Source organism: Sphingomonas sp. M6A6_1c, assembly GCF_053345135.1.
In genome coordinates this window covers 343,788-400,475 of sequence record NZ_JBKEZO010000006.1, presented here as the reverse complement: position 1 = coordinate 400,475, position 56,688 = coordinate 343,788, and the positions used below count along the sequence as shown (strand labels likewise).

General features: G+C 68.8%; 49 protein-coding genes and 1 tRNA gene (2 of these 50 running past the window's edge). 22 read left to right on the top strand and 28 right to left on the bottom strand.

Translation table 11 applies throughout. The annotated features are described in order from the left end of the window. The 8 genes from ACLBWH_RS15145 to glpK all read right to left on the bottom strand — a co-directional run. Window positions 1-1,819, bottom strand: the 5' portion of a protein-coding gene (locus ACLBWH_RS15145) for a chemotaxis protein CheA (protein ID WP_447799693.1). The gene continues 119 nt to the left of window position 1, outside the view; 1,819 of the gene's 1,938 nt are visible here — the first part of the coding sequence; the start codon lies at window positions 1,817-1,819; its stop codon lies beyond the left edge, outside the window. Continuing rightward, window positions 1,816-2,184 (bottom strand): response regulator, encoded by a 369-nt coding sequence (locus ACLBWH_RS15140; protein ID WP_322849682.1) that lies wholly within the window; start codon window positions 2,182-2,184, stop codon window positions 1,816-1,818. Before ACLBWH_RS15140 ends, ACLBWH_RS15145 begins: the two co-directional genes overlap by 4 nt. Further along, window positions 2,181-2,495: an STAS domain-containing protein gene (locus ACLBWH_RS15135; RefSeq protein WP_322849681.1), complete on the bottom strand. Its 315-nt coding sequence runs from the start codon at window positions 2,493-2,495 to the stop codon at window positions 2,181-2,183. The genes ACLBWH_RS15140 and ACLBWH_RS15135 overlap by 4 nt, the downstream gene beginning before the upstream one ends. 20 nt (window positions 2,496-2,515) lie before the next feature. After that, on the bottom strand, window positions 2,516-2,650 hold the full coding sequence (locus ACLBWH_RS15130) for a hypothetical protein (RefSeq protein ID WP_322849680.1): 135 nt from the start codon (window positions 2,648-2,650) through the stop codon (window positions 2,516-2,518). Window positions 2,651-2,787: 137 nt separating this feature from the next. Beyond that, window positions 2,788-3,264 carry a cupin domain-containing protein gene (locus tag ACLBWH_RS15125; protein ID WP_447799692.1) on the bottom strand — a complete coding sequence of 159 codons (477 nt, stop codon included), beginning with the start codon at window positions 3,262-3,264 and terminating at the stop codon, window positions 2,788-2,790. Next, window positions 3,261-4,367, bottom strand: coding sequence for a Gfo/Idh/MocA family protein (locus tag ACLBWH_RS15120; RefSeq protein ID WP_447799691.1), 1,107 nt, complete (start codon window positions 4,365-4,367; stop codon window positions 3,261-3,263). Before ACLBWH_RS15120 ends, ACLBWH_RS15125 begins: the two co-directional genes overlap by 4 nt. A gap of 270 nt (window positions 4,368-4,637) precedes the next feature. After that, entirely contained in the window at window positions 4,638-6,890 is a 2,253-nt protein-coding gene (locus tag ACLBWH_RS15115; RefSeq protein ID WP_447799690.1) for a TonB-dependent receptor, read from the bottom strand. A gap of 285 nt (window positions 6,891-7,175) precedes the next feature. After that, window positions 7,176-8,666 carry a glycerol kinase GlpK gene (gene glpK, locus ACLBWH_RS15110; RefSeq protein ID WP_322849676.1) on the bottom strand — a complete coding sequence of 497 codons (1,491 nt, stop codon included), beginning with the start codon at window positions 8,664-8,666 and terminating at the stop codon, window positions 7,176-7,178. A 76-nt stretch (window positions 8,667-8,742) separates the two neighbouring features. Here glpK and glpD point away from each other — a divergent pair, with 76 nt between their 5' ends. The 3 genes from glpD (at window position 8,743) to ACLBWH_RS15095 (ending at window position 12,705) form a co-directional block, all read left to right on the top strand. Continuing rightward, a complete protein-coding gene (glpD, locus tag ACLBWH_RS15105; protein ID WP_447799689.1) occupies window positions 8,743-10,224 on the top strand; it encodes a glycerol-3-phosphate dehydrogenase in 1,482 nt (493 codons plus the stop codon). Window positions 10,225-10,339: 115 nt separating this feature from the next. Next, a complete protein-coding gene (locus tag ACLBWH_RS15100) occupies window positions 10,340-11,695 on the top strand; it encodes a carboxylesterase/lipase family protein (RefSeq protein ID WP_447799688.1) in 1,356 nt (451 codons plus the stop codon). Next, window positions 11,692-12,705 (top strand): SMP-30/gluconolactonase/LRE family protein, encoded by a 1,014-nt coding sequence (locus ACLBWH_RS15095; RefSeq protein ID WP_447799687.1) that lies wholly within the window; start codon window positions 11,692-11,694, stop codon window positions 12,703-12,705. Before ACLBWH_RS15100 ends, ACLBWH_RS15095 begins: the two co-directional genes overlap by 4 nt. A 13-nt stretch (window positions 12,706-12,718) precedes the next feature. Here the strand turns inward: ACLBWH_RS15095 and ACLBWH_RS15090 are convergent, their stop codons facing one another. The 6 genes from ACLBWH_RS15090 to ACLBWH_RS15065 all read right to left on the bottom strand — a co-directional run bounded on the left by ACLBWH_RS15090 (window position 12,719) and on the right by ACLBWH_RS15065 (window position 23,062). Beyond that, window positions 12,719-13,144, bottom strand: coding sequence for a bactofilin family protein (locus ACLBWH_RS15090; protein ID WP_322849672.1), 426 nt, complete (start codon window positions 13,142-13,144; stop codon window positions 12,719-12,721). A gap of 4 nt (window positions 13,145-13,148) precedes the next feature. Then, a complete protein-coding gene (locus tag ACLBWH_RS15085; protein WP_447799686.1) occupies window positions 13,149-14,402 on the bottom strand; it encodes a peptidoglycan DD-metalloendopeptidase family protein in 1,254 nt (417 codons plus the stop codon). Between the two features lie 256 nt (window positions 14,403-14,658). Further along, complete coding sequence (locus ACLBWH_RS15080) at window positions 14,659-17,688, bottom strand: diguanylate cyclase domain-containing protein (protein ID WP_447799685.1); 3,030 nt, start codon at window positions 17,686-17,688, stop codon at window positions 14,659-14,661. A gap of 372 nt (window positions 17,689-18,060) precedes the next feature. After that, window positions 18,061-19,113: a copper resistance protein B gene (locus tag ACLBWH_RS15075; protein WP_447799684.1), complete on the bottom strand. Its 1,053-nt coding sequence runs from the start codon at window positions 19,111-19,113 to the stop codon at window positions 18,061-18,063. Beyond that, window positions 19,110-20,804: a copper resistance system multicopper oxidase gene (locus ACLBWH_RS15070; protein WP_447799683.1), complete on the bottom strand. Its 1,695-nt coding sequence runs from the start codon at window positions 20,802-20,804 to the stop codon at window positions 19,110-19,112. Before ACLBWH_RS15070 ends, ACLBWH_RS15075 begins: the two co-directional genes overlap by 4 nt. 41 nt (window positions 20,805-20,845) lie before the next feature. Further along, window positions 20,846-23,062 carry a family 1 glycosylhydrolase gene (locus ACLBWH_RS15065; protein WP_447799682.1) on the bottom strand — a complete coding sequence of 739 codons (2,217 nt, stop codon included), beginning with the start codon at window positions 23,060-23,062 and terminating at the stop codon, window positions 20,846-20,848. Window positions 23,063-23,335: 273 nt separating this feature from the next. Between ACLBWH_RS15065 and glf the strand changes: the two genes are divergently transcribed. Together glf and ACLBWH_RS15055 are read left to right on the top strand one after the other, a co-directional pair. Further along, a complete protein-coding gene (gene glf, locus ACLBWH_RS15060; RefSeq protein WP_447799681.1) occupies window positions 23,336-25,576 on the top strand; it encodes a UDP-galactopyranose mutase in 2,241 nt (746 codons plus the stop codon). A 121-nt stretch (window positions 25,577-25,697) separates the two neighbouring features. Then, window positions 25,698-25,973 (top strand): DUF1488 family protein, encoded by a 276-nt coding sequence (locus ACLBWH_RS15055; protein WP_447799680.1) that lies wholly within the window; start codon window positions 25,698-25,700, stop codon window positions 25,971-25,973. Between the two features lie 59 nt (window positions 25,974-26,032). On the opposite strand, the gene ACLBWH_RS15050 is transcribed toward ACLBWH_RS15055, so the two are convergent. Beyond that, entirely contained in the window at window positions 26,033-26,557 is a 525-nt protein-coding gene (locus tag ACLBWH_RS15050; RefSeq protein ID WP_322849665.1) for a MucR family transcriptional regulator, read from the bottom strand. Window positions 26,558-26,877: 320 nt separating this feature from the next. Here ACLBWH_RS15050 and nhaA point away from each other — a divergent pair, with 320 nt between their 5' ends. Further along, entirely contained in the window at window positions 26,878-28,269 is a 1,392-nt protein-coding gene (nhaA, locus tag ACLBWH_RS15045; RefSeq protein ID WP_322849664.1) for a Na+/H+ antiporter NhaA, read from the top strand. 6 nt (window positions 28,270-28,275) lie between these two features. Here nhaA and ACLBWH_RS15040 read toward each other — a convergent pair whose 3' ends face one another. The 4 genes from ACLBWH_RS15040 to ACLBWH_RS15025 form a co-directional block, all read right to left on the bottom strand. Continuing rightward, on the bottom strand, window positions 28,276-29,292 hold the full coding sequence (locus ACLBWH_RS15040) for an LLM class flavin-dependent oxidoreductase (protein ID WP_322849663.1): 1,017 nt from the start codon (window positions 29,290-29,292) through the stop codon (window positions 28,276-28,278). A gap of 73 nt (window positions 29,293-29,365) precedes the next feature. After that, the gene (locus tag ACLBWH_RS15035) at window positions 29,366-30,340 is read right to left on the bottom strand and encodes a nuclease (protein WP_322849662.1); all 975 of its coding nucleotides are present in this window, start codon (window positions 30,338-30,340) and stop codon (window positions 29,366-29,368) included. Between the two features lie 17 nt (window positions 30,341-30,357). Next, window positions 30,358-31,500, bottom strand: a complete 1,143-nt coding sequence (locus tag ACLBWH_RS15030; protein ID WP_447799679.1) for a YdcF family protein — start codon at window positions 31,498-31,500, stop codon at window positions 30,358-30,360. Window positions 31,501-31,502: 2 nt separating this feature from the next. After that, window positions 31,503-34,058, bottom strand: a complete 2,556-nt coding sequence (locus ACLBWH_RS15025; RefSeq protein ID WP_447799678.1) for a TonB-dependent receptor — start codon at window positions 34,056-34,058, stop codon at window positions 31,503-31,505. A 219-nt stretch (window positions 34,059-34,277) separates the two neighbouring features. Between ACLBWH_RS15025 and ACLBWH_RS15020 the strand changes: the two genes are divergently transcribed. Beyond that, window positions 34,278-36,452, top strand: a complete 2,175-nt coding sequence (locus tag ACLBWH_RS15020; protein ID WP_447799677.1) for a TonB-dependent siderophore receptor — start codon at window positions 34,278-34,280, stop codon at window positions 36,450-36,452. A 249-nt stretch (window positions 36,453-36,701) separates the two neighbouring features. Here ACLBWH_RS15020 and ACLBWH_RS15015 read toward each other — a convergent pair whose 3' ends face one another. The 3 genes from ACLBWH_RS15015 to ACLBWH_RS15005 all read right to left on the bottom strand — a co-directional run bounded on the left by ACLBWH_RS15015 (window position 36,702) and on the right by ACLBWH_RS15005 (window position 38,984). Further along, window positions 36,702-36,986, bottom strand: a complete 285-nt coding sequence (locus ACLBWH_RS15015) for a hypothetical protein (protein ID WP_322849658.1) — start codon at window positions 36,984-36,986, stop codon at window positions 36,702-36,704. A gap of 125 nt (window positions 36,987-37,111) precedes the next feature. Next, the gene (locus ACLBWH_RS15010; RefSeq protein WP_447799676.1) at window positions 37,112-37,741 is read right to left on the bottom strand and encodes a LysE family translocator; all 630 of its coding nucleotides are present in this window, start codon (window positions 37,739-37,741) and stop codon (window positions 37,112-37,114) included. A gap of 25 nt (window positions 37,742-37,766) precedes the next feature. Next, complete coding sequence (locus ACLBWH_RS15005) at window positions 37,767-38,984, bottom strand: hypothetical protein (RefSeq protein WP_447799675.1); 1,218 nt, start codon at window positions 38,982-38,984, stop codon at window positions 37,767-37,769. Window positions 38,985-39,233: 249 nt separating this feature from the next. On the opposite strand from ACLBWH_RS15005, the gene ACLBWH_RS15000 reads away from it, so the two are divergent. Beyond that, the gene (locus tag ACLBWH_RS15000; protein ID WP_447799674.1) at window positions 39,234-39,740 is read left to right on the top strand and encodes a GAF domain-containing protein; all 507 of its coding nucleotides are present in this window, start codon (window positions 39,234-39,236) and stop codon (window positions 39,738-39,740) included. Then, window positions 39,737-41,794, top strand: coding sequence for a putative bifunctional diguanylate cyclase/phosphodiesterase (locus ACLBWH_RS14995; RefSeq protein ID WP_322849655.1), 2,058 nt, complete (start codon window positions 39,737-39,739; stop codon window positions 41,792-41,794). Before ACLBWH_RS15000 ends, ACLBWH_RS14995 begins: the two co-directional genes overlap by 4 nt. Before the next feature lie 180 nt (window positions 41,795-41,974). Here the strand turns inward: ACLBWH_RS14995 and ACLBWH_RS14990 are convergent, their stop codons facing one another. The 3 genes from ACLBWH_RS14990 to ACLBWH_RS14980 are packed head-to-tail and all read right to left on the bottom strand — an operon-like array spanning window position 41,975 to window position 43,781. Beyond that, complete coding sequence (locus ACLBWH_RS14990; protein WP_447799673.1) at window positions 41,975-42,115, bottom strand: DUF2256 domain-containing protein; 141 nt, start codon at window positions 42,113-42,115, stop codon at window positions 41,975-41,977. Continuing rightward, a complete protein-coding gene (aroB, locus tag ACLBWH_RS14985; RefSeq protein WP_447799672.1) occupies window positions 42,115-43,215 on the bottom strand; it encodes a 3-dehydroquinate synthase in 1,101 nt (366 codons plus the stop codon). The genes ACLBWH_RS14990 and aroB overlap by 1 nt, the downstream gene beginning before the upstream one ends. Next, the gene (locus ACLBWH_RS14980) at window positions 43,212-43,781 is read right to left on the bottom strand and encodes a shikimate kinase (protein WP_447799671.1); all 570 of its coding nucleotides are present in this window, start codon (window positions 43,779-43,781) and stop codon (window positions 43,212-43,214) included. The genes aroB and ACLBWH_RS14980 overlap by 4 nt, the downstream gene beginning before the upstream one ends. 76 nt (window positions 43,782-43,857) lie before the next feature. Here ACLBWH_RS14980 and ACLBWH_RS14975 point away from each other — a divergent pair, with 76 nt between their 5' ends. From ACLBWH_RS14975 to ACLBWH_RS14960, 4 genes are all read left to right on the top strand, one after another. Further along, complete coding sequence (locus tag ACLBWH_RS14975; protein ID WP_322849650.1) at window positions 43,858-43,992, top strand: hypothetical protein; 135 nt, start codon at window positions 43,858-43,860, stop codon at window positions 43,990-43,992. A gap of 204 nt (window positions 43,993-44,196) precedes the next feature. Then, window positions 44,197-45,996, top strand: a complete 1,800-nt coding sequence (locus ACLBWH_RS14970; RefSeq protein ID WP_447799670.1) for a hypothetical protein — start codon at window positions 44,197-44,199, stop codon at window positions 45,994-45,996. Beyond that, window positions 45,993-46,910, top strand: coding sequence for a tyrosine-type recombinase/integrase (locus tag ACLBWH_RS14965; RefSeq protein WP_447799669.1), 918 nt, complete (start codon window positions 45,993-45,995; stop codon window positions 46,908-46,910). Before ACLBWH_RS14970 ends, ACLBWH_RS14965 begins: the two co-directional genes overlap by 4 nt. Before the next feature lie 10 nt (window positions 46,911-46,920). Beyond that, a complete protein-coding gene (locus ACLBWH_RS14960; RefSeq protein WP_322849782.1) occupies window positions 46,921-47,868 on the top strand; it encodes an acetyl-CoA carboxylase carboxyltransferase subunit alpha in 948 nt (315 codons plus the stop codon). A 70-nt stretch (window positions 47,869-47,938) separates the two neighbouring features. Here the strand turns inward: ACLBWH_RS14960 and ACLBWH_RS14955 are convergent, their stop codons facing one another. Then, window positions 47,939-48,106 (bottom strand): Flp family type IVb pilin, encoded by a 168-nt coding sequence (locus ACLBWH_RS14955; RefSeq protein ID WP_322849647.1) that lies wholly within the window; start codon window positions 48,104-48,106, stop codon window positions 47,939-47,941. A 124-nt stretch (window positions 48,107-48,230) separates the two neighbouring features. Next, window positions 48,231-48,437, bottom strand: coding sequence for a Flp family type IVb pilin (locus tag ACLBWH_RS14950; protein WP_322849646.1), 207 nt, complete (start codon window positions 48,435-48,437; stop codon window positions 48,231-48,233). Window positions 48,438-48,468: 31 nt separating this feature from the next. Between ACLBWH_RS14950 and ACLBWH_RS14945 the strand changes: the two genes are divergently transcribed. Then, window positions 48,469-48,915, top strand: a complete 447-nt coding sequence (locus ACLBWH_RS14945) for a (deoxy)nucleoside triphosphate pyrophosphohydrolase (protein WP_447799668.1) — start codon at window positions 48,469-48,471, stop codon at window positions 48,913-48,915. 42 nt (window positions 48,916-48,957) lie between these two features. Further along, window positions 48,958-49,031: transfer RNA gene (locus ACLBWH_RS14940), tRNA-Cys, on the top strand. Between the two features lie 7 nt (window positions 49,032-49,038). Here ACLBWH_RS14940 and ACLBWH_RS14935 read toward each other — a convergent pair. Beyond that, complete coding sequence (locus ACLBWH_RS14935; RefSeq protein WP_322849644.1) at window positions 49,039-49,383, bottom strand: hypothetical protein; 345 nt, start codon at window positions 49,381-49,383, stop codon at window positions 49,039-49,041. A gap of 156 nt (window positions 49,384-49,539) precedes the next feature. Here ACLBWH_RS14935 and ACLBWH_RS14930 point away from each other — a divergent pair, with 156 nt between their 5' ends. The 7 genes from ACLBWH_RS14930 to ACLBWH_RS14900 form a co-directional block, all read left to right on the top strand. Then, the gene (locus ACLBWH_RS14930; RefSeq protein WP_447799667.1) at window positions 49,540-50,220 is read left to right on the top strand and encodes a protein-L-isoaspartate O-methyltransferase family protein; all 681 of its coding nucleotides are present in this window, start codon (window positions 49,540-49,542) and stop codon (window positions 50,218-50,220) included. A gap of 18 nt (window positions 50,221-50,238) precedes the next feature. Continuing rightward, window positions 50,239-51,768, top strand: coding sequence for a TolC family outer membrane protein (locus ACLBWH_RS14925; protein WP_447799666.1), 1,530 nt, complete (start codon window positions 50,239-50,241; stop codon window positions 51,766-51,768). 58 nt (window positions 51,769-51,826) lie between these two features. Continuing rightward, window positions 51,827-52,348, top strand: a complete 522-nt coding sequence (locus ACLBWH_RS14920) for a DUF2497 domain-containing protein (RefSeq protein ID WP_447799665.1) — start codon at window positions 51,827-51,829, stop codon at window positions 52,346-52,348. A 118-nt stretch (window positions 52,349-52,466) separates the two neighbouring features. After that, on the top strand, window positions 52,467-54,503 hold the full coding sequence (locus tag ACLBWH_RS14915; protein ID WP_447799664.1) for a prolyl oligopeptidase family serine peptidase: 2,037 nt from the start codon (window positions 52,467-52,469) through the stop codon (window positions 54,501-54,503). Between the two features lie 48 nt (window positions 54,504-54,551). Further along, complete coding sequence (locus tag ACLBWH_RS14910; RefSeq protein ID WP_322849639.1) at window positions 54,552-54,761, top strand: hypothetical protein; 210 nt, start codon at window positions 54,552-54,554, stop codon at window positions 54,759-54,761. A 100-nt stretch (window positions 54,762-54,861) separates the two neighbouring features. Next, window positions 54,862-55,380 carry an AAA family ATPase gene (locus ACLBWH_RS14905; protein ID WP_447799745.1) on the top strand — a complete coding sequence of 173 codons (519 nt, stop codon included), beginning with the start codon at window positions 54,862-54,864 and terminating at the stop codon, window positions 55,378-55,380. A gap of 26 nt (window positions 55,381-55,406) precedes the next feature. Then, window positions 55,407-56,688, top strand: the 5' portion of a protein-coding gene (locus tag ACLBWH_RS14900; protein ID WP_447799663.1) for a valine--tRNA ligase. 1,409 nt of this gene lie beyond the right edge of the window; 1,282 of the gene's 2,691 nt are visible here — the first part of the coding sequence; the start codon lies at window positions 55,407-55,409; its stop codon lies off the right edge, out of view.

Genomic DNA, 56,688 nt, shown 5'->3' with positions numbered 1-56,688 from the left:
TGTCGCGATGCAGCGCCGACATCGACTTGATGACGGTCTGATGGTTGCCGATGATCTGGTCGACGACCAGCCCGACACGCTCCGCGCCGATCGAGACGACGACGATCTTCTGATAGGGATCGGGTGCGGTGCCGGTGACGAACAGGTCGCGCAGCCGCACGAACGGCACCAGCCGGTCGCGCAGGCTGATCAGGCTGCGCCCGCGCGAACGCACATCCTCCTCGGGACTGAGTTCGAGGCATTCCTCGACCGCGGCGAGCGGCAATACGTAGCGCCCCTCGCCGACGCGGACGAGCAGCCCGTCGATGATCGCCAGCGTCAGCGGGATGCGCAGGGTGATCGTCGAACCCTCGCCATCGACCGAGGCGACGTCGATCGTACCGCGCAGCGTCTCGATCGTGCGCTTGACGACGTCCATGCCGACGCCGCGGCCGGACAGGCTCGTCACCTGCGCCGCGGTCGAGAAGCCGGGCGCGAAGATCAGCCCGAGCAGGTCGCCGTCGGTCAGCACCTGGCCGGGCTGGACGAGGCCGTTCGCCTCCGCCTTGGCGCGGACGCGGGCGCGGTCGATGCCGCGGCCGTCGTCGCGGATGGTGATCACCACCTCGCCGCCGGCCTGATGCGCCGACAGGCGGACGGTGCCGGCGGCGGGCTTGCCGGCGGCGGCCCGCACCTCCGCCGTCTCCAGGCCATGGTCGCAGCTGTTGCGGACGATATGGACGAGCGGATCGAACAGGCGTTCGACGACCGTCTTGTCGATCTCGGTCGCCTCGCCGTCGGTGACCAGTTCGATCGCTTTGCCGGTATCGCGCGCGAGATCGTGGACGAGACGGCGGAAACGGCCGAACAGCGCACCGACGGGGACCATGCGCAGCCCCATCATCGTATCCCGCAATTCACCCGAGAGCCGCTCGATCTCCTCCGACACCGAGCGCATCGCGACGCCGCCGTCCTGATGCGCGAGCTGCGACAGCCGGCTCTGTGCGATGACGAGCTCGCCGACGCGATCCATCAGCAGGTCGAGCCGCTCGGCGGGAACGCGGACGCTCTCCGCCGCCGGCTTGACGGGCAGCTTCGCCCCGTTCTGGCCGTCGTCCTCGACAGGTGCTGCCGCGACGACCGCCTCCGCGACCGTCGGTTCGGGTTCGATCGCTTCTATGTCGAGCGTCATGTCGTCCATCACGAAGATGAAGACGTCCTCGATCGCCTCGCGGCTGATGTCGCCGGTCAGCGTCACGTCCCAGCCGAGATGGCAGTCGGTGGGCACCAGCGCCGGCAGCGGCGGCACCGTATCGGTGCGCACCGCGATCGTGCACGCGCCCAGCTCACGCAATTCGTCGAGCAGGGTCAGCGGGTTGGTGCCGTTGCGCATCGCATCGACGGGCAGGCGGAAGAACAATCTCCAGCCGCGCTGCGCCACCGCCGGCGCCGCGACCGCGGGCCCATCGCTCTGCGCCGCGGCGACCGCGTCGGCGAGACGCGCGAGGATTGCGTCGCCCTCGCCGGCGTCGGGATCGCCGTCGACCAGCGCGCGCATATGGTCGCCCGCCGACAGGATCACCGCGACGAGTTCCTGGGTCGCGGGCACCTCGCCCTTGCGGACCTTGTCGAACGCGCTTTCGCAATGATGGGTGAAGGCGGCGAGCGCGTCGAAGCCGAACATCGCGCCCGAGCCTTTCAACGTGTGCAGCCCGCGGAACACGGCATTGACCAGGGCCATGTCGCCGAGATGACGGCCGAGATCGAGCAGCCCCTGTTCGACCTGGTCGAGCAGTTCGGCGGCTTCGACGCGGAAGGCGGCGGCGGGGTCCTCGGTCATCTGCCGAGCACCTTGCGGGCGGTCTTGACGAGCTGTTCTGGCACGAACGGCTTGACCAGCCAGCCTGTGGCGCCCGCCGCCTTCGCCTGCGCCTTGACGTCGCCGTCCGATTCGGTGGTCAGGAAGAGGATCGGCACGCCGGCCTGTTCGGGCTGCTTGCGCAGCTCGCGGATCATCGTCAGCCCGTCCATGTTGGGCATGTTCAGATCCGTGACGATCAGGTCGAACCGCGTCTCCGCTGCCTTGGCGAGCCCCTCGATGCCGTCGCCCGCCTCGGTCACGGCATAGCCCGCGCCCGTCAGGGCGATGCGGATCGCCATGCGCAGGCTCGCGCTGTCGTCGACGGTCAGGATGGAAGCGGTCATTGCGGCAATTCTCCGTGGAACCAGAAGGTGATGTCGGCAGGCGACGCCGCGGCGAGGAAGCCGGTGCGGTCGAGCAGCGCGGCGAGCGCCGGCGCGGCAGGCTGCGACAGCGTCACCGCGGCGCCCCCGTTCGCGGCGTGTCGCCGTGCCGCCTCAATAAGTTGCAAGATACTCAGGTCGATATTGCCCGCCGCGGTGAGATCGAGGCAAATGCTGTCATGCTCGGACGCAGCATCCTGTAGACGAGCGGCAATATCGCCGATCGTCTTCAGACATGCGTCTTCATTGAGCACCAACGTCATGGTGGTCATGTCTTGATCGCCTCGCTGATTTATAGCACCGCAACGCCGTTTGCCGGCAGGCCGATGCTAAAGCGGGCGAGACGGCTAACGACGGCCTTTTGGTCAGGAATGGATTTAAAAGCCGTTAATGCCGCAACTGTTGCCGCGGCAAAATCATCGCGCACGCAAATTTCTGTCGCACGCGGCTCGCGCGTGCGGCGTCAGGGACGGCTATTTGAGTATAGTAGGCCATCGCCGATCCCGATCCGCAATTGCAGCGGATCGGGTGCGAATGCGATGCAGGATCGGCGCGTGCCGACCGTCAGTGCGCGGCAGGAAGCTTGGTGCCGAGCAGAACCAGCCGGTCGCCGGTGATCCCGAACCAATGCGGCACGCCGGCCGGGACGAGGAACACGTCGCCCGGCTTCAGCGTCCGCGTCGTGCCGCCGACGATGCGGCTGCCTTCGGTCAGATCGGCGCGGGTCGGCGTGGCATCGGCGAGCGTGCCGCCCGAGATCATCGTCCCGGCGCCGTCGACGACCATGACATATTCCGCCTGCGCCGGGTGGACCGCGGGGCGTCCCGGCTTCTTCCAGATTTCCAGCGCGGCGACATCGCCGTCGGCCTGCACCAGCGGCTGCCAGGCGAAGCCCTGGCCCGGTTTCATTGCCTTGGTCATCGCGGTAATCTGTGCCTGAACGTCAGCGGCGGCGGCGAAGCGGGCGGGGGCGGTGGTCTGCGCCGGCAGCGGTGCTGCGACCAGCATTGCCAGCGTGCCGCAAAGACGCACGACGGTCATGCGCGGCCGTCCAGCCGGATCGTCCGGCCCTCGCGGGCCGAGCGATAGATCGCCTCGACGATCCGCATGTCGCGCAGCCCCTCCTCGCCGGAGACGATCGGCTCGCGTCCGCTCATCACGCATTGCGCGAGGTGGTCGAGCTGCCCGGCGAATTGCGTCTTGGCCGGGCCGGCAGGCGGCGTCACCTCGCGCTCGCGACCGTCGCGGCCGAGCCACATGTGATTGCCGTCGTAGCGCGTCGCCGGCTCCAATTCGATGCGGCCCTTGTCGCCCATCAGCAGGATATGGTTCTGGTTGGCGCTATACATCGACTGGCAGCCGGCGATCGCGCCGGACGGGAATTCCAGCGTCCATTCGATCATGTCCTCCACCTCGGTGAAGCGCGGATCGCGCCGGTCGGTGGATTCGCGCGCGGTCACCGCGATCGGCTCCTCGCCGGTCATGTAGCGCGCCGCCTGCAGGCTGTAGACGCCCATGTCCATCAGCGAGCCGCCGCCCGCCAGCGCGCGCTTGAGCCGCCATGCCGACGGGCTGCCCTGCGTGAAGCCGTGCTCGGTGCGGACGTAGCGGATCTTGCCGGCGGCGCCGGTGCGCGCCAGCCGCATCGCCTCCAGGTTGAATGGCTCGAAATGGCAGCGATAGCCGATCATCAGCTTGCGATTGGCCTTCTTGCAGGCGGCGATCATCGCCTCGCATTCGGCGACCGACACCGCCATCGGCTTCTCGCACATGACGTGCTTGCCGGCCTTGGCGGCGCGGATGGTATATTCGGCATGCATCGAATTGGGCAGGCAGACATAGACGATGTCGACGTCGGGATTGTCGCGGATCGTGTCGAAATTGGCGTAGGAATAGACCGATCGCGCCGGCAGGCCGTGTTCCGCCGCGACGCGCTGCGCCTTGGCGGCGTCGCCGCTCACCACCGCGACGAGGCGGCTGTGCGTGCAATTGGCGAATTGCGGGATGATCACGCCCAGGCCGTAGCTGCCGAGCCCGACGATGGCATAACCGAGCGGCCGGTCCGGCGCCGCCCGCCCGATCGCGCTGGAGCCGACGGTCAGCGCCGCCGCCGACAGCAGGAGGTCACGACGTCCGATGTCCATGTCAGGCTCCGATGTGCAGGATAAGCGGCGCGCCGGATGATGCGCCTGCCGCGTGCCGCGACGGATCGAACGCCCGGGTCGTGCCGCACCGGAGGCGGCATCCGATCGCCATCATGCTCCTCCTCCCGACCGGGGATCGCCCGGCTCGTTGTGCCGCTCCGACGAGCGATGTGTCTGCCGCCGCGACTCACGGCTCGCAACCTTGGTAGTCGAGGCGGTCAGACAGATACAAGCTGGATTATCGTCGTATATCCGAGGCTTATGCTCGGGCTAGAAGTTGAGCCCGACGCGGAGGCCGCCGTAGCGGCGATAGTCGCGAGGCAGCATCGCGACGGTGGCGACACGATTGTCGAAGTTGCTCGCGACGTTGACCATCGCGCTATAATGGCGCTGGTCGAACACGTTGTCGAGGAAAGCGACTGCTTCCCAACGGTGCGCCTGATCGCGCACGCCGAGATTGACGTTGACGATGTGATAGGCGTTCTGCAGCACCTGCGGGTCGCGCGGCGCATAATAAAGCGCGCCCTGATATTGCCACGCGACCTGCATCACGCCGCGCCGTTGGTCGTCGAGCGCGGGCGAATATTCCGCGCTCGCATTGATCCGCCACGTCGGCGCCTGCGGCAGGCGTTCGCCGCTGAGGTTCTGGCGACGAGGACTGCCGGTGCAACCCAGCGCCTCGGTCTGCAACGCATAGCAGGGCGCGGAGGGGAAGGAGACGTAGTTCGCACGGAGATAGGTGGCATTGCCGGTCAGCGTGAAATCGTCCGTCGGCCGTACCGAGCTTTCAATCTCGATGCCACGCGTCACCAGCCGGCCGACGTTGGTCAGCCGGTTGATGAACGTGCCATCGGGAAAGGTCTCGATCGTCTGTGCCTGCAGATCGCGATAATGGGTGTTGAAGAAGGTGAGGTTGAACGTCAGGTGACGATCGAACCACTGGCTACGCACGCCGATTTCCTTGTCGCGCGAGCGTTCGGGCCGGATCGGGCCGCTGTCGGCGCGCTGCTGGTCGAACCCCGTCGACAGGTCATAGGCCTGCCCCTTGTAGCCGGTCGCATAGCTGCCGAAGAGCATCAGGTCGCGGGTCGCCTGATAATCGAGGCCGAGACGGTAGGTGAAGACATTGTCGCTGTCGTGACCGGCGAAATTGCTCTTCGCGGTTGGATCGCGTCGGGCCAGCAGGCGATTGGCATAGGTATAAGTGACGCGCTCGTTCTGGACCCGGCCGCCGGCCGTCGCGGTGAGGTGCGGCACGAACTCCCAGTCGATCTGGCCGAAGCCGGCGACCTGCCGCGAGCCCGCGGTGGCGTACAGGTTGGACAAGGCGAAACCGGGACCGCGGTCGAACGGGCGCTCGAAGCCGGTGTTCGCATAATAGACGCCCAAAGCATAGCGGAACGCCGCATCGTCGGGGGACAGCAGCCGTACCTCCTGGCTGAACAGCCGCGACCGGAAGGTGCCGATTTCGCGCGCATTGCCGATGCGTTTCGTCGCAGCGGTATCGTCATAGTCGAAATAGTCGTCGAGCTTGAACCGGTCGTAGCCCGTCAGGCTGAGCAGGTTCAGCGTACCCAGATTGAGTTCGGTGCGCAGCAGTCCGCCGCCGCCGTGATATTGCGTGCCCGAACGGTCGTTGTAGGCGACGTCCTGATTGCCGGGACCGATCGCGACCCCCGGCAGCACCACCGCGCTGGTCAGGGCGGGATCGTTGCGCAACCGTGCGTCGGGGGACATCGCCACGAACGGCCGCGCGGCGGCGGAATTGCCGGTCAGATAATTGCCCGACAGGGTGAAGGTGAGGCCGGGGCTGGCCTTCCAGCGCAGCTTGGCGCGCGAATTGAGCGTCTCGCGGCCATTGGCGCGCTTGCCGTTGCCAAGGTTGCGCGCGTTGCCGTCCCAATGCGTGTAGCCGCCCGAGAAGACGAAGCCGAGCGTATCGGTCAGCGGCCCGGTGAGGCTCAGCTGCTCGGCGAATTCATGATCGCCGGTGATGCGGGCATTGGCACGGATATGCAGCTGGTCGGTCGGCTGCGTTGTCATGATCTTGATGAGACCCGCCGATGCGGACTTGCCGTACAGCGTGCTTTGCGGCCCGCGCAGCACTTCGATCATCGCGACGTCGGGCAGGTCGGTGATCGCGCGCGCCAGAAACGCGACCGGCGCGCCATCCACGGTTGCCGCAACGCTCGATTCCACTCCGATCGCATAAGCGAAAGTGCCGATGCCGCGCATCGCCACGTTGTAATTCACCGGATGGTTCGCCGGCCGGATGACGAGCGACGGCATCACCTTGTCGAGATCCTGGAAGTGATGCGCGCCCTGCGCATCGAGCTGCGAAGGCAGTACGACCTGCACGGGCATGGGCACGTTCTGAAGATTCTCGAACCGCTTCTGCGCGGTCGTAGTGACGATGATCTCGCCGTCGGCGCCCTCCTTGACGGTATCCGGTCTGGGCGCGGCCCCCTGCGTCTGGGCGTTGGCCGGTGATGCTGCGAGCGCGGCAGCGGAGGCGGCGATCAAGCATCGTGCATGAAGCGAAAGACGATAGCGCATAAAAGTCCCCCTGGATCGTGTTATTTGTCCAGTCCTTGTAGAGACTCCGCATCGCTCTCTGGCGCAGTAACCTCGATTTTTACTGATGATAAAGTCTTTTGATCGCGGTTGTGTCCTTGTTGACACTAAAAATGCTGGCGGCAGGAAAATCGAATTAACGTTAGCGGCGAGACATTTGAGAGCGATATCGCCGCTAGGGACATCGCTTGACTTGCCGTCAGTGCTCCGGATTATAGGCCACTGCGCCTTTGCTTAATACGTCGTCAGCGTCCGCCGGACGGCATCATGCCAGCCGGCGGCGAGCGGCGCGCGTTCTTCGGCGCGCATCGTCGGTTCGAAGCAGCGATCGCGCGACCACAGACGCGAGAGGTGGTCGAGGCCCGACCAGACCCCCGTCGCCAGCCCGGCGTGGAAGGCGGCGCCGCGTGCGGTCGTCTCGAGGTCGGCGGGGCGCTCGACCGGCGTGTCGATCATGTCGGCGAGGAAGCCGCATAGCCAGTCGTTCGCCGCCATGCCGCCGTCGACGCGCAGGATCGCCGGGCGGCCGCCGCCGTCCGCCGCCATCGCCGCGGCGAGGTCCATCGTCTGGAACGCCACCGCCTCCAGCGCGGCGCGGGCAAGATGCGCGGCGCCGGCGCCGAGCGTCAGGCCGTAGATCGCGCCGCGCGCGTCTGGGTCCCAATGCGGCGCACCGAGCCCGGTAAAGGCGGGGACCATATAGACGCCGTGATTGTCGGGAACGCGGGTGGCGAGATCGTCGGTCTGGCTGGCGTGGGTGATGACGCCGATGCCGTCGCGCAGCCACTTCACCGCGGCGCCGGCGACGAAGATCGACCCTTCCAGCGCATAGACGGTGCGGCCATCGAGGCGATAGGCCGGTGTGGTGAGCATGTGATGCTGCGAGGCGACCGCCTCGGTGCCGGTGTTGAGCAGCATGAAACAGCCGGTGCCATAGGTCGATTTGGCCATGCCGGGTGCGAAACACGCCTGTCCGAACAGCGCCGCCTGCTGGTCGCCGGCGATCCCCGCGACCGGCACCGCCGCGCCGAGCAGATCGGGCACGGTGGTGCCGTAGAGATGCGCATTGTCGTGGACCTGCGGCAGCATCGCTTCGGGCACGCGCAGCAGGCGGCATAGCTCGACATCCCAGCATTGGCGGTGGATGTCGTACAGCATCGTCCGCGACGCGTTGGTGATGTCGGTCGCGTGCACCGCGCCGCCGGTCAGCCGCCAGAGCAGGAAGCTGTCGATCGTCCCGAAGGCGAGTTCGCCGCGCTCGGCCCGCGTCCGCGCGCCGGCGACATGGTCGAGCAGCCAGGCGATCTTGGTCGCGGAGAAATAGGGGTCGATCAGCAAACCGGTGCGCGCGCGGACCAGATCCTCGGCGCCATCCGCCTTCAACGCCTGGCAGCGCGCCGCGCCGCGCCGGTCCTGCCAGACGATCGCGCGGTGGATCGGCTCGCCGGTGGCGCGATCCCAGACCACCGCCGTCTCGCGCTGGTTGGTGATGCCGATCGCGGCGAGGTCGGCGGCGGCGAGGCCGCTCCTGCCCAGCGCATCGCGCGCGGTGGCGAGCACGTCTCGCCAGATGTCCTCTGGATCGTGCTCGACCCAGCCAGGCGCGGGATAATGTTGCGCGAATTCGGTCTGGGCGATGGCGACGCGGCGCGCGGCGCCGTCGAAGACGATCGCGCGTGTCGAGGTCGTGCCCTGATCGATGACCAGAATGTGCGTCTTGGCCACCCGTCTCTCCTCGTGCTTCGTTTTGCTCCGGGATGCGGTATTGCTCGCAGCGCCACGAAAGCGAAGGATTTTGACGATGGAGCGGGGGCCGGACGAGAGCGTCGACATGCTGGTCGTCGGCGGCGGCATCAACGGCACCGGCATCGCACGCGACGCGGCGGGGCGGGGGCTGTCGGTGCTGCTGGTCGAGCAGGACGATCTCGCCAGCCACACCTCGTCCGCCTCGACCAAGCTGATCCACGGCGGGCTGCGCTACCTTGAATATGGCGAGTTCCGGCTGGTGCGCGAGGCGCTGATCGAGCGCGAGCGCTTGTGGGGGATGGCGCCGCACATCATCTGGCCGCTGCGCTTCGTGTTGCCGCAGACGCACTCGCCGCGGCCGGCGTGGATGGTGCGGGCGGGGCTGTTCCTCTACGACCATCTCGGCGGCCGCAAGCGCCTGCCGGCGACGGACAGCATCGCGCTGGCGCGGTCGCCGCTGGGGCAGGGGCTGGCACCGCGGGCGGGCAAAGCGTTCGTCTATTCGGATTGCTGGGTCGAGGACAGCCGGCTCGTCGTGCTCAACGCGCGCGACGCCGCGGAGCATGGCGCGACCATCGCGACGCGGACGCGGCTGGTGAGCGCGCAGCGCGGCGCGGACGGCTGGACCGCGGAGATCGCCGACAAGGACGGCCACGTCCGGATGGTCGGCGCGCGCGCGCTGGTCAATGCGGCGGGGCCGTGGGTCGCCGACGTGCTGGGGCGCACCGCCGGCGCGCGCAACGACCGCGGCGTCCGGTTGGTCAAGGGCAGCCATATCGTCGTGCCGCAGCTGTACGAGGGCGATCACGCCTTCATGCTCCAGAACGACGACCGGCGAATCGTCTTCGCCATCCCCTACGAAGGCCGCTTCACCCTGGTCGGGACGACCGACACGGCGTGGGACGCGCCCCCCGGCCGCGCGACGATCGACGCGGACGAGACGCGCTATTTGCTCGATACCATCGCGCGCTATTTCGAGCATAAGGTCGGCGAGGACGACATCGTCTGGAGCTATGCCGGCATCCGGCCGCTCTACGACGATAAGGCAGCCAACGCCTCGGCGGTAACGCGCGATTACGTGCTCGATCTCGACGCGGGCGAGGGGCGGGCGCCGATGCTCAGCGTCTACGGCGGCAAGATCACCACCTATCGCAAGCTCGCCGAACACGCGCTGCGCGATCTTGCGCCGCTGCTCGGATCGCAGGCGGCGGCGTGGACGGCGGGCGCGGCGCTGCCCGGCGGCGACATGCCGGATGCGGATTTCGGCCGCTTCCTGGCCGGCTTGCAGGTGCGCTATCCCGACGTGTCGCGCGATCTGCTGCGGCGGCTGGCGCGGGCCTATGGCACGCGCGCGACGGCGATCCTCGATCGCGATCCGGGGCAGGACCTCGGCGGCGGGCTGTTCACCGCCGAGGTCGACTATCTCGTCGCGCAGGAATGGGCGCGCACCACCGAAGACGTGCTGTGGCGGCGCAGCAAGCTCGGCCTGCACGTGCCCGCCGGCACCGCCGAGCGCCTCGCCGCCTATCTCGGGTGACGCCGGCAGCCATCGACTTTGGTCGGGGTCGTCGGGCCGGATCAATCCAGTCGTTGCCGAAGGGGGCGTCGGCGTGTCATCGAGGGGCGGACGAGAAACGACCGGAGAGCGGTGCATGATATCGGGATATTTACGGCTGGCGCTGCTGCTCGCGGCGGTGCCGGGCGCGGCGGCGGCGCAGGACCGGCCGGTGGTGCGCACCGTCGACGGGCCGGTTCGCGGCGCGACCGAGGGCGGGATCGTCGCCTTCAAGGGCATCCCCTTCGCCGCGCCGCCGGTCGGCGCATTGCGCTGGCGGGCGCCGCAGCCGGTGGCGCGCTGGACCGCGGTGCGCGACGCCACCGCTTATGCCGCCGATTGCATGCAATTGCCCTTCCCGAGCGACGCCGCGCCGCTCGGCACCGCGCCGGCGGAGGATTGCCTCTACGCCAACGTCTGGCGGCCGGCGGGCGATGCCAGGAAGCTGCCGGTGATGGTGTGGATCTACGGCGGCGGCTTCGTCAACGGCGGCTCGTCGCCGCCGACCTATAGCGGCGCGGCGCTGGCGCGGTCGGGCATATTGGTGATGAGCTTCAACTATCGGCTCGGCCGGTTCGGCAGCTTCGCGCATCCCGGCCTCAAGCCCGCCGACGCCGATTACGGGCTGCTCGACCAGCTCGCGGCGCTGCGCTGGGTGAAGGCCAATATCGCGCGCTTCGGCGGCGATCCCGGCAACGTCACGATCATCGGCGAGAGCGCCGGCGGCATGTCGGTCCATGCGATGCTCAGCTCGCCGGCGGCGGCGGGGCTGTTCCAGCGCGCGGTGGTCCAGTCGGGCGGCGACGGGTCGAGCCACGGCGTGTCGCTGGCCACCGCAGAGGCGGCGGGCGTCGCCTTCGCCAGCGGCAAGGGCATCGCCGCCGACGATCCGCAGGCCGCCGCCAAGCTGCGCGCGCTGCCCGCCGAACAGGTGATCGATGGCCTGAACCTCGCATCGATGGGGCAGGGCGGCTACAGCGGGCCGGTACCGGACGGGCGCACCTTCGTCGATGCGCGCGCCGCATACGATGCCGGCCGCTTCGCCAAGGTGCCGGTGATGATCGGCGCGACCAGCGCCGACATCGGCGGCCCGACGGGACCAATGATCGCCGGCGCGCGCGACGTCGCCGCATTGCTCGCGAGCAAGGGCGTGCCCGTCTATCATTATCGCTTCGACTATGTCGCGACCTCCGCGCAGACGCCGCAGACCAAGGGCGCCGGCCACGCCACCGACATCCCCTTCTTCTTCGACACCGCCGCGATCAAATATGGCGCCGCGACCAGCGACACCGATCGCGCCGCGGCGCGGACGATCAGCCGCTATCTGGTCAATTTCGTGAAGACGGGCGATCCCAACGGACCCGATCTGCCCGCCTGGGGCCGCTATACCGCGACCGCCCGGCCGATGCTGACGCTGACCCGCGCCGGCACCGCGCAGGTCGCGCCGGAATGATGGCGCTCGACCGCCGCACGATGCTGGCCGGCGGGCTGGCGCTCCTCGCGACGCGGGCCGGTGCGCAGACGCCGGAAGCGCCGCGCGTGCGCCGGCTCGCGCCCGGCCTCGACCGGATGATCGCACCCGGTACGCAGCCCGAGGTGATCGCCACCGGCATCCGCTGGGCGGAGGGGCCGGTGTGGGTGCCGGCGGGGGGCTATCTGTTGTTCTCCGACCCGCCCGCCAACCTCATCCGGCGCTGGCAGCGCGGCCGCGGCGCGACGCCGTTCCTCAGCCCGTCGGGCGCCGCCGGCACCGACCCCAAATTGGTGCGCGAGGCGGGCTCGAACGGGCTCGCGCTCGATCGCGGCGGCGGGTTGCTGATCGCCAACAGCGGCGGGCGCAGCATCGATCGCGTCGATCTCGCCAGCCGGAAACGGACGGTGCTGGCCGACCGCTACGACGGCAAGCGTTTCAATAGCTGCAACGATCTCCACGTCGCGCGCGACGGCAGCATCTGGTTCACCGATCCGCCCTATGGCTTCGCCGACGGCGATGCCTCGCCGCTCAAGGAACAAGCGGTCAACGGCGTCTACCGCCGCCATCCCGACGGTAAGGTGACGCTGATCGAGGGCGGGCTGACCCGCCCCAATGGCATCGCATTGTCGCCCGACGAGCGGCGGCTCTACGTCTCGGTCTCCGACGAGGCGGCGCCGCGGATCATGGTCTACGACCTCGACGCCGCCGGCAAGCCTGGGGCAGGGCGCGTGCTGCTCGACGCGAAGGCGATGAAGGCGGCCGGCGGGCCGGGCCTGCCCGACGGGATGAAGGTCGCGCGCGACGGTACTCTGGTCTGTTCGGTGCCGGGCGGCATGATGCTCATGACGCCCGAGGCCGAGCCGCTCGGTCTGATCGAAAGCGGCGCGCCGATCGCCAATTGCGCGTTCGGCGAGAACGGCCGGGCGCTCTACATGACCGCGAACGACCGCGTCCTGCGGCTGGCACTGCGACCGGGCTGGCAGGGATAGCCGGGCCCGCAAGTCATTCCGCCGTCCTGTCGGTGTCGTCGCCCTGCCATGTCAGCGGCGGGTTCTCATAGGGTTCGCGGGCGGCCGGCTCGGCGGGGCTCGTCGTGCCCGGTGCCCCGGCGCCGCCCTTGGCGAACGTGCCCTCGACGCGGGCGCCCTGTTCGATCGTCAGCGTCTCGTAATGCACGTCGCCGACGACATGCGCGCTGCGCTGGATGACGAGGTCGTCGACGACGATGCTGCCGCGCACCGTGCCGGCGAGATGCGCCGATTGGGCGGTGATCGTGCCGATCAGCTCGCTGCCGGCGCCCTGCACCAGCGCCAGGCAGTTGATGTCGCCGTGGATCCGGCCGTCGATATGGACGTCGGCCGAGGCGGAGACGTCGCCGGTGATGACGACATCGGCGCCGATCATCGAAAAGGTGGAATTCTTGCTCATGGCGTCAGTCGCTACCCTTGTCTGGACCGGTATCTTCGGCGGCGCCGGGGGGCGTGGCGGGGCCGGCAGATTGGCGGACGATCTTCGGTGAAACATGGCTGCGCGCCTCCAGGAATGGGCGGGGGTTGGTGGGACGGCCGTTGATCCGCACCTCGAAATGCAGATGGGGGCCGGTCGATCGCCCGGTGGAGCCGATCGCGCCGATCGTCTGCCCCGGCGAAACCTGCTGGCCGACATGGCTGTGGAACGCGGACATATGCGCGTAGCGCGTGACCAGCCCGGGGCCGTGCGTCACCTCGACGCAATTGCCGTACCCGGAGCGCTGGCCGACGAAGCTCACCACGCCGCGCGCGGCGGCGTAGATCGGCGCGCCGAGCGGTCCGCGGAAGTCGAGGCCGGGGTGGAACGATCCGTGCCGGGTGAATGGATCGGAACGATAGCCGAAGCCGCTGGAGATCGAATCCATGCTGGCGGGCAGCACCTGCGGCATGCGGGAGCGCGCCTGATCCAGCGCGCTCATCCGCGCCAGGCTGGCACCGAGGCGGGCGAAGCGCGGATCGATCGAGCCGTCGGCGTTGGTCGACAGCGCGAACAGCGGCCCGCCCATCGCCGCGCCATCGTCGCGCGCCGCCAGCATCGTCCGCGGGTTGATGCCGAGCCGGCGCATCGTCGCGGCGTCGGTCGCGGCGCGGCGGTCGGCATAGCGCGTCAGGCTTTCGACGAAGGCGAGCTGGCGCGCCTCCGCCCGCGCGAGCGCGCCGGCCTCGGGCACCGCGGCGCTGACCTTGTCGATCGTCCTGCGCGCTTCGCCGCTGCTGTTGGTGACGGTTTCGTCGCTTTTGGCGTCCTTGGGCAATCTGCCGAGATGCGCCTGCGTCACCTTCTCGATGAAGTCCTGCCGTCGTTGCAGGTCGGATGCGACGCCGTCGATATTCTTGCGATAGGCGGAGACGCGGTTCTCGGCCTTCTCGACGCGCGCCTGCCGGCTCAGCAGCGCGTCGATGTCGTAGGATTCGCGCCAGCGGACCACCGCCAGCGTGACGATCGAGCCGACATAGGCCAGCGCGAGCACCGCCACGCCCGTCGTCGCCCGCTTCTGCGTGCGTGCGGAGACGCGGAGGAAGCGCACCTGCCCCTGCGAGCGCATGATGAATTCGCGATCGGGGAACCAGCGTTCGATCCGCACGCGCGCGTCGGCAAGCCGGTGACGCAAGCGAGCGAAGCGCTGCCCCGCCTGCCGCGGTTTCGGCTTGTTCAAAGCGATCCCGCTTCCCTTACCCCAGACCCTTCCTCCTTATAGGCGGGGCGCCCACGTCGAAGCCGGGCGCGCGGGCGTCACGAGCGGTTCCCTCCGCCGAAGCGCTCCGCACGCGCGACGAGTGGAGGCGAGCGCACCTGTCGGGCTTTCGCCTGCTCGCGGGCATCGGTGGAATGCTGCGGCGGCCGCGGTCCACGCGAGCGCCGGCTCAACCCCACCAATGATCCTGCGAACGCAGGAACACTGTGCCGCTCCCCTAGCCCTCCGGGTCGAGCGGCGAGAGGCGCCAGGTGCCGCGGCCGGCGCGCTTGGCGTCGTAGAGCGCTAGATCGGCGAGCTTGTAGACCGCTTCGGTCGACATCCCCTCCGCCCGCGCGACCACCGCGCCGATGCTCAGCGCCACCTGCAGGCGGTGGATGCCCGCGGTGACCGGCGCGGCGAAGGCGGCGTAGAGGCGGCGGCACATCTCGTCGATCGCGGGTTCGCCGTCGAGCCCGGCGAGGATGATCGCGAATTCGTCGCCGCCCAGGCGGAAGATGCTGTCGTTCTGGCGGATCGTCGCGCTCAGCCGGTCGGCGACCTCGATCAGCAGCGCATCGCCGACGTCGTGGCCGAGCGCGTCGTTGACCCGTTTGAACCGGTCGAGATCGATCAGCAGCAGCCCGAACGGCGCATGCCGCGCCCCGCCGAGGTGGCGGCCGAGCATCTCGCCGTACAGGCGGCGGTTGCCGAGCCCGGTCAGCGTGTCGGTATAAGCGAGCTTCTCCAGCTCGGACTGGCTGACGAGCAGCTCCGCGGTCCGCCGCTCGACCAGCGATTCGAGCTGCCGCTCGCGTTTGCGCGCCGCGCGCAGCCGCAGGTTGAGCAGCGCGAGCAGCGTCGCGACGATCACCGCGGCGGCGACGATGCGGAAGAGCGTGGTCTCGTACCACAGCGTCTCGACGTCGATCTCCAGCGTCAGCGGCGCGCCGACGACGTGCAGGCTGCCGCGATCCGCCGTGCCCAAGGCGCGGACCACCAAGGTCGAGCGGCCCGGCGGCAAATTGGTGTAGCGGGCGCTCCGGTGCAGCGCATCGACCCGCGTCCAATTGGTCTCCTGCGGGAACAGGCGGTAGACATAGGCCTGGTCGCGCGCCGCGGCATAATCGAGCCGCGCGAAGTCGGCAGTGAGGCTGCGCTCGCCCGCGCCGATGGTCAGCATCCGTCCCGGCGTCGGCACGAACGCCTTGCCGTTGCCGCGCACCGCGGTGAAGCGCAGCGGCGCGTCCGCCGTCTCGCGCGACGGCGCCGCCGGATCGATCATCGTTAACCCGCCGAACCCCGCGAACACCAGCCGACCATCGGGCAGGGTGGCGCCGGCGCCGGTCCAATAAGCGGTGAAGGGGACGCCGTCGGCGGCGTGGAGCGGCGTGATCGTGAGGCTGGCCGGATCGATCCGCGCGATGCCGCCGTCGGTGCTCGCCCAGACGTCGCCGTCGCTGCCGAGCAGCAACTTGTCGACGGTATCGTGCGGCAGCCCCTGGCGGCGGCCGAGATGCGCCACCGCATGCCACGCGCCGGCGGAGCGGCCGAAGATGGTGATGCCGCCGCCGATCGTCCCCGCCCACAATCGCCCGTCGGCATCGCACAGCAACGTGCCGACGAAATTGGCGCGCAGCGCGTTGGCGCCTGCGTCGCCGGGGCGGATGCCGACGACGCGGCCGCTGGCGGGATCGACGCGGTTGAGCCCGCGCGCGGTTCCCACCCACAGCAGGCCGTCGGGCGTGAAGGCGAGCGAACGGACGCGCAGGTCGGTGAGCGCATCCGACCAGGGCAGCCGGCGCGGCGGCCCCGGATGGCGCGCATCGGCGAGCGCGACGCCGAGGCCGTTGCCGACGTAGAGCTGGTCGCTGCGCAGCAGCACGCGCGACCAGGATTGCGCCGACAGCCGCTGCGCGCGGCGCCCGTCGAGCGACAGGCGGAACAGGCCGCTTTCGCCGGCGGTGAAGGCGGCGTCCGCGGCGAAGGCGATCGATTGGACGTTGCGCACCGCGGCCGGCAGGCGCTGCGGCGGCGCGAGGCCGCCGGCGGGGGCGGGGGAGAGGCGCGATCCCGGAATGTCCGCGGAGCCGTACCAGAGCGCCCCGTCCGGCGCGACGCCGAGCGACCAGACGCTGTCGGGCTGTTGCCGCGGATCGGCGCGCAACGCGTTGACCAGACCGAGCACGCGGCGCGGCGCGGGATCGACATAACTCAGCGTCGCGTCGCCGACGATCCACACCAGCCCCGATCGGTCGCGCATGACATGGTTGAGGCCGTTTTCGGCAAGACTGGCGGGCAGGTACGGATCATGCGCCAGGCGCCGCATCCGCATCGTCGCGGGATCGATCCCGACGATGCCCGCCCGCGACGCCGTCCATATCTCGCCGTTGCCGGCATCGATCATCGCGCCGAGCGGCACGTTGTGCCCGTCGACGGTGACCGGCAGGTGGCGGATGCTGCCGTCCGCCGCGATGACGTGGAAGCCCGATCCCGCGGTGGCGATCCACAGCCGGCCCTGGTCATCGGCATGCAGCGCGGTGATCACCCCGACCACGCCGGGCACCGGCACCGCGACGAAGCCGCCGGTGGCGTCGCGGCGGAACAGGCCCGATTCGTCGCCGACCCACAATCGCCCGTTGCGGTCGCGATGCACCGCGCCGATCCGGCCCGGCGGCAGGCCGGTGACGAGCGTCGCATGATGATCGGAGCCGCGGATGTGGCTCAACCCGGCCTCGCTGCCGACCCACAGGCCGCCGGCGTCGTCGTCGACGATCGCGATGACGTGCGCGCGGTCCAGCGGCGTGCGATTGGGCGGGCGGTGGAAGCTGTCGGTGAGCGGGTCGCGCCACAGCAGCCCCTCCGCGCTCATGCCGAGCCACAGCCGGCCGCTGCGGTCGGTGAAAAGCGTGTTGACCATCAGCTCCGGCAGCGCGCCGGCGCCGTCGGCGGGCTCGGTCGAATAGGTCTTGAAGCCGGTCCCGTCCCAGCGGGCGAGGCCGCCGTCGGTGCCCAGCCAGATGAAGCCGTCGCCGTCCTGCGCGACCGCGCGCGGCAGGCCGGCGTCGGGAATGGCGTCGTCGCGCGCGGCGACCTTGAAGAACAGATCGGCGGCCCCGGCCCAGGGGTCGGCGTGTGGCGTGGTGGCCGCGGCAAGGCCGGGGATGGGGCCGGGGATGGCGGCGGGAGTCGGACGCGCCGCCGAGCCGGTCAACCCGAATGCGGCACCCGCCAGAACCACAGCAAAGGAGCACCACCGCCACCGCATGATGCTCCTTTGCAGCGTCGACATTGAGGACTGCTTAAAATATGTTATTTTGAATGGTTTCGATCGGGCTTCGGTTCAGGGCCGATCGACATCCAACTCGTGGAAGATGACAAGTCCTCCTCCTGGCGGTGCAGGGCTATCGCATATGACCGATCGGGGTGTTGCAACGGCTTTCCCATATCCGTTATGCCGGACTTGATCCGGCATCGCGCTTGTTCGCGCCGTTCAAAGAAGCGGGACCCGGCGCAGGGCCGGGGTGACGGAGTGGATTTGGAGGGCGAACGACTTACGGGGAGGGCCGTATGCGATCACCCTGCCCTGGCGGGAGAGGGGAATTCCGCTACGACGATGAACGTCGATCCCTCCCGGCGGTCAGAACCAGCCGCGTACGCCGAGCACCAGCGCCGCGTCGCCGGCATCGTCGCGCGCCGTCACCCGCCGCCGGTGCTGCCACGACATGCCGACGTAAGGCGCGACCTGGCGCTTGATCTCGTAGCGCAGGCGCAGGCCGAGTTCGGCCTCCGACAATCCCGCGGCGATGCCGCTCGCCGGCACGTCCTGCGCGGCGAGGTTGAGTTCGGCGCGGGGTTGCAGGATCAGCCGCTGGGTGACGCGCTGGTCGTAATAGGCCTGGACGCGGCCGAGCAGATCGCCCTTGTCCGACAGGAACAGCGCGCCCTCGACCTGGAACCAATAGGGCGCCAGCCCCTCGACGCCGATCGTCGCATAGGTCCGCTTGGCACCGGCGCCGAGGTCCTGCCGCAAGCCGCCCTGCAGATCGACATAGGGGCCGATCGCCCGCGAATAGAGCGCCTGCACCTCGGCGCGGTCGATCCGGTCGGTGCTGCCGTCGCCCTCGCTCTTGACGACCAGCCGGTCGATGTCGCCGCCATACCAGCCCTCGCCGTCCCAGCGCAGCCCGTCGCGCCCGTCGCGCACCTGCACCTCGGCGAGGTCGAACAGGATCTGGCCGAAGGTCATGCCGCCATGTTCGGCGCGCATCCGGCGATCCGCCGCCGCCATCGCCACCGGATCGTAGAAGCGCGCCGCGGCGAGGTCGCGCGGCGGCGCGGGCGGCGGCGCGTCGCCGGCGGGCTGATCCGTGCCGACGGACGCAGCCGCGGCAGACGTGGAGGCGGGCGGGGAGGTTGGGGCGGGCGGGGAGGCCGGGGCCATGCCCGGCATGTCGTGCATCCCCGGCATCGCTTCCCCGGTCGCGGCGGGCGGGGTGCAATGGCCCATCGCCGCATGCTCCGGCGGGCAGGCGGCGGGCGCGGCGGTTCGCGGTTTCGCCGGCCGCGGCTTCGCCTTGGGCTTCGGCGCGACCTTGGCGCGCGCGGGCATCGGCATGCCGGGCATCTGCATCCCGCCCATGTCGTGCATCTGCGCCGCGGCGAGCGCCAGCGTCGCCAGCAGCGCGCTCACGCCCCCGCTCCGGGGGCGGGATCGGAGCGGACGCTGACCACCTGCATCATGCCCGCATGCATGTGGTAGAGCATGTGGCAATGGAACGCCCAATCGCCCGGCGCATCGGCGGTGAGGTCGAAGGTCGCGGTGCCGCCGGGCGCGACGTTGATCGTATGCTTGCGGGGGCTGTGGTCGCCATGGCCGGTGACCAGTTCGAAGAAATGGCCGTGCAGGTGGATCGGGTGCGCCATCATCGTGTCGTTGACCAGGGTGACGCGGACGCGCTCGCCCTCGCGGAACGCGATCGGCGCGGTCACCGCGTTGAGCTTCACCCCGTCGAACGCCCACATATAACGTTCCATGTTGCCGGTCAGGTGGATGCGCAACTGCCGCGACGGCGCGCGCGGATCGGGATTGGCGTCGAGCGCGACGAGATCGCGATAGACGAGCACCCGGTGGCCGGCATCGGCGAGGCCCTGCGGCGGCTCGCCGGTCCGGTCGATCGGCATCGGTGCGATCGTCTGGACGGCCGGCGTGCGCGGCAGTCCGGGCGCGGCGGCGAAGTCGCGCATGCCGTGGTGCATGCCGGCCATCCCCGCCATCGCGCCCATCCCCATGTCGCGCATCGTCGCGAGCGGGCGCCGGCGCAGCGGCGGCACCTCGGCGCGCAGGCCGGGCCGCGGGGTCAGCGTCGCCCGCGCCATCCCCGACCGGTCCCACGCCTCGGCGACCAGCGCATACGCACGATCCGCCGGCGTGACGATCAGATCATAGGTTTCGGCGACCGCGATCTGGAGTTCGTCGACCGTCACCGGCCGCACGTTCTGCCCGTCCGCCTGCACGATCGTCAGCGGCAGGCCGGGAATGCGCAGGTTGAAATTGGTCATCGCCGCGGCGTTGACGATGCGCAGCCGCACGCGCTCGCCGGGCGCGAACAGCCCGGTCCAGTCGTCCGTGGGGCCATGGCCGTTGACTAGATAGGTGTAGGTGGCGCCGGTCACGTCGGACACGTCGGTGGGGTCCATCCGCATGCCGCCCCAGGCGCGCCGATCCGCGGCGGGCTGGTCCCGCCCGGCGAGCAGCCCGGCCAGCGTCTGCTTCTGATAGTTGAAATAGCCGCCCTGCTGCTTCAGCTTGGTGAAGATCGCGTGCGGGTGCAGCGGGCTGTGGTCGGACAGCACGATAACGTGCTCGCGGTCCGCCACGACCGGATCGGCGCCGGCGGGGTCGATGACGATCGGGCCGTAATGCCCCATCTGCTCCTGCAGGCCGGAGTGGCTGTGATACCAATAGGTCCCCGCCTGCACGATTGGGAAGTCGTAGGTGAAGCTGGTGCCCGGTGCGATGCCGGGAAAGCTGATCCCCGGCACGCCGTCCATCTGGAACGGCACCAGCAGCCCGTGCCAGTGGATCGACGTCTCCTCGGCGAGCCGGTTGGTCACCGTCAGCCGTACCCGCTGTCCCTCGCGCAGGCGGAGCAGCGGCGCCGGCAACGTGCCGTTGACGCCGATCGCATGCATGGGCCGGCCGTCGATCGTCGCCATCAGGTGATCGACGGTGAGCGCGATATCGGTGCCGCTCAGCGTCGGCAGCGCCGGCGCGAGCCCCGCCGACACCGGCTGCGCCCAGGCCGGCAGCCACGGCACCGCGAGCGCGCTGAGGCCGAGGCCGGCATCGCGCAGAAAGCCGCGGCGGGAAGAAGAGGTCATGCGGGGCATCTGCGCATTCGCCGCCGGGAAGGCAAGGCCGCTCAGGCCGCCCGCGCGCCCGCGCACCGCTGCCGCCGATCGCCGGCGAAGCGCGCCAGCGCCGCGTCGAGCGACCCGGGCAGCGCGATCCGGTCGCTCGCCAGCGTCACCGCGCGCGGCCGCGGCGCGCGCCAGCCGAGCGCCGCGCCCGCCACCGGCCGCACCAGCCGCGGATCGAGCCCGCAGGCGTGCGCGATCCGCACGGCGAAAGCGGCCCAGCTCATCCCCTCGCCACCGGGGACGTGGCAGATGCCCGTCATCCCGTCGATCAGCAGGTCGAGCGCGGTATCGACCAGATCGGGAGCGAAGCCGGGGCTGACGTCATGATCGTGCGCCGCCGCGAACGGCTGGCCGCGCGCCAGCGTGTCGGCGGCGGCGACCGCGAAACTCCGTGCGTCGAACGCCGAGAACACCGCCGCGGTGCGGATCACCAGCGATCCCGACAGGGCGGCGCAGCCCGCCTCCATCGCCGCCTTGCTGCGGCCATAGGCGCCGAGCGGCCGCGGCGTATCCAATTCGACATAAGGCCGGTCGAGATTGCCGTCGAAGACGAGATCGCTCGACAGGCCGAGGCAGCCGATGCCGCGCGCCGCGCATGCCGCCGCAAGCGCGATTGCGCCGGTGGCGTTGACCGCGTGACAGGCGGCCTCGCCGGTCTCGGCCGCCTCGATCTCGTCACCGTCGACGGCCACCCAGCCGGTCGCATTGACCACCGCCCACGGCCGCAGCCGGTCGAGCACGCCGCCGATCCCTGCGCCGTCTCGCAGATCGAGCGTGCCGCGCCCGGTCAGCGCATATCGGATGCCGCGCAGCGCGCAGGCGCGCGCGAACGCCCGGCCCAGCATCCCGCTCGCGCCGCAGATCAGCAGCACCGGCGCCGGGTCGCCATCGCGATCGGCATCGCCATCGGCAGGCCGCGTGCCTGCCGGGCGGGGCAGGGGCGGGTAGATCAGCCGCTGCGGCCGGCGCCACCAGCCTTCGTCCGCGGTCACCGGATGGCGCGGCGCCCCGCCCGGCAGACCGCGCCACAGCGCCGCCAGCGCGGTCGGCCGCGGCGTGCTGGACGAGACGTCGAACACACCGGGCTCGTAAGCATCGGGCCCGGTCGGCGGCCGGGTCAGCAGGTTGTTCCAGCCGTTGCTGCCGAGCAGCGACCAGGCGGTGACCGCCCGCACGTCGATCCCCTCGCCGCGCAGCGTCACCGCCGTGTCCCAGGCCTCCGCCGCCCAGCGGAGCTGTTCCTCGCGGGTGCAGCCGTTGTGGATCTCGGTCATCGCCAGCGGTACGCGATAGCGCTGCCACGCCTCGCGCATCGCTCCGCCGAGCCCCGCCGGTGCCGGATCGAGCACCCGCACCGCCTCGGTATCCGCATAGGCCAGCCGGTCGGTGCCGCCGTGCGTCTCGACCGCATAGCGTTGCAGCCGGTGGTCGAGGAAGCGGTCGCTGGTCAGATAATGGTTCACGCCGATCACGTCGGGCGGGCAGGGATCGTCGGCGATCGCGCGCAGCCGGTCGCCGAGCCCGTGACGCGCGATCCGCTGCCACAAGGCGTGCTGCGGCACGATCCGGCCGAACAACAGGTCCCAGCTGGCCCAGCGGCGCAGATTGTTGAACGCCGCCTGCTCGCCGAGCCGCGTCGTCGCATAGGTGCGGCCGAGATCGTCGGTCTGGATCAGCCTCGCCGCCGGATTGACCCGGCGGATCGCGCGCATTGCGGCGCGGGTGCCGTCGATCTGGTTGAGCAACGCCCGCCAGAACGCGCCTTCGTCGGTGGCATGCGGATACCAATGGCCATAAAGCGCGGCGAAGCGCGCGGTGGTCAGCGGCTCGTTGACCGGCGTCCACTCCTCCACCCAGGGATAACGTTCGGCGACCTGCCGGGCGTGCTCGCCGAGGCCGGGGGCGAAGCCGTCGTCGAGCAGATCGGTGTGACGCGGTCCGCTGCCGTGATGCACCAGCCCGACGATCGGCCGCATGCCGAGGTCGCGCAGCCGCGCCAGCCGGGCGTCCGACCAGCGCCAGTCCGGCGCCACCGCCGCGTCGGGCGACACCCGCTCCCACAGCACCGGATAACGGATCGCGGTGAGGCCCAGGCCGGCGAACAGGTCGAGATCGTCGTCGCGCCGATCGTGACCGCTCAGCGCGGATTGGTCGAGATAGCCCGCACCGGTTCGGTTGACGGTGCATTCGACACCGCCCCAAAGCTCCAGGTCATGCATGTGCGTCTCCCGCCGCGCCCAACGGATGCGGTCCCACAACGTTCCTGAAATCGTGTTGATTTACATTGTGAATCAAGCGTTTAGAGGAACAATCAAGTGATGTTTCTTGTTTCTCGATGGTAAATGATCGAAATCAAGGGGATCCACGTGGCCGTACTTGCGCCGACCGCCGATATCGTTTCCACTATAGATGCCCGACCGGGCGAGCGGCCGACGCTAATCTGTTTTAGTCACCTGCGCTGGGCCTTCGTATTTCAACGCCCGCAGCATCTCATGACGCGGTTCGCGCGCGCCAACCGGGTTCTGTTCTGGGAAGAGCCGGAATTCTCGCACGGCCTCGGCGCCTCGCAATTGCGCCGTCACGTCTGCCCCGACAGCGGCGTGACCGTGATGACGCCGCTGCTCGACGACGGCCTTCGCGGGAACGACGAGGCGGAACTCGCCAGGCTGCTCGATGGTGCGCTCGCCGGCGCGACCGGGCGGACGATCCGCTGGTATTATACGCCGATGATGCTGCCCTTCTCCGATCATGTCGCGGCGGATTGCATCGTCTATGATTGCATGGACGAATTGTCGGCGTTCAAGAACGCGCCGCCGGAATTGTTGGAGCGCGAACAGCGACTGATCGAGCGCGCCGATATCGTCTTCACCGGCGGCACCAGCCTCTACGAGGCGAAACGTGGTCGTCATTCGAACGTCCACGCCTACCCGTCGAGCATCGATGCAGACCATTTCGCCCGCGCCCGTGGCCCGGTGGCGACGCCGGCGGATCAGGCGGCGATCCCCGCACCGCGGTTCGGCTTCGCCGGCGTGGTCGACGAACGGATGGACATCGATCTGCTCGCCGCCGTCGCCGATGCCCGCCCCGACTGGTCGCTCGTCATCGTCGGGCCGGTGGTCAAGATCGACCCGAACGATCTGCCGCGGCGCGCCAACATCCATTATCTCGGCGGCAAATCCTATGCCGACCTGCCGGAGTATTTGGCGGGCTGGGACGTCGCGCTGATGCCCTTCGCGATCAACGAGGCGACGCGCTTCATCAGCCCGACCAAGACGCCCGAGTATCTCGCCGCCGGCTGTCCCGTGGTGTCGACGCCGATCGTCGATGTCGTCCGCCATTACGGCGACCTCTCAGCCGTGGCGATCGCCGACACGGCGGGGGCGTTCGTCGCCGCCTGCGAGGTCGCGCTGGCGATGCGCCACGGCGACACCGCGTGGCGCGACGCTGCCGATGCGCAGATCGCGCGCGGCTCGTGGAGCAGCACCGCGCGCGACATGGCGGCGCTGATCGAGGCCGGGATCGCCGGGCGCAACCGGCACGAACCGGTGGTGTCGCCGATCGCTTGGCCCGCCGCGCGCGAACGCTATGACGTGATGGTCGTCGGTGCCGGTTTCGCCGGCGCAGTGATGGCCGAACGGCTCGCCGCGGACGGCAACAAGCGCGTGCTGGTGGTCGACAAGCGGCCGCATATCGCCGGCAACGCCTTCGACCGTCTCGATGCCGCAGGGATATTGATCCACCAATATGGACCGCACATCTTCCACACCAATTCGACCGAGATCGTCGACTATCTCTCGCGCTTCACCACGTGGCGGCCGTACGAACATCGCGTGCTCGCCGATGTCGGGGGGCAGTTGCTGCCGATGCCGATCAATCGCACCACGCTCAACATGCTCTACGGTCTCGATTTGTCGAGCGATGCCGAGGTCGACGCCTTCCTTGCCAGTCGCGCCGAGCCGGTCGATCCGATCCGCACCTCCGCCGACGTCGTCGTGTCGAAGGTCGGGCGCGAACTCTACGAGACGTTCTTTCGCGGCTATACCCGCAAGCAATGGGGCATGGACCCGTCCGAGCTCGACAAGTCGGTAACCGCACGCGTGCCGACGCGCACCGATACCGACGACCGCTATTTCACCGACCGGTTCCAGGCGATGCCGCGCGACGGCTATACGCGGATGTTCGCGGCGATGCTGGATCATCCCAACATCGATCTGCTGCTCGGCGTAGACTATAAGGACGTGCGCGACGCCTATCCGCACAACCATCTCGTCTTCACCGGCCCGATCGACGAATATTTCGATCATCGTTTCGGGCATCTCCCCTATCGCTCGCTACGCTTCGAACATCGCATCCTAGAAACCAAGCAGTTCCAACCGGTTGCGGTGGTGAATTATCCCGACGAGGGGGTGCCGCACACCCGCATCACCGAATACAAGCATCTCACCGGCCAGACCGCCGCGCGGACCAGCCTGACCTACGAATTCCCCAGCGAGACCGGCGATCCCTATTATCCGATCCCGCGCGACGAGAATCAGGCGCTCTACAAGCGTTACGAGGCGCTGGCGGTGGCCGAACCCAATGTCAGCTTCGTCGGGCGTTTGGCGACCTATCGCTATTACAATATGGACCAGGTGGTGGGGCAGGCGCTGGCGGCCTATCGTCGTTTGGCGCCGATGCTCGCCGCGCCGCAGCCGGTGCTGCGCACCGCGATGACCGGCAGCACTGCCGCCTGATCGCGGTGTTCACGCCCGCGCGCCATGGTCGATGGCGCGTCGGCATGGAACATCATAGGACGCCCAGCGCTATCCGACCTGACCCGCGGATCGCGGGATGATTTGAAGAAAGAGGTATCACGTGGCCGCAGACAAGCTCGAAATCGACAATGCTTCCATCCTCGACAATCCGAACGAGCGGCAAGTCGAGTTTTCCGGCGAGGTCGACGCCGAGGAGTTGCAGTTCGCTGTCCAATACGACGTGCTCGAAGCGTTGAGCGGCGATGCACCCGAGGAAGACGATGCGGTCGAAATGTTCAACCGCTTCTCGGACGAGATCGCCGAGGCGGGGCTCGCCGCACTGGCGCGCAACCCGGACCAGCCGTTGATCGTGATCAGCGAAAGCGACCTGGAATGATGTGACGTGTCGCCGGCAGCCCTCGACGAGGGCCGCCGGCGGTTAGCACCGCGAGGCGCTTATTCCTCGTCGGTGCCGAGCGTATCCTTGGCCGCCTGCAGCGCGGCCTTGCCGCCCTTGCGCGGGGCCTTGGCGGCACCGGCAGCGGCGCCGGCGCCTTGATCGACCTTCTGGCCGGCCTTGCGACCCAGGCCGATCGTCTTGGCCATCGCGCTGCGGCTCTCGCTGTAGGACGGCGCGACCATCGGATAATCGGGCTTCAGGCCATAACGCTGGCGATATTCGTCCGGCGTCAGGCCGTGCGTGGTCAGGTGCCGGCGCAGCGTGCGGTACGGCTTTCCGTCGATCATCGAGATGATGTGATCGCGCGATGCCAGCGATTTGCGCGCTGAAACGGCGGGAACATAGTCCTGCTGCGCCTGCTCGGGCTCGGCGGCGTCCGGGCTGGCGAGGCGGCCGACCGCGGCATGCATCGACTGGAGGAAGGCCGGCACGTCGTCGGCATTGGTGCGGGTATTGGGATTGCTGAGCCAGGCAATGGTCAGCTCGGTGGCCAGTTCGACCGTATTGGTTTCCGTCGTCATCGGGGGGTACTCGCTTAGTCGGACAATATGCGCCGGACACCTGGGGGAGGCTCGGCTATAACCTACATGCAGTTTGACGGCTGAAAGTCAAAGGAACAATTTTAGGATGGCGTCCCGAAATGGCTTCGACACTTCATATTTCCGGTACAAAGCATGATCGTCGCGCTGTCGATCGTATCCGCGATGCTAAGATCGGCGCATTACTCGGTTGCGCGAAATCTTTAATCTGCACCATTGGTGCTTACAGGGGTTAACCCGGCCGGGAACGCACCGGAGTGTTTATCCGTATCGTTTCCCAAGGTTTGCTGAACAGGAATTCCATGGCTCTCAACCCCCGCCTGTCCGGGCGCGTCGCGGCGCGGGCACATCATTCGCCCGCTGCGGCTATCCTCCAGAAAATCGAGCCGTTTTTCGCGATCGGCCAGGTTTCGGGCGGGCCGTTGCTGATCGCGACGATCTTTGCGCTGGTCGTCGTCAATTCGCCGTTCGGCGCCGATTGGGTGCGCTTGTGGGATCGGCCCGTGCGCCTCAGCTATGGTGCCTGGACCTTCGGTCGACCCGCCGCCGAATGGATCAACGATGCGCTGATGCCGCTGTTCTTCCTGATCATCGGTACCGAGGTGAAGCGCGAGTTCGTCAAGGGCTCGCTCGCCTCGTTGCAGACCGCGATCTTCCCCGTCGCCGGAGCGATCGGCGGGCTGGTGGTGCCGGTCGCGCTCTATCTCGCCTTCAACTACGGCACCCCGACGCAGCACGGCTGGGGCGTCGTCGCGGCGATGGACACCGCGTTCAGCCTTGCGATCGTTGCGATGTTCACCACTCGGCTGCCGCCGGCGGTGCGTGCGGTGTTGCTCGCCTTCGCCGCGATCGACGACGTGTTCGGGCTGCTCGTCATCGCGGTCGCATATACCGCGACGATCGACTGGTGGTTCGTCGCGCTTGCAGTGGGGGGGTATCTCGGCATCGTCGGTCTGCTGCGGCTGCGCTGGGTTTCCTCGATCCCTTATGTCCTGCTCGGCTTCGTCGTGTGGATCGGCGTGTTCGGCTCGGGCATCCACCCGACGATCGCCGGGGTCGCGGTCGGGCTGTTGCTGCCGGCCAGTTCGCGCCTGTCCGAAGGCGTGTTCGCCGAACGCGTGCAGCGCCCCGTCGACCAGTTCAAGGAAGCCGTCGCCGCCGCCGAGGAGACCGACGATCCCGCGATCGAGGAGCAGGCGCGCGATCACGCGCAACAGCGGCTCGGCTACATCCACGAAATGGCCGCCGCGACCGACGAGGCCGCAGAACGGCTCGTCCGGGTCCTCACCCCCTGGGTTTCCTACCTCGTGCTACCGTTGTTCGCCCTCTCCAACGTCCGCATCCATTTCTCGCCCGAACTGGTCGGCGAGGCGTTGCGCTCGCCGTTGAGCGCCGGCGTCATCGTCGGGTTGGTGATCGGCAAGCCGCTCGGCTTCATCGCCGCGACGTGGCTGGCGACGCGGCTGGGGCGGGCGACGCTGCCGGACGGCGTCACCTGGCCGATGGTGCTCGGCATCGGCGGCGTCGCCGGCATCGGCTTCACCATCTCGCTCTTCATCGCCGACCTTGCCTTCACCGATGTCGCCCAAACCGAACAAGCCGCGCTCGGCATCCTCGTCGCATCGATCCTGTCAGGCCTGTTGGGCTATTTTATCTTCTGGCGGGCAGCGGCGCCGAAGGCGTCGGCGGAATAGAATAGCTCAGCGCCAGCCGAGCGCGGGCGCGATGTGGCGGAGGACGGATTCGATCACGTGCGCGTTATAGGCGACGCCGAGCTGGTTCGGCACCGTCAGCAACAGCGTGTCCGCCTCGGCGATCGCTTCGTCGGCGCGGAGCTGTTCGATCAGCGTCTCGGGCTCGGCCGCATAGGAGCGGCCGAACACCGCGCGCATATTGTCGATCACGCCGATCTGGTCGCTGCTGTCGCCGCGGCCGAAATATTGCCGATCTCGATCGTTCATGATCGCGAAGATCGAGCGCGACACCGAGACGCGCGGCGTGCGGGCATGGCCCGCCTCCGCCCAGGCGGCGCGATAGGCGCGGATCTGCTTGGCCTGCTGAACGTGGAACGGCTCGCCGCTCTCGTCGGCCTTGAGCGTCGAACTCTGTAGATTCATGCCCTTCTTTGCCGCCCAGATCGCGGTGGCATCGCTGCTCGATCCCCACCAGATCCGCTCGCGCAGGCCGGGGGCATGGGGTTCGAGACGCAGCAGGCCCGGCGGATTGGGGAACATCGGCCGCGGATTGGGCTTGGCGAAGCCCTTTCCGGCGAGCAATTCGTGGAACAATTCGCCGTGGCGACGGCCCATGTCGGCATCGCTCTCACCGGGCGCGGGGGCATAGCCGAAATGGCGCCAGCCCTCGATCACCTGTTCGGGCGAGCCGCGGCTGATGCCCAATTGCAGCCGCCCGCCGCTGATCAGATCGGCGGCGCCGGCATCCTCGACCATGTAGAAGGGGTTCTCGTAGCGCATGTCGATCACGCCGGTGCCGATCTCGATCCGCTTCGTCCGCGCGCCGACCGCGGCGAGCAGCGGGAAGGGCGAGGCGAGCTGCTGCGCGAAATGGTGGACGCGGTAATAAGCGCCGTCCGCGCCGAGCTCCTCCGCCGCGACCGCGAGGTCGATCGACTGGAGCAGCACGTCCTGGCCCGAGCGCGTCGCCGAGCCGGGGGCGTCCGACCAATGGCCGAAGGAGAGAAAGCCGATGTTCTTCATCGCGACAAGCTGGGCGCGAACGGGGCGCGTCGCAAGGCTGCGCGCGGAATGGCAGCGTTTCCGAAAACCGGCCTCAGCCCGGCGCGGACCCCGTCTCGGGATCGAAGCGGGGATTGTCGAAGTCGATCGGTGACGGCTTGACCTCGGCCGGCGGCACCGCGCTCTCCGCCCAGGCACGGCAGAGCATGTCGCGCAGCATCGTCGCGCCGGCGCTGGTCCGCTCGTAGATCAGCGCGCGCACGTCCTTGTCGGCGAAGTCGCGAAAGCCATTGCGCCGTTCGAGGATGTAGACGCGCTCCATCTGGTCGCCGGCGGTATCGAGGAAGGCGAGGATGGCGTCGAACATGTCGCCGCTGCGCCGTCCGGGCGCGCCGATGCGCGGCGCGAGATCGGCGGCGGTCAGCCCCATGCCGTCGACGAAGCCGCTTTCGAACCGGCCGTGGATCGAGCGATCGGTCGTATAGCCCTTGGGATTGGCGCCGCGCCAGCCGTCGCTGTTGACCGAATCGTGCAGCGGCTGTGCGCCGTCGCCGATGTAATGGCCCAGGCGGATGACGTCGAAGGCGCAATGCTGCTCGGCGAAGGCGGGATCGCGCTGCGCCGCCTGGGCGGCGCGGACCTGCCGCATGCACACGATGATCCGCTGATAGGCCTCCATCGCCGCATAGGGGAGGGTGCCGGTCCAGCGGACGTTGGTCCGCTCCGCAGTGGCGGGATCGCTGCGCTTGATCGCCTCGTACCGTTTGAACAGCGCGATGACGAAGGCGTAGCGCGAGCGCGGTATCGGCTTGAGGAAGGTGAATTGCTCGCGGAACCAGCCGTGGTTCGGGTCTTCCTCGATCTTGGCGAAATTCTCCGCGGCGTTGCGCCACGCGTCGGGCAGCGCGGCCGAGCTTGCGATATAATCGACGTGCCGGCGCAGGAAGACCGGGCCGTCGTCGGGGATCGCGGCGATCGCGGCCCGGTCGATCACCGCATGCGCGGTGCCGCCCCAGGCGAGCGCGGGAGTCGGCAACAGGGCGAAAGCGGCGAAGAGGAAGCGGCGCATCGGCAGGGGCTTTCGGATCAGGGGTCGAGCGGGTCGCGCGGATCGATGCGCAGCGATTTGGGCGACGGGCGGAATTCCAGCTCGGTCGGCGACAGGCGGCGGCCGACCGTGCCCGGCTCGTAGCCGAGCTCCGTCCGGTTGCGCTGCGCGAAGGCCGGGCTGGCGATCGTCTCGCTCTGCCCGGGATTGCAGACGATCAGCGTGTCGCGGTCGAGCGGCGCGCCGATCGCGGCGAGCACCCGCGTCGCGTTGCGAAGATTGGTCGTCGTGTGCCGCGCATAGGGTTCGATCAGGATCGCCTCAGCGGGGACGCCATAGCGATCGATCAGCGCGCTGCGCATCTGCTCCGCCTCGGTGAAGCGCGTCGCGCGGGGATGGGCGCGGCCACCGGTTAGCAGGATGAAGGCGATATCGCCGCGCGCGAACCGGTCCGCGGCGAGGCGGACGTGGTATTTGCCATAGGGGCTGAGCGCCGCGTCCGGCGTCTCCGGGCCGACGCCGGTGAGGATCAGCGCGCTATACTGCCAGCGCGACCAGTCGAGCGTGCGCGCGCGCTTGGCGGCGGGCGCGTTGAGGCCGCCGGTGATCGGCTCGAAACCGATCGCATCGGTGCGGTCGCTGACGTCGAGCAGCGCCAGCGCGAACTCGACGCTCGGGTCGAGCATCTGCGCCGACCCGGCGCGCGGCGTCCGCGCCAGCCAGTCCGCCGCCTGCACCCGCGCGCGCAATTCGAGCGGATCGAGCATGCCGGCGCCGTCGATCTGCGGGTAGCGCGGCACCTGATTGAGCGCATAGGTGCGCAGGATCGTATTGATCCCCTCGATCTCGCGCGCCGCCTGCGCCCCCGCGCCGTCATCGGCGCGGCTGGCGTCCGCCGGTATCGCCGCGGCGAGCGCATCGCTTTCCTGGGGCGTCCACACCATCGCCTGCGCGAGGCAGGCGAGGTCCTGCGCGCACGCCGTCCGGCGCGCCGCCCGCCCGGCAAGCATCGCCGCGACGCCGGGCCGCGCCTTCACCCGCGCGGTCGCCGCCGGATCGGCACCGAGCGCGTCGAGCAGCGGGAACAGCCGGTGCGACAGCGCCGCGGCGACGCGGTCCCCGACCGGCGCGGCGGCGGCAGGCACGCTCGCCAGCATCAGCGCCGCCGCCGCCAGCCGCATCCTCACCATGATTTGCCGACGACGAGGCGGACGTTGCGGCCGAAGATCGGCCGGCCGTAGATCGCCTCCGGACTGCCCTGGCCGCTGACCTGGTCGGTGCGCGTATTGCCCTCGGTCAGGCCGTGCGCGTTGAACAGATTGTCGCCGACCACCTGCAACTGCCACGTCCCGTGCCGCACCGTCACGCCTGCGCCCGTCGTGCCATAAGCGGGCAGCGCGGTGCGATTGTAGAAGTCGACATAGCGCTTCCCCATATAGGTGTAGCGACCATAGAGCGAGATCGCGTTGCCGCCCAGATCGAAGTCGAAGCTGGGGCGGATGTTGCCGTAGATCTTGGGCTGGCGGACGATCTGCTTGCCTTCGGCCTGCGCCGGGTCGGCGCCATTGGCGTTCTGGAAGTTCTTATATTGCGGATCGCTGACCGTCAGCGCGCCGTTGAGCGTGAACCACGGCGTCACCGCGAGCGCGCCGTCGAATTCGACGCCCTTCACCTTGGCCTTGCCGATGAAGGGCACGTTGACGTCGTTGCGGCCCGTCGTCGGGTCGAAGGCGAGGAACGAGGCGTTGAGCGGATCGAAGTTGGTGTAGAAGCCGGTGACGTACAGGTACGAGCGGCCGGCGGCGAGCTTCAGGCCAGCCTCATACTGGTTGGCGATCGTGGTGATGATCGTCGGATTGATGCTCATCACGGTCTGCACGCTGGGCGGGGTCTCGAGATGCGCGGCACGGCCGTAGACGCCGATATGCGTGTTGAAGTCGTAATTGGCGCCGACCGTCCAGTTGGTCGCATGCGTCTTCAGCCGCTGGTTGATGATCCCGCCGGTGAAGGCGCGGGTCGCGTCGTCGGCCAAAGTGGTGGGATCGCCGAGGTTCGCCGCACCGGTGAGCAAGGCATAGCCGTTGTAGTTATAGCGTTCGTGGCGGATGCCCGCATCGATGCGCAACCCCGGTACGATCTCCCACGTATCGTTGGCGAAGACCGCGAACATCTGCGCGTCGGAATCGCCCTTGGTCAGCGTCGCGGCATAGCTGAGCGCGCCATTGTCGGTGACCCGGCCGATCCGCGTACCGGCGGCGTTATAGGCGACGAGATCGAGCGTGCGCGGCCGGCTCGCCACCTCGATCAGATAGTTCTGGTAGATCGTCCGGCTGTCCTCGCCATACAGGCTGCCGTACAGGCCGAGCTTGAGGTCGTGGCTGCCGAAGCCGGTCTCGAACTTCTTGGCGACCGACAGGTTGATCTGGTTCGAATAGAATTTCGAATGGATGTCGCGATACTGGCCCTGCATGACCAGGCCGGACGCGCCGTAGGGATCGTAGGGCGTGTTCGTGCCCGCCAGCACATAGCCGAGCGACGTGACGGGGCCGAACGCGGTCGTCGCCCGCGCCTGATAGCCGCTGGCGAAGGCTTTGGCATCGGAGGGATTGGTCGTCGAATAGAAAGCGGTGAAGTCGAGCTTGCCCATCGTGAAACCGGCCTTGGCGGAGACCAGCCAGCCGTCGAATTCGGCGTCATATTGCGCGCCGACGTTGAACATCCGCATGTGACGCCCGTCGCCGAGATCGCTCGCCTCGTTCTGCACGACGCCGGCGCCGTTGCGGTAGCGCAGGTCGACGTTGCGCAGCGCCGGCGAGTTCAGCGTGCCGCTGAAATAATCGATGTAGCGGTCGAGCGACACCGACGGGTTGCGCGGGTCGGCGGTCGGGATCGGCAGATAGAAGACGTTGTGATCGTTGACGTAGTTGAAGCTCACCCGCAGCGAGCCGTTGTCGAGGTCGTGCTTGATGTTGGCGCGGAACTGGCCGCCCTTGTCGTTGGGGAAGCCGTTGTCGCGATAGCCGTCGTGATAGCGGACGAAGCCGCCGACCGCATAATAGGTCCGGTCGCCGAGCGGCCCCGACTGGACGAAATCGCCACGATACAGGCCGGTGTCGCCGAGCGTCAGCTGCGCCTTTCCGCGCACCGTGTCGCGGCCGGTGACCTCGATCGCGTTGACGATCGCGCCCGAATAGCTGGCGTAGATCGGCGCCGGACCGCCGCGGACCACCTCGACGCGCTCGGTCATCAGGTCGGGCTTGAGGATCGCGTCGCCGCGGAAGAAGACGCCGTCATTCTCGTGGAACAGCGGCAGGCCGTCCTGCTGGAAGCTGACGAAGCCGCCGTCGTTGGGCAGGCCGCGGATGCGATAGATGTTCTGCACCTCGCCGCCGGTGATCTCGGTCTGGAAGCCGGGAAGCTGGCCGATGAGATCGGCGAAATTGACCGGCGCGATCTTCTCGATGTCCGCCTGCGTCACCGTGTTGATCGCATAGGACGCGTCGAAGCGGCGCTGCGCGCGCGTCGATCCGGTGACGATGATGTCGCGATCCGCCGGCTCGGGCGTGGTGGCGCCGGTCTGATCGGGTGCCGTTGCGCCGGTCTGTCCGGGTGCCGTTGCCGCAGGGGCAGTCTGCGGCGCATCCGCCTGGGGCGCCGCGGTCTGGGCGGAGGCCGGTGCCACGAGGATCGTGCCGAGCGAGACGAGCGCGGTGCTGGTGGCGAGAACGGATTTGAACATGAGGCCCCACTGTTGGTCGTTCGATATGTTGATCGTTGCCGCCGTTGCGGCGTGCGGCGCTCCTTTGGTCAAGGAATGTGACATTCCCGCATAATCGACGAAAAAACTTTCCAGCCGGGAGCGGCGGTTGCGCCGATCAACCGTCCGAACCGCCGCCGGCGCTATTGCGAACTCTTAGCGTTTGATTACGGGGCGCCGTTCGAAGGGGGAACGGCAGTCATGAACATCTGGAGCAGCGGCCTGTTGGCCGCGGGGCTGGCGGCGGCGTCGCCCGCCGTCGCCGCGCCATCCTCGGCGGCGGACGACCGCCCGCCACCGACCGGATTGGGGCAGGACATCGTCGTCACCGGCCGCGCCTCGCCGGCACCGAAGGGCGCCGACGACCGCTACCAGCCGACCCCCGACGCTTCGACGCTACGCTCCGCCGCGCCGCCGCTCGACACGCCGCAGGCGGTCAACATCGTTCCCGCGCAGGTGATCCGCGACCAGCATCCGCGCTATCTCGACGACGTGCTCGCCAACGTCAGCGGCATCACCCAGGGCAATACGCTCGCCGCGACGCAGGATACCGTCCTCAAGCGCGGCTTCGGCGGCAATCGCGACGGATCGGTGATGCACAACGGCATGCCGCTGGTGCAGGGCCGCGGCTTCAACGCCGCCGCGCAGAGCGTCGAGGTGTTGAAGGGGCCGAGTTCGCTGCTCTACGGCATCATGGACCCGGGCGGGGTCATCAACATCGTCAGCCGCAAGCCGCTGCTCGCGACGACGGGCTCGGTGGCATTGACCGGATCGAGCTATGCCGCGGGCCGCGCCGGGCTGCAGGCGACCGTCGACCTGACCGGGCCGATCGCCCGCAACCTTGCCGCGCGGATCGTGCTCGATCATCAGGACGAGGATTATTGGCGCGTCTTCGGCACCCGCCGCGACACGTTGGTCGCGCCATCGCTCGGCTGGTACGGCGCCACGACGCAGGCGGTGCTGTGGTACGAATATCGCCGCTTCTCCTATCCGTTCGATCGTGGCACCGCGCTCGATCCGCGCACGCTGACGCCGCTGGCGATCCCGCGGCGCCGCCGGCTCGACGATCCCGTCAACCGGATGTGGGGCGACAGCCACCTCGTCCAGCTCGCGGTCGATCACCAGTTCGGCGACGGCTGGGCAGCGCATCTCGCCGCCAGCTTCAACGGCGAGCGCTATGACGCCGGCCAGTTGCGCGTCACCGGCCTCGACCCCGCCAAGGGCGCGCTGACCCGCAGCAACGACGCCACCCGCGGTGCGCTCGCCACCGACGCCTATGTCCAGGCCTATGCCGACGGCAGTTTCGCCCTCTTCGGCGCCGAGCATCACGTGATCCTTGGCGTGGAGGGCGAATACCGCCGCTATTTCCGTCGCGATCTGATCCGGCAGAAGGTGCGTTACGGCTTCAACGTCCTGCGGCCGGTCTATGGCCGCGAGCCATTCCCGACCGCGGTTTCGCCGAGCGACAGCGACCAGACCGACCGGCTCCACAACGTGTCGCTGTTCGGACAGGATGCGATCCACCTCGGCGACCGCTGGATCGTCACCGCCGGCGGTCGGCTGATCGGCTTCCGCCAGCAGGCGGGCAAGGGGCGGCCGTTCGTCACCAACACCGACCTCGATGGCTGGTCGTTCGTGCCGCAGGCGGGGCTGGTGTGGAAAGCGGCGGACGTCGTCTCGCTCTACGCGAGCTACACGCGCTCGCTGAAACCCAATTCGACCGTCGCGCCGCTCGACGGCGGCGCCGTCATCACTTCCGCCATGCCGCCCGAGCGCGGCCGCTCGTACGAGGTCGGTGCCAAGCTCGACCTGCCCGACCGTATCACCGCGACGCTCGCGCTCTACGACATCGACAAGCGCAACGTGCTGGTCCGGCAGTTCGACGCGCAGACCGCGCTCACCGTCTATCGTACCGCGGGCCGCGCCGCCTCGCGCGGCATCGAGCTCGACGTTGCGGGGCAGGTGACGCGGGCGTTCAGCCTCATCGGCAGCTACGCCCACACCGACGCCCGCACCAAGGAGGACCCGGTGTTCGCCGGCCGCGCGCTCGCCAATGTCGCGCGCGATATGGGCTCGCTGTCGTTCGCCTATGACGTCGGTGCGCTGGCGGGCGACGACCGGCTGCGCTTCGGCGGCGGCGGGCGCTTCGTCGGGCGACGACCGGGGGACAACGCCAATGCCTTCTGGCTGCCGGCGTATACCGTCGTCGACAGCTTCGTCAGCTACGACACGATCCTCGCCGGGCGGCCGGTCGCGTTCCAGTTCAACCTCAAGAACGTCTTCGACCGCACCTATTACACCTCGGCGCTCAACACCTTCGGGGTGGCGATCGGCGACCCGCGTCGCGCGATCGGCACCGTCCGGTTCGCGCTGTGACGGGGGCGTTTCGGTAGGCGGTCGCGTCAAATCGCCGGCGATCGTCGAGGCGTTTACGAGGCTTGGCCGTTCGCCCCGAGAAAGCCTTCACCCCGGACTCGCTCCGGGGCCCCCCCGAGCCGCAGGCGCATGGCTTGAGCCTGAAGCCTCGCTCCCCGCCGCAGAGTGGACCTCGGAACAAGTCCGAAGTAACGGAAGGGGGGGCTGTAACCAGCCGCCAGCGCCCATACGGGCGCCGGCGGCGGCGGATCAGTTGGTCTTCACCGCGACCTTGCGGTCGCCGTTCGAGCTGACCGAGGTTTCGCGGACGACCTTGTGCGTCACCGTCTTGTGGCCGACCTTGACGCCGAGCACCTTCTTGGGACGGTGAGTCTTGCGCTTGCTGGTCTCGGTGACCTTGGTCGTCGTGGTGGCGACGCCGTCATGCACCTTGGTGTCGTGATCGACCTTCGTCTCGCGAACGGTCTGCGCCATGGCCGGGGCGCCGCAGGTGAGGGCGAGGGCGGCGGCGACGGCGATATGCTTGAGTGTCATCTCATGTCCTTCCGAATGCGCCCGGCACCCGCACGGGGCCGGCCGACCCGCATCAACTCCGCGCCCGACGATCGGTTCATTACCGTTTCGGACTATTCGCTGGCGTTCAAAGGGGCGAGCGACGATCACGCCGCTTTGGCGCGCAACAGCGCCGCGCCGAAGCCGAGGAAGATGATCCCGGTGATACGGTTGAACGCGCGCTTCACCGCCGGCCGGGCGAGATGCGCCGACAGCGAGCGGCCGCCCATCGCATAGACGCCGTACCAGAAGCATTCGACCGCGGCGAAGGTGACCACCAGGATCGCGAATTGCGGCCCCTGCGGCGCGCTGCGCGTGACGAACTGCGACAGGAAGGCCGCGGCGAACAGCAGCAGCTTGGGGTTGCTGATGCCGATCGCGAAGCCGCCGCGGAACAGCGCGGCGAGCGACACCGTGCGCGGCAGTGCGCCCGCGCCGACGTCGATCGGCGCGACATCGGCGCGCCACGCCTTGATGCCGAGGACGATCAGATAGGCGACGCCGGCATAGCGCAGCACCTCGAACGCTCCGGGTAGCGCAAGTAGCAGCGTGGTCAGTCCCGCGGCGGAGGCCGCGAGCACCAGCACCAGCGCGGTCAGGCACCCCGCCATCGCCGCGACGCTGCGCCGCGCGCCCAGCGCGACGCTGCGCGAGAGGATATGGAGCATGTTCGGTCCCGGCGTCCCGCACAGCAGGAACACCGCGCCGACGAACAGCCACCAGCCATGAAGCGTCACGTCATCCTCCTCATCATGCCGATCGCTACAGCGTCCAGTCCATCTGCAACCACAATTTGCGCGTGTCGGTGGCGAAGCGGTCGGCGCGATAGTCGGCGTAGCGCAGGCTGGCGACGGTCCGCCCGATCCTGGCCTGCGCGAGCAGGTCGATCTCGTTACCGTAATGCCGCACCGGCCGGTCGCTTTCGAAGCGATGATAGACCGCCTGCACGCTCACCGCCTTCAGCCTGCCGAGCTGCTGCCAGCCCCAGCCGGCGCTGCCGTAGAGGTCGCGGATGCCGTCGGTGGGTGTCGTGGTCAGTTTGTCGGCCCAGCCCTGGAACTTGAACACCGAGGCGAGCGGCGTCTGGAAGCTCGCCAGCGTCGCGCCGCGGCTGCGCCCGTGTCCCGCGCCGAGCACCTCATAGCCCACCCCCAGTTTCGGCCCGGCGAGATCGAGCCCGACGTCCGCCAGCCAATAGTCCGCGGCATAATCGTTGGGGTTGCGGTGATAGTCGGACTGCCGCGCATGGCTCGCGGTCCATGCCAGCGTCGCCTTGCCGAAGCCGTGCGACCCCGCCAGCCGCGCGCCATAGGTCTGGCTCGACAACCGATATCCCTGGACGATCGCCTCGTCCTGATCGACCAGATAGGCGAAGCCGGCGAGCGTGCCGACCGGCGTCGCCACCCCAAAGGTCGCGAAGACGTTGTCGCCGCCCACCGCCTGCTGCCGCGCGCCCGCGCCGTCGATCCCCCACACCGTCCGCACGCCCCAGGCGTAGGTGACGTCGGCCTTGACGCCCTCGATCGGCGTCAGCTCGGTCCGCACCGCGTCGAAGCTCTGGCCGTTGTTGCGGAATGCGGCGGCGCCGACGAAGCGCTCGTCGTCGAGCTGAATGCGCTGGCGGCCGGCGGTGACGGTCAGCGCGTCGCTCCGATATTGCATCTGCGCCCGATAGAGCGCGACATTCTGGGGATCGCCGATCTGCGGGCGCAGGGTCGCCGGCCCGAGCCCGTCGTAATAAGTCCCGACGATCGCCAGATTACCCTGCGCCTCGGCCAATGCGCTCCAATGCCCCGCGCGCGCCTGCAATCCCGCACGGACGCGAACGGTGACCGCATCCGCATCATCGGGCAGGCCCTCCTGCTCGACATGCTCGTGCCGCAGCCGCGCCTCGATGAGCGGGGTCAGCGTCTGCGCCGCCGCCGGCCCCGCCGACACCACGGCGACGGACAGCAACGACAGATTGAAGATCAGGCGCATCTTAAGTTCGGAACCCCCCTCGGCCACGCCCCCCGGCGCGCCTCCCACGTCCTTCCTAGCTTCCCCCTGCCGCGCGCAACAGGAAATCGCGAAAGCCCAGCAAAGAAAGTGACTTACCCGCCGCGCGCGCGAGACAATCGCCGAACTGTGCCATTGCCCGCCAATACGGCTTCAAACCGTTAGATTTCCAACATTTGTTAACGTCTTACGCCCAAGGTCGATGCTCGTCGGGATGATAGTGGGTCGGGGATGTTCAAGAGCCTGTTGCGTGAGCGTCGGCGTGCGATGGCAGTGCACGGGCTGGATCGCTTGGAGACGTCGGCGGACCCGGCGTTCGACCGGTTCGTCGGTGCCGCCGCCTCGGCCTTCCATGCGCCGATCGCGGCGCTGTCGCTGATCCATCATGACATGCAGGCGATCAAGGCCGCGCGCGGGATCGCGTTGCGCTGCATCCCGCGACAGTCCGGGTTCTGCAGCTTCGCGCTCGATCGGGACGGCGTGCTGGAATGCTGCGCCGCGCTCGACGATCCGCGCTTCGCGACCCTGCCCGGCGTCGTCGGCGAGCCGTATATGCGTTATTATATCGGCGCGCCGCTGCGGCTGCTGAGCGGGGTCGACGTCGGCGCCTTGTGCGTCGTCGACACCGTCGAGCGGCCGCCCGCCTCGGCCGATCAGAAGGCCTATCTGCTCGGGCTGGCGCGGCAGGCGTCGCTGGCGCTGGAGGCGCGGCTCGATATCCTAGGTAACGCCGCATGATGCGGGTCGTCGCGTGTATCGCGCACGATCACGACCTGCGGCTGGTCGCGCTGGCGCTGGCGGTGGCGCTGCTCGGCTCGGTGGCGACGTTGCAGACCTTCCGCCGCATCGCGCTGGCGCCCGGCCATAGCCGTACCGGGTGGATCGGGCTCACCGCGGTCGGCATCGGCACGATGGTGTGGGCGACGCATTTCGTCGCGATGATGGCCTATCGCGCCAGCGCGCCGGTGGTGCTCGATCCGCTGCTGACGCTCGCCTCGCTGCTCGCGGTGATCGTGCTCGCGGCGCCGGGGCTGGCGATCGCGGCGCGGCGGCGGCTCGCGGCGCGCTTCGGCGGCGGCGCGATCGTCGGGATCGCGATGACGATCATGCATTATCTCGGCATGGCCGCCTATCGCGTCGACGGCATCGTCCATTGGGACGCGCGCTATGTCGCCGCCTCGCTGGTCTGCGCGATGCTGCTGTCGGGCGCGGCGTTCGCGATGTTCACGCGGCGGCGCGGCTGGCGCAACGTCGGCGCGGCGGCGACGCTCGCGCTGGCGGTGGCGACGCTGCACTTCACCGGCATGGCGGCGCTGTCGATCACCGCACTGGCGCTGGGCGAAGGCCTGTCCGACGTGACGATGACGACGCTGGCGATCACCACCGCGGTCGCGGCGATGATCGTCATCGGCGGCGCCGCGGTGAGTGCGCTGATCGACGGGCATACGCAGGGTGAATCGTACCGGCGGCTGCGGCGCATGGCGCTGCACGACGCGCTGACCGATCTGCCCAACCGGATGCACTTCACCGAGGAGCTGGAGCGGCGCTTCCGCATCGACGGCGGCTATCACCGGCTCGCCGCGGTGATGCTCGATCTGTCGCGGTTCAAGGTGGTCAACGACACCTATGGCCATCAGGCCGGCGACCAGTTGCTGATGGCGCTGGCGGCGCGGCTGATCGCGCAACTGCGCCCCGGCGAATGTATCGCGCGGCTGGGCGGTGACGAATTCGCCGCGATCATCTCCTACGATGCCGGCGAGGAACTCGACGCTTTCCTGCTGCGGCTGCGCGGCGCATTCGACGCACCGTTCGTCTTCGACCGCTTCACCGCGACGATCGACGCCAATATCGGCGTCGCGCTGGCGCATCACGACGGCTTCGATCCCGATGCGCTGCTCGCCAAGGCCGATCTGGCGATGAGCCGCGCCAAGGCGGTGCGGTCGCCGGAACCGTGCTTCTACGACGCGCAGATGGACGAGGCGGTGCGCGCCCGCCGCGAGCTGGTGACCGACCTGCGCGCCGCGGTCGAGGCGGAGGCGTTCGAGCTCCATTATCAGGTCCAGGCGTCGGTCGAGACCGGCGAGATCACCGGTTACGAGGCGCTGGTCCGCTGGAACCACCCGACTCGCGGGCGGATCGCGCCGTTGGTGTTCATCCCGCTGGCCGAAGAGAGCGGCGAGATCGTGCCGCTGAGCATCTGGATCCTGCGCCAGGCGTGTTTCGAGGCGGCATTATGGGCCAACCGGCACGTCGTCGCGGTCAATTTGTCGCCCAAGCACCTCGCCGACCCGCGGCTGGTCGAGACGGTGGCGGCGGCGCTCGCCGACAGCGGCCTGCCGCCCGAGCGGCTGGTGCTCGAACTCACCGAAAGCGCGATCATCCACGATCGCGCTTTCGCGCTCGATCAATTGCAGGCGCTGAAGGCGATGGGGATCGGCATCGCGCTCGACGATTTCGGCGTCGGCTATTCCTCGCTCGACGTGCTGCGATCCTTCCCGTTCGACCGGATCAAGCTCGATGCTTCCTTCGTGTCGGAGATCGACCATGACGATCAGGCGGTGTCGATCCTGCGGTCGGTGGCGGCGCTCGGCCGGACGCTCGGCATGTCGGTGCTGGCCGAGGGGATCGAGCAGCCCGCGCAATTGTCGATCGTGACGCGCGAAGGCTGTTCGGCGATCCAGGGCTATCTGATCGGCAAGCCCGCCCGCACGCTCGTCGACCCCGGCGAGGTACGGCAGGCGATGCTGCTCAAGCCGCGATCGCTCGCCCCGGGGGTCGCCGCGACGGGGTGAGGGGGCGTTCGCTCCGACCGTCGGGTTGGTGGCATCAACCGCAGGCAGAGTTGCGATGCGGTCCCGTTCGTTTTGACCGACCGAACGAACGGAAGCGTTGGCAATCCCCCAGCCGACCGGACCTGTGTCGCGATCCGATCCCGTTTTCTTCTGTCGGGCGAACGTCGCAAACCAGTAAGCCTACCGCTTCTTGCGACACGCATCCGAGCAATAGACGACCGAGTCCCAATCGCGTACCCATTTCTTGCGCCACGCGAAGGGGCGCTCGCACGCCGGGCAGATCTTGGTCGGCAGATTGCCCTTGGCGACGCCGTTGGGCATCAGCGCGGCTGCGCGTCGAGGAACGTCTCGACCGCGGCGAGATCGACCGTCTTGTCGAGATAGGTCCGGCCGATGCCGCGCGCGAGCAGGAAGGGCAGCGTCCCGGCGGCCATCTTCTTGTCGTGGCGCATATGCTCGACCAGCGTCGCGCCGCTCGCGGCGATGCCGGCGGCGGCGAGGCCTTCGGGCAGACCGACGCTGCGGAAATGCGCGGCGACGCGGCCCGCGTCCTGGCCGGGGCCGATACCCTGCGCCGCCGAGAAGGCGAAGGCGAGCGAACAGCCGGCGGCGACGCCTTCGCCATGGATCAGTTTCTGCGAGAAGCCCGCTTCGGCCTCCAGCGCATGGCCGAAGGTATGGCCGAGGTTGAGCAGCGCGCGGGTGCCGTTGGTCTCGTGCTCGTCGGCGGCGACGATGCGGGCCTTGGCGGCGACGGCATGCGCGATCGCATAGTCGCGCGCCGCCGGGTCGCCGGTGAGCAGCGCGGGGCCGTTCGCCTCGCACCATTCGAAGAAGGCGGGATCGTCGATCAGGCCGTATTTGACCACCTCGGCATAGCCGGCGCGGACCTCGCGCAGCGGCAGCGTGTCGAGCAGCGACGGGTCGATCAGCACCAGCGCGGGCTGGTGGAAGGCACCGATGAGGTTCTTGCCGGCGCGGGTGTTGATCGCGGTCTTGCCGCCGACCGAACTGTCGACCTGCGCGAGCAGCGTGGTGGGGATCTGGACGAAATGGCAGCCGCGCTTGAGGATCGCGCAGGCGAAGCCGACGAGGTCGCCGATCACGCCGCCGCCCAGCGCCACGACATGGTCGCCGCGCTCGACCCCGAGGTCGAGCAACCGGTCGCACAGGCCGGCGAGATGCTCCCAGCTCTTGGTCTTCTCGCCGGGCGGCAGGACGATCGCCTCGCTCGTCACCCCGGCGGCGGCGAGCACCTGCTGCAACGTGTCGGCGTGGGGGCGGACGTTCTCGTCGGTGACGATCGCCATCGTCCGGCCGCGCGCGAGCGGGGCGAGATGATCGGCGGCGCGGGCGAGCAGCCCGGCCTCGATATGGATCGGATAGCGGCGCTCGCCGAGTTCGACGGTGACGGTCGTCATGCCGCGTGCCGCCCGTGGCCGATCGCCTTGAGGATCGCGTTGACCGTGGTCTCGTGCGGCGCGGTGTTGCTGGTGATGTGGATATGCGCCTCGGCGTAGATCGGGTTGCGGATGGCGGCGAGATCGGCGAGCACCCGGCGCGGGTCCTTGCCGCGCAGCAGCGGGCGGGTATCGCGGCGGCCGACGCGTTCGGCGAGCACGTCGGGGTGCGCGCGCAGCCAGATCGCGGTCGCTTCGGCGAGGATCAGCGCCCGCGTCTCGTCGTTGATGAAGGCGCCACCACCGGTGGCGATCACCTTGGGCGTGCCGTCCATCAGCCGCTGGATGACGCGGCGCTCGCCGTCGCGGAAATAGGCCTCGTCGAACCGTTCGAAGATTTCGGCGACGCTCATCCCCGCCGCCTCCTCGATCGCGACGTCGGCGTCGACGAAGGGCAGGCGCATGCGGCTCGCCAGCCGGCGGCCGACGGTCGACTTGCCGACGCCCATCAGCCCGACCAGCACGATCGGCTTGGCGGGATCGTGACGGACGGGGCCGACAGCCGGGGGATGAGCGCTTTGCAACATGGAATGGAGCGCTATACAGCGGGTCAGGACGGGGCAAAAGCTCCGCGTCCGCCTTTTACGTGTCCTAAGGTACGGTATGTCTCGCTTGGTCCTCTCCGTCATCGTGCTCCTCGTCGTGGTCGTCGGCGGGCTGTTCCTGCTCGCCGGTCGCGCCTCGGAGCGGCCGCAGACCCATGTCGAAAAGGCCGTGACGCTTGCGAACCTCAGCTAAGGCGCAGGCCTTGCGTGTTTCGAGGGCGTCGGCGTCGCGATGAGCGAACCGGCTGCTCCAGCCACGCCGTCGCCCCGGACCCGTTCCGGGCCGGACGGTGCCGCGGGAGCGACGAACCCCTCGCTTGCTGAACGGGAGATGCCGGAACGGATCCGGCATGACGGGGGGAAAGTGGCAAAGCGATCGCACCACAGGCATGTACGCATGCGCCGGCTGACGCGGGGCGTCGCCGCCGTCGCGATCGCGGCTGCAGCGGTCGCGGGTTATGCGCAGGAACGGCCCGAATCGATTCTGCCGCCGGGCTTCGGCGAGCCGGCACCGGCGCCCGCACCCTCGCCGCGCGCGACGGCGAGCGCGCCACGCGGCGCGCCGACAGCGGCGAGCCTGCTGCCCGCGCCGGCGCCCGCCCCGACCGGGCTGGTCCAGCCGTTGCCGTCGGATTTCCCTACTGCCGCCGCGAGCGCCACACCGAGCCCGACGCCGACGGTCGATCCGGCGGTGCTCGCACAATATGAGATGCCGCTGTCGGCACGCCGCTCGCTCGACCGGGTCGGGCCGGCGGGAGAGCGCGAAGGCGCGCTCGCCGCCGACGCGTTCGGGCAGGCGAACGGGCGCTATGTCGAGGCGTTGATGCGCCGCGTCGCCGCGCCGCTGCCGTCGCGCTGGCTGTCGATCGCACTGCGGCGCGCGCTGGTCGCGCAGCTCGATACGCCGGCCGAGGTCAACGGCGCGGACTTCGCCGCGGAGCGGGCGTGGCTGCTGCTGCGGATGGGCGAGGCGGTCGGCGCGCGCGCGGTGGTGCAGAGCGTCGACAATGCGGGCTATACGCCCAAACTCTATCAGGTCGCGATGAACACCGCGCTGGCGACCGGCGATCCGGCCGAGCTGTGCCCGATCGCCGATGCCGCGCTCGCCGCGACGCACGAGCGGGGCTGGACGCTGGCGCAGGCGATGTGCGCCGGTCTGTCCGGCGAGGCCGCGCGCGCCAAGGCGCTGGTCACCGCGGCGCGCAAGCGCAACGTCGCGACCGGGATCGACCTGCAACTTGCGCAGAAGGTGGTCGGCGCCGGCCCGGGCGGCGGGCAGGCGGTGACGATCGAATGGGCGGGGGTGGATACGCTGACCGCGTGGCGGTTCGGGCTCGCCGCGGCGACCGGGGTGACGATCCCCGAAACGCTGTTCGCGACGACCGGGCCGCAGGCGCGCTATTGGTATGCGCTGTCGCCGAGCATCGCGATGGCCGAGCGGCTGCCCGCGGCGGAAGCGGCGGCGGGGCAGGGGGTGCTGTCCGCGGCGGCGCTCATCGATCTGTACGGCGCGCTCGATGCGGCCAACGACACGCCGGCGCCGGTGGCGGCGTCGATCAACGACCTGCGCACCGCTTATGTCGGCGGCGACATGGATACGCGGCTGACCGCGCTGCGTGCCTTGTGGGGGACGACGCCGGCCTATCCGCGGCTGGTGCTGACCGCGCGCGCCGCGGCGCGGCTGCCGGTGCGCACGGGTATCGCCGATGCGCCGCAGCTCGTCGCATCGATGCTGACCGCGGGGCTCGATCGCAGCGCGGCGCGCTGGCGGGCGGCGGTCGACGAGGGCGGCGATGCCTGGGCGATGATCGCGCTCGCCGACCCCGATAGCGGCGGGCGGCTGAGCTATCGCCAATTGTCCTCTTATGCCGGGCGCGGCGATGCGGCGCTGAAACAGCGATTGTTCTTCGCCGGGCTCGCCGGGCTTGGCCGTCTGTCGCCCGAGGATATCGAGCGCGCCGCGGCGGCGCTCGACGTGCGGATCGGCGCGGAGAACAGCTGGACGCGGGCGATCGACCGTGCCGCCGCCGATGGCCAGCCGGGCACGGTCGTGCTGCTCGCCGCGATCGGCATGCAGACGCCGCAATGGCGCGGCGTGCCGCCGGCGATGCTCTATCGGATCGTCAGCGCGCTGCGCGCGGTCGGGCTGGAGGGCGAGGCGCGGATGATCGCTGCCGAGGCGCTCGCACGCGTGTGAGCAACGGCGACCGCGCGCTGATCGAGCGGTTCCTCGAAATGCTCGCTGCCGAGGCGGGCGCGGCCGCGAATACGATCGCCGCCTATCGCAGCGACCTGACGCTCGCTTCGGCCTCGGTGCCGGGCGGGCTGGTCGCGGCGGATGCTGCGCAATTGCAGGCGCTGGCGGAGGAGTGGCGCGCGCTGGCGCGCAGCACCGTCGCGCGCAAATCGGCGGCGTTGCGGCGATTCTACGCCTTCCTCGCCGACGAGGGGCATCGCGCCGACGATCCGGGCAAGGCGCTGCCGCGGCCGGGTGCGGCGCGGTCGCTGCCCAAGGTGCTCGGCCATGGCGACGTCGAGCGGCTGTTCGCCGCGATCGCCGAGCGCCTCGGGGTCGAGCGGCCGCTGCCCAACGACCTGCGGCTCGCGGCGCTGGTCGAATTGCTCTACGGATCGGGGCTGCGCGCGACCGAGCTGGTCAGCCTGCCGCGCAACGCGGTCCACCCCGACCGGCCGTATCTCATCCTCAAGGGCAAGGGCGGGCGCGAGCGGCTGGTGCCGCTGTCGGATCGTGCGCGCGCCGCGGTGGCGGCGTGGCGCGGGCATGTCGCGGTCGATCGCTTGTGGCTGTTCCCATCGGGCAAGGGGCATCTGTCCCGCATCCGTTTGTACCAGTTGATCAAGGCGTTGGCGGCGGAAGCGGGCATCCCGCCCGACCGGGTCAGCCCGCACGTCCTGCGCCACGCCTTCGCGACGCATCTGCTCGCCGGCGGTGCCGATCTGCGCGCGTTGCAGTCGATGCTCGGCCATGCCGATATCGCGACCACCGAGATATATACGCACGTCGATGCCAGCCGGCTGGTCGAGCTGGTCAATGCGCGTCATCCGCTCGGTGATCCCGGGCGCGTTGACGGACGCGCGCGTCGCCCGTAACCCGCGCACCATGGCGAGCTTCCTCGAATTTGAAAAACCGATTGCCGAACTGCAGGGGCGGATCGACGAATTGCGTGCGACCGCGGCGGACGGCACGATCGACATCGCGGCCGATCTGGCGCGGCTGCAGGCCAAGTCGGACAAGCTGTTGCGCGATACCTTCGCCAAGCTGACCCCGTGGCAGAAGACGCAGGTCGCGCGGCATCCCGAGCGGCCGCATTTCAAGGACTATGTCGCAGGCCTGTTCGACGAGTTCGTGCCGCTGGCGGGCGACCGCGCCTTTTCGGACGATCAGGCGATCATGGGCGGCTTCGCGACCTTCCGCGGCCGCAAGGTGATGGTGATCGGCCACGAGAAGGGATCGGACACCGCGACGCGGCTGCGCCACAATTTCGGCATGGGCAAGCCCGAGGGCTATCGCAAGGCGATCCGGCTGGTCGAGATGGCGAGCCGATTCGGCCTGCCGGTGGTGACGCTGGTCGACACGATGGGCGCCTTCCCCGGCATCGAGGCGGAGGAGCGCGGCCAGGCCGAGGCGATTGCGCGCTCGACCGAGGCGTGCCTGGCGGCGGGCGTGCCGGTGATCGCGGCGATCGTCGGCGAGGGCGGCTCGGGCGGCGCGGTGGCGCTGGCGGCGGGCAATCGCGTGCTGATGTTCGAACACGCCATCTATTCGGTCATCAGCCCCGAAGGTTGCGCTTCGATCCTGTGGCGCACCGCGGACAAGGCGGCCGATGCCGCCGAGGCGATGCGCGTGACCGCGCAGGACCTCAAGACGTTCGGCGTGATCGACACGATCGTCCCCGAGCCGCTGGGCGGCGCGCATCGCGACCCTGCCGAGGCGATCCGCGCGCTGGGCGATGCGCTCGACGAGGCGCTGGCCGCGCTCGACCACCGCGATGCCGCGACGTTGCGGCAGCAGCGGCGCGAGAAGTTCCTGGCGATGGGCCGGCTGTAGGCCGGACGTGAAAAGGGCGGCGGAACCGCAGTTCCGCCGCCCTTCGCATAAATCCTACCCGAAGGTTGGATCAGGTCGCCGACATGTTCGACGAGACGTTGTTGAACGTGGTCTTCAGCTTGTTGCCGAGGCCCTGCATCGCGGCGATGGCGGCGACGGCGATGAGCGCTGCGATCAGGCCGTATTCGATGGCGGTCGCGCCCTTGCTGTTCTTGATGAACTTGCGAATCGTCTGCATTCCGGTCTCCATAATCAACACTTCAGTCACCCGGCTGAACCGGTGAACCGGAGCAGCAGGGCGGAAATACCCGGAGCAAGGTTGCTAAACGTTTAAACCAGTTTAGCTTTTTTCCAGCGCCGGGTCAGCCGGCGTTGACCACCTTGGTGCTGACCTGCTGCCAGACGTCGGTATTGGCCCTGGCGACCTGTTTGAGCGCGACGATCATGACGATGACGATCAGCGCGACGATCAGGCCATATTCGACCGCGGTGGCACCCCGCGAATCGCGCCGCAGATCGGCCGCCGTGCGGCGCCGGCGTCGGCGGCGAAGGGGCGTGTGGCCTGTCATAGCCCGGCAACTAATTGGAGAGGTTTAAGGAATGGCTGACGACAGGTCCGAAACGACGGCGATCCCGGTGCGGCTGATGCCGGTCGTCGCGGCGGCGCTGATCGACGCCGACGGCCGCGTGCTGCTTCAGCGCCGGCCGCCGGGCAAGCAGATGGCCGATCTGTGGGAGTTTCCTGGCGGCAAGATCGAGCCCGGCGAGACGCCGGAGGCGGCGCTGGTCCGCGAGCTGGCGGAGGAACTGGCGATCGGCGTCGATCCGGCGGCGCTGGTGCCACTGACCTTCGCCAGCGCCGGCCTCGGCGAGCGGCATCTGCTGCTGCTGCTCTACGTCGTACGCCGCTGGCAGGGCGTGCCGCAGGCGCTGGAGGCGAGCGCGCTCGCCTGGGTCGCGCCGGCGGCGATGCGGTCGCTGGCGATGCCGCCCGCCGACGTGCCGCTGGTCGCGATGCTGGAGCAATTCCTGCAAATCGGCGGTTGACGGTCCGGGCAAAACCGATCATCAGCCGCCCTCCCGCGTCGAGGCCCGATGGCGGAGTGGTGACGCAGAGGACTGCAAATCCTTGCACCCGGGTTCGATTCCCGGTCGGGCCTCCAATCGCGGTTATGCGGTTTCCGACATCTTCACCCGCGCCGCGTCGCGCGGCAGCAGCATCGGCCGCATCCGCAGGCCGAGGCAGATCACCGTCGGCCAGAAGAGCGTGTTGAGGACGTCCGAGGTGGTGTCCTCCCACCGCCACGAGCCGAAATTGAGCCGGTCCATCACTTCGTTGAACGCCTCGGCGAGGACGACGAACGACCAGGGCACGAAGCTGCCGAGCGAGCGGCGGGTGAGCAGCCGGGCGATCATCAGCACCGCCATGCCGGCGTGGATGTGGAGGATCGTATCGGGAAGGCCGGTGCCGTCGCCGATCCAGTCGATGAATCTGTGATAGGTCGCAGGAAGCATGCCGCGCCCCATACGGACTGTGCCCGGCGCTGGCCATCCGTTCCGCCGCAGGGCAATACATCCGCGTCCGCTTGGCGCGGCGCATCGCGCGCGATACAAGCCGGTCAGTCACGAAGTGTATTGCGCAGCTAATACGGTTGTGCGAGAGGGATCAGCATGAATATCAGCGTCGACACCATCCAGCACGATTCCACCGATATGGCGGTGATGCGGCAGGCGATGGTCGCCAGCCAGCTGCGCACCAACGCGGTCAGCGACCAGCGCGTGCTGGTGGCGATGAACACCGTGCCGCGCGAGACGTTCGTCCCGGCCGAATCGCGCAGCCTCGCCTATCGCGACACCGCGCTGCCGGTCGCCGGCGGCCGCGCGATCAACCTGCCGATGGTCACCGGGCGGCTGCTCACCGAAGCCTATCTGGAGAAGGGCGACCGCGCGCTGCTGATCGGCGCGGCGGGCGGCTATACCGCGGCGCTGCTCGCGCAGATCGTCGCCGAGGTGGTCGCGGTCGAGCAGGATGCGGCGCTCGTCGCGCTGGCGCGTGCGGGCCTGGCCGGGCTGTCGAACGTCGATTTGGTCGAAGGTCCGCTCACCGCCGGCCATGCCCACAACGCGCCCTACGACGTGCTGATCGTCGACGGCGCGGTCGAGCATCTGCCCGAGGCGCTGATCGCCCAGGTCAAGACCGGCGGCCGCGTCGTCACCGGGCTGATCGAACATGGCGTGATCCGCCTCGCCAGCGGCCGCAAGACCGAGGGCGGCTTCGGCCTGTCGCCGTTTCTCGACTGCGATTGCGTCGTGCTGCCCGGCTTCGCGACGCCACAGGGTTTCAAGTTCTAGACAATGACAAACGGGGGGATGATGCGGGGATTGTTGCTGGGGCGCACCGCGCTGGTCGGGATCGCCGTGCCGGTGATGTTCGGTCTCGCCGCGCCGGCGGGTGCGGAGACGCTGCGCGAGGCGCTCGCCAAGGCCTATGCATCCAATCCGACGCTGACCGGTCAGCGCGCCGCGCAGCGCGCCACCGACGAGAACGTGCCGATCGCGCGCTCGAACGGCATCCCCGGCGTCAACGTGAGCGGCTCGCTCACCGACAATTTCCTGCAGGCGAACAACAATTTCGCCAATCCGGAACGGACCGCGGCGACGTCGCTCAACCTCTCGGTGCCGATCTTCCAGGGCGGTGCGGTGAAGAACGCGGTGCGTGCCGCCGAGACGCGCGTCGACGCCGGCCGCGCGACGCTGCGCGGCACCGAGGCGAGCACCTTCACCAACGTCGTCGCGGCATACATGAACGTCATCCGCGACGAGGCGATCACCTCGCTCAACCAGCAGAACGTGCGGGTGCTCGAGGTCAATCTGCGCGCGAGCCGCGACCGGTTCCAGGTCGGCGACCTGACCCGTACCGATGTCGCCCAGTCCGAGGCCCGGCTGGCGCTGGCGCGCGCGCAATTGCAGCAGGCGGAGGCGCAGCTGATCTCCAGCCGCGAGACCTACATCCAGATCGTCGGCACGCCGCCGGTCGCGCTGGAGGAACCGCCGGCGCTGCCCAATCTGCCCAATGCCCCCAATGCGGCGATGAGCGTCGCGCTCAACAACAATCCGAACCTGATCGCCGCGCGGCGTCAGGCGGACGCGACGCGCTATGACGTCAACGTCGCGCGCGCCAACCGGCTGCCGCGCCTGTCGGTCGTCGCGGGGCCGAATTATTTCAATTATCTCCAGACGCTTCCTGCCGGTTCGGGCCTGCCCAATTCCGGCACCGCCGCGTCGGCAGGGCTCCAGGTCACGCTGCCGCTGTTCCAGGGCGGCCGCCCCGCCGCGCAGATCCGCCAGGCCGAGGCGCTGCGCGGCCAGTCGCTGGAGAATGTCACCGCCACCGAGCGCGCGGTGATCTCGCAGGTGCGGTCGGCCTATGCGGTCTGGCAATCGTCGCAGCAGGTGATCGCCTCGTCGGAGACTGCGGTCAACGCCAACAAGCTGAGCCTGGAAGGCGTCCGCGCCGAGAACAGCGTCGGTACGCGGACGATCCTCGACATCCTCAACGCCGAGCAGGAATTGCTCAACAGCCAGGTGACGCTGGTGAGCGCGCGTCGCGACGCCTATGTCGCCGGCTTCGCGCTCCTCGCCGCGATGGGCAATGCGGAGGCGCGCGACCTCGGCCTCGACGGCGGCGCGCTGTACGATCCGACGGTCAATTACAAACGGGTGCGCAACCGGATCAGCGATTACGGCAGCGACGGCGAGCCGGTGCCGGTGGCGGTGTCGACCGCGCAAACGCCGGCACAAAATGCTGCCGTTGCGAAGCCGAGCGACCCTTTGCTCAATACGCCGGTTGACAGGAGCCCCGGCTTGACGACAGGTGCTGCATCGCCAAGCCGCCAATAACGGCGTCGAAAAGGGTAAGGACGTCAGGATCATGGGGGATATGAGCGCGGAGCCGTCGATGGAAGAGATCCTGTCGTCCATCAAACGCATCATCGCCGAGGAAGGCGAGGGCACGCAGGCGCGCTCGCGCCGGACGCGCACCCAGCCGCAGCCGATCGAATCGGAAGCGGCCGAGGTGCTCGAACTGAGCGATCCGATGCCGTCGCTGCACGCGCCGATCCCGGAGCCGCAGCCGCAGCCCCATTTCGAACCCGAAGCCGAGCCGACGCCCGCGCCTCAATCGCAGGCGCAACCGCAACCCGCCCCTTCGCCGCAACCGACGCGCGCCACAGCCGTTCAGGCGCCGATGTCCGAGGAACCGATCCTGTCCAACCGTGCCGCCGCCGCCAGCCTGGGTTCGCTGGAAACGCTGAGCAAGCTGCTCGTCAAGCCCGAGCCCGAGAGCGAAGGCACGCTGGAGGGTCTGGTGCGCGAGATGCTGCGCCCGATGCTGCGCGAGTGGCTCGACGCCCACCTGCCCGAGATGGTCGAGACGATGGTCGCGCGCGAGATCGCCAAGATCACGTCGCAGATGCGCTGAGGGTTTCCCTTCGCCCGATATCCGTCATCCCCGCTTGGGCGGGGATGACGGTCGATGCCGGATGCATGGCAGGCGACGCCCGTTGCTCAACAACGGACTTATGCCTAACCTCCGCGGCATGAGACATCTGTTCGCCGCGAGCCTGCTCGCCACCGTCGCGGCCGTTGCCGCACCCGCCGCCGCCCGCCAGCTCACCATCGACGATGTCGCCTCGCTCAGCCGGATCGGCGCGCCGACCGTTTCCGCCGATGGCAAATGGATGGTCTGGGCGCAGCGCGAGACCGATCTCGCCGCGAATCGCGGGCGCTACGACCTTTGGCGGCTCGACCTGTCGCGCAAGGGCGCGAAGCCCGAGCCGCTGGTCGCCGAGCCCGACGTCAACGAGAACGATCCGCAGATCGTCGGCAGCATCGTCTACTTCAGCTCGAACAAGGGCGGCGACGACGCAATCTGGTCGGTACCGGTCGCGGGCGGGTCGCCGAGCAAGCTGACCGGCTTCCAGGGCGGCTTCGGCGGGTTCAAGGTCGCGCCGACCGCGGACCGCATCCTCGTCTGGGCGGACCGCAAGCCCAATGCGCCGAGCCTCGCGCCCGCGCTCGAGAAGAAGGATCCCAATGCCGGCGAGGGCCGCGTCTACGACAAATTGTTCGTGCGGCATTGGGATAGCTGGGTCGACGGCAGCCATTCGCAGCTCTTCGTGCTGCCACTGACCGCGGCCGGAGCGCCGGGCGACGGCGTCGGCATCGAACATGGCCTCGACGGCGACACGCCCTCGCGCCCATTCGGCGGCGGCGAGGAGGTGTCGTGGAGCGCCGACGGCAAGACCGTCTATTTCGCGCTGCGCGTCGCCGGCACGACCGAGCCGCTGTCGACCAACCTCGATATCTGGTCGGCGCCCGCGGACGGGTCGGCCGCGCCGGTCAACCTGACCGCCGCCAATCGCGCCACCGACACGCTGCCGACGGTGTCGCCCGACGGGCGCAGCCTCGCCTGGGTGGCGATGAAGCGGCCCGGCTTCGAGGCGGACCGGCAGGTGCTGATGCTGCGCGATCTTGCCAGCGGGCAGGTGCGCGCGCTGACCGAAGGCTGGGACCGGTCGGTGTCTTCGGTCGCCTGGTCGCCCGATTCGAAGCGCATCTACGTCACCGCGCAGGACACGCAGGAAAACCCGCTGTTCGCGGTCGATCCGGCGAGCGGCAAGGTGACGCGGCTGACGCAGCAGGGCCATGTCTCCGCGGTGGCGGCGACGCCGAAGGGCGCGGTGATCGCGCTCAACAGCCTGACCGCGCCCGACGATTTCTACGCCGTCGCCGGCAGAAGCAAGCCGGTGCGGCTGACCCAGGTCAATGCGACCAAACTCGCCGGCATCGACATGCCGGGCGTGACGCGGTTCAGCTTCACCGGTGCCAACAACGACACGGTCTGGGGCTATGCGGTCAGGCCGGCGGGCAGCACGGGCAAGGTGCCGGTCGCCTTCATGGTCCACGGCGGGCCGCAGGGATCGAGCGACAACAGCTGGTCGTATCGCTGGAACCCGGCGGTGTTCGCCGGCGGCGGCTATGGGCTGGTCGCGGTCGATTTCCACGGCAGCACCGGCTACGGCCAGGCGTTCACCGACGCGATCAGCAACAATTGGGGCGGCTGGCCGCTCGATGACCTGAAGGCGGGGCTCAAGGCCGCGACCGACAGATTCGGCTGGCTGGACGGGAGCCGTGCCTGCGCGCTCGGCGCGTCGTACGGCGGCTATATGATGAACTGGATCGAGGGCCAGTGGCCCGACCGCTTCAAGTGCATCGTCCAGCACGACGGCGTCTTCGATGCGCGCGCGATGGCGTATGAGACCGAGGAATTGTGGTTCGACGAATGGGAACATGGCGGCAAGGCCTATTACGAGGACCCCGCCGCGTTCGAGAAATGGAACCCGGTCAATTACGTCCGGAACTGGAAGACGCCGCAACTCGTCATCACCGGCGAGAAGGACTTCCGCATTCCCTATACGCAGGGCATCGCCGCCTTCACCGCGCTCCAGCGCCGCGGCATCCCGTCGCGCCTGCTGGTCAATCCGAACGAGAACCATTGGGTGCTGAAGCCCGACAATTCGCGGCAATGGTATCGCGAGGTGCTCGGTTGGATGGACCGCTGGACGGCGAAGTAGCGCTTTGCGCGAGCGCCCGGGCGGCCTATATCGACGGTGGAGAAAACGATGACCAAGCCGAAGCCTGTTCGTCCGAGCGATTTGCCGACCAAGCGCGTCCGCGCATCCGATGGGACGATCATCCAGATGAAGGTCGTGCAGGCCGACAGCACGACCTTCGCACAGGATATGTTGGCGGCGTTCCGCTCCAACGTGCGCCGGATCAAAACCGAGCAGCGGAAACGCGCGCGTGCCGAGCAAGACGCCGCGCAGGCCTGAACGGCCGATATTTTGGATTGTCGCCGGCCCGAACGGCAGCGGCAAGAGCTCGCTATACAACAGGACCGATATCGAAGGCTGGGGCTGATCCGTCTGGACCATCAACCCGGACCTGCTGACCGCGAAGATCGCCGAGGTCGAGGGCTTGCCGACGGAAGCGGCGAATCTTGCGGCAGTCCAGCGCGTCGAGCAATGGCTCGAGGCATCGATTGCCGCTTATCAAACGATCGGTGTCGAGACCGTCCTGTCATCGCCGAAATATCGGCGGCTGGTCGAAATGGCCAGACAACGCGGCTTCGAGATCAGAATGATCTATGTCGTCCTCGATACGGTCGACTTGCAACTCTCCCGCATCCGCAATCGCGTGTCGGAGGGTGGGCACGACGTTCCCGCCGATAAGGTGGCCGCGCGGCGGCAGCGTTCGTTTCGAGAACTGGCCTGGTTCGCGCACCACGTCGACGAATGCCTCATCTTCAACAATTCCACCGGGGAGCCCGCGCTAATCGCCCAGAAGATGGCGAGGCTGATGATCTGTTGGGATGATTTGCCCGTCGACATGTATGCGCCGCTGGACGAGGGCGGGGTGATCCTGACGACGGATTTGAGCGACTTGGACTGACGCCACCGAGCCGCTACAGCCCCGGCATGACCGAGCTTCCCAAGACCTTCGACCCCGCCGCCATCGAGACCCGCTGGTATCAGCATTGGGAGGCGAACGGCCTGTTCCGTCCCGACCGGCCCAACGCGGAGCCGTGGACGATCGTCAATCCGCCGCCCAACGTCACCGGGTCGCTGCATATCGGTCATGCGCTCGACAATACGCTGCAGGACATCCTGACGCGGCATGCGCGGCTCAAGGGCAAGGACGCCTTGTGGGTGGTCGGCACCGATCATGCCGGCATCGCGACGCAGATGGTGGTCGAGCGGCAGATGGCCGCGAAGGGCGAAAAGCGCACCGACTTCAGCCGCGAGGACTTCGTCGCCAAGATCTGGGACTGGAAAGGGACAAGCGGCGGCGAGATCACCCGCCAGCTGCGCCGGCTCGGCTGTTCGATGGACTGGGCGAACGAGCGGTTCACGATGGACGAGGGCTTTTCGAAGGCCGTGCTCAAGGTGTTCGTCGAGCTGCATCGGCAGAAGTTGCTTTATCGCGACAAGCGACTGGTCAATTGGGACCCCGGCCTCGGCACCGCGATCAGCGACCTCGAGGTCGAGACCAAGGAGATCGCGGGCAAATTCTGGCATCTGCGCTATCCGCTCGCCGACGGTTCGGGCCATATCGAGGTCGCGACGACGCGGCCCGAGACGATGCTCGCCGACATGGCGGTCGCGGTGAATCCCGAGGACGCACGTTATGCGGCGTTGGTCGGCAAGCAGGTGAAGCTGCCGATCACCGGCCGGCTAATCCCGATCGTCGCCGACGACCATGCCGATCCGGCGCTCGGGTCTGGTGCGGTCAAGATCACGCCGGGGCATGATTTCAACGACTTCGAGGTCGGCCGCCGCGCCGGGATCGAGGCGCGCGACATGCTCAACATGCTCGATGCCAAGGCGCAGGTCTGCCAGACCGCAGACGGGCTGATCCCCGCCGAGCTGATCGGGCTCGACCGGTTCGCGGCGCGCGCGGCGATCGTCGATCGGCTCAAGGCCGAGGGCGTGCTGATCGCGCACGTCGACAAGGAGGGGGGCGAGCACGACGCCGAACCGCGCACGATCCAGACGCCTTATGGCGACCGGTCCGGTGTGGTGATCGAGCCGTGGCTGACCGACCAATGGTATGTCGACGCCAGGACGCTGGCGCAGCCGGCGATCGAGGCGGTGAAGTCCGGCGCGATTCGGATGGTGCCGAAGAGCTGGGAGAAGACGTTCTTCAACTGGATGGACAATATCCAGCCATGGTGCGTCTCGCGCCAATTGTGGTGGGGCC

Coding starts and splice junctions, on each gene's coding strand:
- ACLBWH_RS15135 (WP_322849681.1), bottom strand. CDS start 2,495: ATGACCACCATGACGTTGGTGCTCAATGAAGACGCATGTCTGAAGACG.
- ACLBWH_RS14990 (WP_447799673.1), bottom strand. CDS start 42,115: ATGCCCAACGGCGTCGCCAAGGGCAATCTGCCGACCAAGATCTGCCCG.
- nhaA (WP_322849664.1), top strand. CDS start 26,878: ATGGCTCTCAACCCCCGCCTGTCCGGGCGCGTCGCGGCGCGGGCACAT.
- ACLBWH_RS14955 (WP_322849647.1), bottom strand. CDS start 48,106: ATGCAGACGATTCGCAAGTTCATCAAGAACAGCAAGGGCGCGACCGCC.
- ACLBWH_RS14935 (WP_322849644.1), bottom strand. CDS start 49,383: ATGCTTCCTGCGACCTATCACAGATTCATCGACTGGATCGGCGACGGC.
- ACLBWH_RS15065 (WP_447799682.1), bottom strand. CDS start 23,062: ATGCATGACCTGGAGCTTTGGGGCGGTGTCGAATGCACCGTCAACCGA.
- ACLBWH_RS15140 (WP_322849682.1), bottom strand. CDS start 2,184: ATGACCGCTTCCATCCTGACCGTCGACGACAGCGCGAGCCTGCGCATG.
- ACLBWH_RS14980 (WP_447799671.1), bottom strand. CDS start 43,781: ATGTTGCAAAGCGCTCATCCCCCGGCTGTCGGCCCCGTCCGTCACGAT.
- ACLBWH_RS15090 (WP_322849672.1), bottom strand. CDS start 13,144: ATGAGCAAGAATTCCACCTTTTCGATGATCGGCGCCGATGTCGTCATC.
- ACLBWH_RS14960 (WP_322849782.1), top strand. CDS start 46,921: ATGGCGAGCTTCCTCGAATTTGAAAAACCGATTGCCGAACTGCAGGGG.
- ACLBWH_RS15095 (WP_447799687.1), top strand. CDS start 11,692: ATGATGGCGCTCGACCGCCGCACGATGCTGGCCGGCGGGCTGGCGCTC.
- ACLBWH_RS14920 (WP_447799665.1), top strand. CDS start 51,827: ATGGAAGAGATCCTGTCGTCCATCAAACGCATCATCGCCGAGGAAGGC.
- ACLBWH_RS14915 (WP_447799664.1), top strand. CDS start 52,467: ATGAGACATCTGTTCGCCGCGAGCCTGCTCGCCACCGTCGCGGCCGTT.
- ACLBWH_RS15005 (WP_447799675.1), bottom strand. CDS start 38,984: ATGCGCCTGATCTTCAATCTGTCGTTGCTGTCCGTCGCCGTGGTGTCG.
- ACLBWH_RS14930 (WP_447799667.1), top strand. CDS start 49,540: ATGAATATCAGCGTCGACACCATCCAGCACGATTCCACCGATATGGCG.
- ACLBWH_RS15035 (WP_322849662.1), bottom strand. CDS start 30,340: ATGCGCCGCTTCCTCTTCGCCGCTTTCGCCCTGTTGCCGACTCCCGCG.
- ACLBWH_RS15030 (WP_447799679.1), bottom strand. CDS start 31,500: ATGCGGCTGGCGGCGGCGGCGCTGATGCTGGCGAGCGTGCCTGCCGCC.
- ACLBWH_RS15120 (WP_447799691.1), bottom strand. CDS start 4,367: ATGGACATCGGACGTCGTGACCTCCTGCTGTCGGCGGCGGCGCTGACC.
- ACLBWH_RS15015 (WP_322849658.1), bottom strand. CDS start 36,986: ATGACACTCAAGCATATCGCCGTCGCCGCCGCCCTCGCCCTCACCTGC.
- glf (WP_447799681.1), top strand. CDS start 23,336: ATGACGCGGTTCGCGCGCGCCAACCGGGTTCTGTTCTGGGAAGAGCCG.
- ACLBWH_RS14995 (WP_322849655.1), top strand. CDS start 39,737: ATGATGCGGGTCGTCGCGTGTATCGCGCACGATCACGACCTGCGGCTG.
- ACLBWH_RS14950 (WP_322849646.1), bottom strand. CDS start 48,437: ATGACAGGCCACACGCCCCTTCGCCGCCGACGCCGGCGCCGCACGGCG.
- ACLBWH_RS14975 (WP_322849650.1), top strand. CDS start 43,858: ATGTCTCGCTTGGTCCTCTCCGTCATCGTGCTCCTCGTCGTGGTCGTC.
- ACLBWH_RS15040 (WP_322849663.1), bottom strand. CDS start 29,292: ATGAAGAACATCGGCTTTCTCTCCTTCGGCCATTGGTCGGACGCCCCC.
- glpD (WP_447799689.1), top strand. CDS start 8,743: ATGGAGCGGGGGCCGGACGAGAGCGTCGACATGCTGGTCGTCGGCGGC.
- ACLBWH_RS15050 (WP_322849665.1), bottom strand. CDS start 26,557: ATGACGACGGAAACCAATACGGTCGAACTGGCCACCGAGCTGACCATT.
- ACLBWH_RS14910 (WP_322849639.1), top strand. CDS start 54,552: ATGACCAAGCCGAAGCCTGTTCGTCCGAGCGATTTGCCGACCAAGCGC.
- ACLBWH_RS15080 (WP_447799685.1), bottom strand. CDS start 17,688: ATGCGGTGGCGGTGGTGCTCCTTTGCTGTGGTTCTGGCGGGTGCCGCA.
- ACLBWH_RS14945 (WP_447799668.1), top strand. CDS start 48,469: ATGGCTGACGACAGGTCCGAAACGACGGCGATCCCGGTGCGGCTGATG.
- aroB (WP_447799672.1), bottom strand. CDS start 43,215: ATGACGACCGTCACCGTCGAACTCGGCGAGCGCCGCTATCCGATCCAT.
- ACLBWH_RS15000 (WP_447799674.1), top strand. CDS start 39,234: ATGTTCAAGAGCCTGTTGCGTGAGCGTCGGCGTGCGATGGCAGTGCAC.
- ACLBWH_RS15025 (WP_447799678.1), bottom strand. CDS start 34,058: ATGTTCAAATCCGTTCTCGCCACCAGCACCGCGCTCGTCTCGCTCGGC.
- ACLBWH_RS15070 (WP_447799683.1), bottom strand. CDS start 20,804: ATGACCTCTTCTTCCCGCCGCGGCTTTCTGCGCGATGCCGGCCTCGGC.
- ACLBWH_RS15125 (WP_447799692.1), bottom strand. CDS start 3,264: ATGACCGTCGTGCGTCTTTGCGGCACGCTGGCAATGCTGGTCGCAGCA.
- ACLBWH_RS14970 (WP_447799670.1), top strand. CDS start 44,197: ATGCGCCGGCTGACGCGGGGCGTCGCCGCCGTCGCGATCGCGGCTGCA.
- ACLBWH_RS15100 (WP_447799688.1), top strand. CDS start 10,340: ATGATATCGGGATATTTACGGCTGGCGCTGCTGCTCGCGGCGGTGCCG.
- ACLBWH_RS14925 (WP_447799666.1), top strand. CDS start 50,239: ATGATGCGGGGATTGTTGCTGGGGCGCACCGCGCTGGTCGGGATCGCC.
- ACLBWH_RS15020 (WP_447799677.1), top strand. CDS start 34,278: ATGAACATCTGGAGCAGCGGCCTGTTGGCCGCGGGGCTGGCGGCGGCG.